Source organism: Streptomyces sp. NPDC001832, from assembly GCF_040297265.1.
Lineage (GTDB): Bacteria > Actinomycetota > Actinomycetes > Streptomycetales > Streptomycetaceae > Streptomyces.
The window spans coordinates 1-56,182 of the sequence record NZ_JBEOYU010000031.1 but is presented as its reverse complement, the minus strand read 5'-3'; the positions used below and the strand labels follow the sequence as shown (position 1 = coordinate 56,182).

The following is a 56,182-nucleotide window of genomic DNA, read 5'->3' as shown; positions in this document are numbered from 1 at the left end:
CCAGCAGATACGGGCCGACGATCGACGCGATCACCGCGACGGCGTTGAACGAGATGAGTACGGTGAACGGACCGCGGTGGCGTCGCAGCAGCTCCCGTACATAGCTCCGTACGGTGCTGGGGGTGCCGACCGGCAGGGTTGTCGCCGACTCCGGTGCGGCCGGGTCGTAGGCCGGTTCTGCGACGCCGATCATGCCCGTTCCTCGATTTCCTCGATCGTCTTGATCCTCTTGATCGCGTCCTGAGAGGTCAGGACCGCGATCTCGTCATCCGTGTCGCGTGTCACCACCGCTCGGTAGCGGGGATCCGTGCGCAGGAGTTCACGGTGTGCGCCGACCGCGACGACAGTGCCCCGGTGCACCAGCACCACCCGGTCCGCGAGGTCGAGCAGCAGCGGCGACGAGGCGAACGCCACGGTCGTGCGGCCCTGGCGCAGTGCCTTGATTCCGGCAGCGACCCGGGCCTCCGTGTGAGAGTCGACGGCGGAGGTCGGCTCGTCGAGAACCAGCGCCTCCGGGTCGGTCACCAACGAACGGGCCAGAGCGAGCCGCTGGCGCTGGCCGCCCGAGAGCGACCGGCCGCGCTCGGTGATGCGTGTCGTCATCGGGTCACCGTCCGTGGCGACGGACGCCTGCGCCAATGAGTCCAGCACATCGCCGCACTGGGCGGCGGACAGTGCGTCCTCGGTGGTCACCCGGCCGGACGACGGAACGTCCAACAGCTCGCGCAGTGTGCCTGAGAGCAGTACCGGGTCCTTGTCCTGGACCAGTACGGCGGTCCGCGCCGAGTCCAGCGGGAGTTCGTCCAGCGGTACGCCACCGAGCAGGACGGAGGGGGTCTTCTGCGCCGTCGTGGCGTCGTCCGTGGGGTCGGGTGCTCCGCTCTCTGCTGAATCCGCCGCCCCGATTCCGGCCCTGTCCGCGTCCGCGCTTGCATGCGCGTGTCCGCCGAGGCGCTCGGCCAGCCGGCCCGCCTCGTCCGGATCACCGCAGACCACCGCGGTGAACAGGCCGGCCGGGGCCATCAGCCCGGTGACCGGGTCGTACAGATCGCCGGCCGGTGTCGCGTCGACAGTCGACGGCTGGACCGTGCGGCGCAGCGAAAGCACCCGGACCGCGCGCTGGGCGGAGGGCCGCGAGAAGGAGTACGCCATTGCGATCTCCTCGAAGTGGCGCAGCGGGAACAGCAGCAGGGACGCCGCGCTGTACACCGTGACCAGCTGACCGACCTCGATACGGCCGTCACGGACCAGCGTCGCCCCGTACACGACCAGCGAGATGAGCAGCATGCCCGGCAGCAGCACCTGGATCGCCGAGATCAGCGACCACATCCGTGCGCTGCGCACCGCGGCTTTGCGGACCTCCTGCGAGGCGCGCCGGTAGCGGCCGAGGAACAGTTCCTCGCCGCCGATCCCGCGCAGCACCCGCAGCCCGGCGACGGTGTCCGAGGCCAGTTCGGTGGCCTTGCCCGCCTTTTCGCGCTGGAGGTCGGCGCGCCGGGTGGCCCGGGGGAGCAGCGGCAGCACGGCCAGGGCCAGCAGCGGCATGGAGAGTGCCACCAGTACGCCCAGCGACGGCAGATAGAGGATGAGCCCCACGCAGATCAGCACGAGGGCGGCAGCGGCGGCCGCGAAGCGGGAGAGCGCCTCGACGAACCAGCCGATCTTTTCGACGTCGCCGGTGGAGACCGCGACGACCTCACCCGCGGCGACCCGGCGGGTCAGCGCAGCGCCGAGCTCCGCGGTCTTACGGGCCAGCAGTTGCTGAACGCGCGCGGCGGCAGTGATCCAGTTGGTGACGGCGGTCCGGTGGAGCATGGTGTCGCCCAGCGCGATCAGCACACCCAGGACCGCCATCAGGCCGCCTGCCCACGCGAGCCGACTGCCGGAACGGTCGACGACCGCCTGTACGGCGAAGCCGACGGCAGGCGGCAGACCGGCAAGGGAGCACTGATGCAACAGGCCCCAGGACATGGACTTGAGCTGGCCGCGGAGCTGCTTGCGCCCGAGCCAGACCAGGAAGCGTGGGCCCGACCGGACATCGGGATCGCCGGGATCCGAGTACGGAAGATCGCGAATCTGCATGACGTCCCATGGTTCGGTGTGTGCCGGATTGTTCGGTGAATGACTCAAACCGTGCAAGGTTCGCCCCGGGACGTCCGTCGGGGCAATTGATTTTCTCGAGGAAGGGCACCTATCGCGCCATGGTCGCGATGCGGGCAGGGGAGGTGCTGCGGGGCGGCTCAACCGAGCAGACCCCGCAGCCTGTTGTATCGCCGTCAGGCCTTCTCCGGGTTCTCCGAGTCCATGCCGGAACGGGCCTTCTTCCACTCACCGCGGGTGAAGTCGGGAATCTGCAGCGGCGCACCCTTCGCCTTGATGGACAGATGACTGAGCGGAACGGGTGAAGTCCACGTCGCGGCGTCGTACACATCGAAATCGGGGACAAGGCCGAGCCGCATGCACTGGATCAGCCGGAACACCAGCATGTAGTCCATACCACCGTGGCCGCCGGGCGGGTTGGCGTGTTCCTTCCACAGCCAGTGGTCCCACTGGGCGTACTTGGCGAAGTCGCCCCAGCTGTCGTTCGTGTGGTCGGGCTCGATGTAGATACGGGCCGGGTAGTCCTCGAAGACACCCTTCGTACCGCCGAGGCTGTTGATCCGTGAGTACGGATGCGGAGTGGACACGTCGTGCTCCAGCCGGATGACTCGTCCCTTGGCGGTCTGGACGAGACTGATCGTCCGGTCGCTCTCGATATAGGTCTCCTTCCAGCTCGGATCACCGGCCGGCATGTTCTTCTCGCGGTACTCGGCGAGCCCCAGGGACGGGGAACCGACACTGGTGATGCTCACCGCACGGTCGCCGCGGTTGATGTCCATGTAGTTGGCGACCGGACCGAAACCGTGGTTGGGGTAGAGATCGCCGCGCAACCTGGTGTGCCAGAGCCTGCGCCAGGGACCTTCGTAGTACCCCGGGTCGAACATCAGGCCGCGCAGATCGTGGTTGTACGCGCCCGCGCCGTGCAGCAGATCACCGAAGAGGCCGGCATGCGCCATGCGCAGCACCCGCATCTCGTTCCGTCCGTAACAGCAGTTCTCCAGCTGCATGCAGTGGCGTCTGGTGCGCTCGGAGAGATCGACCAACTCCCAGAGCTGGTCGAGCTGGAGAGCGATCGGACACTCCACGCCGACATGTTTGCCGTTCAGCATGGCGGTCTTCGCCATCTCGAAGTGGAAGTCCCAGGGCGTTGCCACGTAGACGAAGTCGATGTCCCCGCGCTTGCAGAGATTCTCGTAGTCGTCCTCGCCCTTGGTGTAGACGGCGGGCGCCGGCTGACCGGCGGCGGTCACCTTCGCCGCCGCCCGTTCGGCCTTGGCCTTGACCGGGTCGCATACGGCGACGACCTGTACGCCGCTGATGGCGAGAAATAGATCGATCATGCCGCCACCGCGATTGCCGAGGCCGACGATGCCGACCCGGACGGTGGAGCGCCGGTCGAACGGCACTCCCACCATGGTGCGCCCCTGGCGCTTCGGAGCGGCCGCCTGTCCCGCGACAGCGGCCTCCGGGCTCCGGATGGGGGCGGCAGCTGCCGCGGTGCCGCTGCTGAGACCGCCGAGTCCGAGCCCGGCACCGGCGACTCCGGCGGTCGTCCACAGGACCGAGCGGCGGCTCATCGAGCCTTCGTCGCCGTCCTGCGTACCGTCGTCCTGCTGTGCTGCGTCGTTCATCGATCCTCCAGAAGGGGGGTCTGACGTGCGCGGCTGGTGAATGAACTTCGGTAAGGACCTTGGTAGTTGAGATTGCTGATGCGCAAGGGGGTTGATTGGACTCCTGTCCCGAAACCATGGACTTTCATGCACACGCAAAAGCCGGGCGGGCTCGGAAAGCGAGTCCGCCCGGCGATTGAGGCATCGTCAGATCCGTCAAGCGGCCTGGGATGAATCGGCCGCCGGACGGCCGCGTGATCACCTCACAACAGTCCCCGGCCGTGTGGCCCGCTCCAGCTCCATCAGCACCGAGTAGTACGAACGCCCCGTGGCCCGGTCCATACCGATCTCGCACATCCGGTTGGCCGAGAGATACGCGTCGTACTCCCGCGCATTCACCTCGGCGGCCTCCTTCGCCGTCGCGGAGGCCGTCAACTCCTTGTGCAGCATGCCGCGGTCGCCCGCGAAGGCGCAGCACCCGGCGTCGTCGGGGATCACTACCTCCTCGGCGCAGGCCTCCGCGACCGTGCGCAGCTGCTCCACGTCGTCCAGATGCTGCATGGAACACGTCGGATGCAGGACCGCCGAGCCTGTCTTCCGGAGCACCGTCAGCTCGGGAAGCAGTTCGTCCGCCGCCCAAACCAGGGAGTCGACAATGGTCAGCTCCCGGTGCAACTCCCGGTTGTCGTCGGTGAGATAAGGCACCACCTCATGGGCGATGCCCAGCGTGCACGACGATGCGTCGACGACCAGCGGCAGCCTACCGCCCGCCGTCCAGCCCCAGGCCGCCTCCACGATGCGGTTGGCCATCACGGCATTGCCCGCGTCGTACCCCTTGGAGTGCCAGATCGTCGAGCAGCAGGTCCCCGCGACATCGTCCGGGATCCATACCGGCTTTCCGGCGCGGGCGGAGACGGCGACGACGGCCTGTGGCAGCGACGGGCCGCGATGGCCTTCGGGACCGCCGAAGATACGGTTCACACACGCCGGGTAGTAGACGGCGCTCGCCCCGACACGGGAGGTACGGGGCAGTTTCCGGGCGGCGGCGCCGGGGATCTCGGGCAGCCATTCGGGCACCAGATCGGGGCGCACGGCCTTGCGGGCGAACGCGGTGAGCTTCTCCAGCGGCCCGTCACCGATCCGTTCGGCCGCGGCGACCGCGAGCCGCGCCGCCGCCTCCACCGCCTTGAAGTTCTTCGCGGTGAGCGCCGCGATCCGCTCTTCGCGCGGCGAGTGTCGCTGGTGGCGGAAGTCCTTCATCATGGCGCCGGTGTCGATGCCGACCGGGCAGGCGAGCTTGCAGGTCGAGTCGCCCGCGCAAGTGTCGACGGCGTCATAGCCGTACGCGTCGAGCAGCTGCGCCTCCACCCGTGAACCGCCCGGCTGCCGCATCATCTCCCGGCGCAGCACGATCCGTTGGCGCGGCGATGTGGTCAGGTCATGGCTGGGGCAGGTGGGTTCGCAGAAGCCGCACTCGATGCAGGGGTCCGCGACCAGCTCGACCTTGGGGATGGTCTTCAGCCCACGCAGATGGGCCTTCGGGTCGCGGTCGAGGACGATCCGGGGTGCCAGAACCCCGTCGGGGTCGATGACCTGCTTCGTGCGCCACATCAGCTCGGTCGCCTTCGGGCCCCACTCCAGCTCCAGGAAGGGGGCGATATTACGGCCGGTGGCGTGCTCCGCCTTCAGGGAGCCGTCGAAGCGCTCCACCGTCAGCCGGCAGAAGTCGTCCATGAACGCGGCGTAGCGGTCGACATCGGAAGGCTTCGCCGCGTCGAAGGCGAGCAGGAAGTGCAGGTTGCCGTGCGCCGCATGGCCGGCGACGGCGGCGTCGAAGCCGTGCTCCGCCTGAAGTCCGAGCAGGGCCTCGCAGGCGTCGGCCAGCCGGGAGGGCGGCACCGCGAAGTCCTCCGTGATCAGCGTCGTACCCGAGGGCCGGGAGCCCCCGACCGCGGTGACGAATGCCTTGCGGGCCTTCCAGTAGCCGGAGATGACCTTGGCTTCGCGGGTGAACTCATTGGTCACCGAGGCAACGGGGGCGATCAGGTCGAGCTCCTCGACGAGGGTCGCCGCAGCCCGCTCGTACGCCTCCTGGCCCGCTTCGTCCGGAGCCCGGAACTCCACCAGCAGCGCCGTGGTTTCCTTGGGCAGCTCGGCCCAGTCCGCAGGCACGCCCTGGACGCTCACCGACGCGCGCAGCGTATTGCCGTCCATCAGCTCGACGGCGATCGCCCCCGCGTCGTTGAAACGGGGCACGGCGGCCGCCGCCGCGGTCAGGGAGGGGAAGAACAGCAGGGCGGTGGAGATGCGGCGGTCCAGCGGCAGGGTGTCGAACACGACCTCGGAGATGAAGCCGAAGGTGCCCTCGGAGCCGACCATCAGACCGCGCAGGATCTGTACGGGCGTCGAGCCGTCCAGGAAGGCGTCGAGCCGGTAGCCGTTGGTGTTCTTGATCTCGTACTTGGCGCGGATACGGGCCGTGAGCTCGGCATCCGCCTCGATCTCCGCCTTCAGTGCCATCAGTCCCTCACACAGCCGAGGCTCGGCACGGGCCAGGTCCTCGTCCGCCGCGGGGTCGCCCGTGTCGACGACCGTGCCGCTCGGCAGTACGAAGGTGAGAGAGGAGACGGTGCGGTACGAATTGCGGGTCGTTCCCGCGGTCATTCCGGAGGCGTTGTTGGCGACGACTCCGCCGATCGTGCAAGCGATGGCGCTGGCCGGGTCGGGCCCCAGCAGCCGGCCGTGCCGGGCGAGGGCGGCGTTGGCCCGCAGGATCGTCGTCCCCGGCCGGATGCGGGCCTGCGCGCCGTCGTCAAGGACCTCGATGCCCGCCCAGTGGTGGCGTACGTCGACAAGGATGTCCTCCCCCTGGGCCTGGCCGTTCAGACTGGTGCCGGCAGCCCGGAAGACGACCTCGCGGCCCTTGCCGTGCGCGTACGACAGGATTGCCGAGATGTCGTCGATGTCCTCCGGGACCACGACGACCTGGGGGACGAACCGGTACGGACTGGCGTCGGAGGCGTACTTCACCAGGTCGGAGACCTTCCACAGCACCTTCTCAGGCCCCAGCAGATCGAGCAGCTCGCTGCGCAGCGGTTCGGGCGTGCCCTGAGACTGCTGGTCGGGGACCCGGTCCAGGGACGGCGTACGCACCGCACCAGGGCGCAGTGTTTCCGGCTTCGGCTCCAGCAGTGGCATGTCGAGCTCTCCTCGGCGGTTCGGTTCGGTTCGGTACGGCGACGGCACACACGCACCCATCCGGTGTACGCATGGCCGCACAGGTTCAGCAGCGGCGCTCCGGCATTCCGTTGACCAGGGCGGACAACAGTCCACCGAGCACCTCGCGCTGATCGGCGGTCAATGGAGCCACGATCTCCTCCGCGGCGGCCCGGCGCGCGTCGCGCAGCGACCGGAGGGTGGCGAGGCCCTCGTCGGTGATTTCGATCCGGACCACGCGGCGGTTGTCCGGATCGGGGGCGCGACGCACCCGGCCGCTCGCCTCCAGGCCGTCGACCAGACTGGTCACCGCACGCGGAACGACGTCCAAGCGCTGCGCGAGGTCAGCCATCCGGGGCGGACCGTCGAAATGCGCGACGGTGCGGAGCAGCCGGAATTGTGCGGGAGTTATGCCGATCGGCTCCAGCTGGCGGCTCTGAATCCGCTGGAGTCTGCGAGTAACCCGCAGTAACTGCTCGGCGAGCACGCCGTCGGCGTCGGAGGAATCCATGGGGGCAACAATATCAGGACCTTGTGCATTGTGAACATGGGTAACAATGAGCTATGCTCTCGAAAGTTTGAGTAGCCAGTTTTGAGGCCTGTGCTGCGACCGGCAGGGTTTGTCCTCGACGGGGCAAAGCTTGCGGGTCGCGGCGCTAGTTGTCGCGCGCCCGACGAAGGAGCCCATGAAACCCGACGAAATCACATGGACACCCCCGCTTCGGGACGGGAGCCGCCCGCCCGCCGAGCTGCGCCGCATCCTGCGCCTCTTCCATCCCTACCGAGGCCGGCTCGCCCTGGTCGGGCTGCTCGTCGGCGCGTCGTCGCTGGTGTCGGTCGTCTCGCCGTTCCTGCTGCGTGAAATCCTGGACACCGCCATCCCGCAAGGGCGTACGGGATTGCTGTCGCTGCTCGCCCTCGGCATGATCCTCACCGCCGTGATGAACAGCGTCTTCGGCGTCCTGCAGACCCTGGTCTCCACCACGGTCGGCCAGCGCGTCATGCACGACCTGCGCACCGCGGTCTATGCCCAGTTGCAGCGGATGCCGCTCGCCTTCTTCACCAGGACCCGCACCGGCGAGGTGCAGTCCCGCATCGCCAACGACATCGGCGGCATGCAGGCGACCGTCACCTCCACCGCGACATCACTGGTCTCCAATCTCACCGCGGTCGTAGCCACGGTCATTGCCATGCTTGCGCTCGACTGGCGGCTCACCCTCGTCTCGCTCCTGCTGCTTCCGGTCTTCGTCTGGATCAGCCGCAGGGTCGGCCGTGAGCGCAAGAGGATCACCACCCAGCGCCAGAAGCAGATGGCTGCCTTGGCGGCCACGGTCACCGAGTCGCTCTCCGTCAGCGGCATCCTGCTCGGCCGGACGATGGGCCGGGCGGACTCCCTCACCAAGGGCTTCGCCGAGGAGTCCGAGAAGCTGGTCGACCTCGAAGTGCGCTCCAGCATGGCCGGGCGGTGGCGCATGTCGACGATCGGCATCGTCATGGCGGCCATGCCCGCAGTCATCTACTGGGCAGCGGGCATGGCCCTGCAGTCCGGCGGCCCCTCTGTCTCCATCGGCACGCTCGTCGCTTTCGTCTCGCTCCAGCAGGGTCTCTTCCGGCCCGCCGTGAGCCTGCTCTCCACCGGGGTGCAGATGCAGACGTCCCTTGCGCTCTTCCAGCGGATCTTCGAGTACCTCGATCTCAAGGTGGACATCACCGAGCCGGAGAACCCCGTGCGGCTGGAGAAGATCCGCGGCGAGGTCCGCTTCGAGGACGTCGACTTCAGTTACGACGACAAGAGCGGCTCGACCCTCAGTGGCATCGATGTGACCGTGCCGGCCGGTGGCAGTCTGGCGGTCGTCGGACCGACCGGGTCCGGCAAGTCCACGCTCAGCTATCTGGTGCCCAGGCTCTACGACGTCACCGGCGGCCGGGTCACGCTCGACGGTGTCGACGTACGCGATCTGGACTTCGACACCCTGGCGCGCGCCGTGGGTGTGGTTTCTCAAGAGACGTATCTCTTCCATGCCTCGGTCGCCGACAACCTGCGCTTCGCCAAGCCGGATGCGACCGACGCCGAAATCGAGGCAGCCGCCCGTGCGGCGCAGATCCACGACCACATTGCCTCGCTGCCCGACGGCTACGACACCCTGGTCGGTGAACGCGGCTACCGCTTCTCGGGCGGCGAGAAACAACGCCTTGCCATCGCCCGTACAATCCTGCGCGACCCGCCCGTCCTGGTCCTCGACGAGGCGACGAGCGCCCTTGACACCCGTACGGAATCCGCCGTGCAGGAAGCGATCGACGCGCTCTCCGCGGGACGCACCACCATCACCATTGCGCACCGGCTCTCCACCGTCCGCGACGCCGACCAGATCATCGTTCTGGACGGCGGTCGAACCACCGAGCGCGGCAGCCATGACGAACTTCTCCAGCAGGACGGCCGCTATGCCGCCCTGGTCCGGCGGGACACCCGACTGGCTCCCGCGCCAAGCTGATCAGCGGAGGCGGGTGTGCCCCTGCCGAGGCCGTACACGCGGCGACGCCGCCGCTCCCGTGGGACGGGGAGCGACGGCGCCGGGGCGGAGCGATGATCAGATGAGCCAACCCACGAAGTGGACGATGCCGGCGAGCAGGTTGGTGATGAGGTTCATCGGGTTTTTCTCCTTGTACATGTGCATGTGTGGGACTGCGCAGTCGCGGTCTGCAGCCCGTCGCTTGCGCCCTGTAATCATCATCCGCCGAAGCGCCGTTGAGCAACGAACAGCGAAACGATCACACGTTCCAGCGAACACCCGATCCCCTGTTCGTGTGTTCTGTTTGTGGAGTGTGGGGCCGTGTCTGGGCATTTTGGACGGCGGGATAGCGTGTCTGCATGGCGAACGAGTTCCCGGACACCCCGCCCCGTCGCACTCTCCGCCCGACTCGGCGCGGCTTTCTGGTGCTGCTCATCGGCATCGCTCTCGTCGTGGCAGCAGCCGTCCTTGTACCGCTGCTGACGCGGCGGCCGAAGGCCGAGCGGGCACGCCAGCTCGTGATCCCCGAGGGGCGGCGGGCGTCCCAGGTGTACGCCGCAGTCGACAAGACCCTGGCCGTGGCATCCGGCACCACCGAGAAGGCCGCCGGCGCGGCAGATCTGCCGCTTCCGGCCGAGGCGAAGGGTAATCCCGAGGGTTACCTCTTCCCGGCGACGTACCCCGTCACCTCCGACACCACCCCGCAGAGCCTGCTCAGGTACATGGTCGACACGGCAGTCGAACGGTTCGGCGCGGACCACATCACCGCAGGCGCGCAGCGCAACGGCGTCTCAGTGTACCAGACGGTGACCATCGCAAGCATCGTGCAGGCCGAAGCGGACACCGATGACGACATGGGCAAGGTCGCCAGGGTCATCTACAACCGGCTCGAGCGGGGCATGCCGCTCCAGATGGACTCCACACTCAACTACGCTCTGAACCGCAGCACTCTGGAGACCACCACCGGCGACACGAAGATCGACAGCCCGTACAACAGCTACGAGCGCAAGGGGCTCCCGCCCACACCCATCGGCAACCCGGGGGAGCAGGCAATGACGGCGGCGATCACTCCCACACCCGGGTCGTGGCTGTACTTCGTCACGGTCGCGCCGGGAGACACCCGATTCACCAGCAGTTATGCGGAACACCAGAGAAACGTGGAGGAGTTCAACCGCAACCGCAGCAGCGCGTCCGACGGCTGAGCAGTTGTGCCGTCACATCACGGCCGGTGCGGGATGCTCGCCGAGCTGAACGGAGCTTGGCGCCGAGTGCAGCGATCCAAGACTGAAACGGTCAATGGCGACTCAGCATGTGGATGCGCGATCTTGCCGGATGAGCGAGAGGATGCAGGCATGCCCCATGCCTTCACCACCAGCGTCCTGCACATCACCACCGGATCGACGGAGACCGTCACCGATCTCACGCACGACTGCCAGCAGTTCCTTGTTCGGACCGCAGCCACCGGGGACGGCCTGCTCAACATCTTCGTACCGCACGCGACTGCCGGCATCGCCATCCTCGAAACCGGATCGGGCAGCGACGACGACCTCCTGGCCGCCCTCCACACGCTGCTTCCCTCCGACGACCGCTGGCAGCACCGCCACGGCAGCCCCGGCCACGGCCGCGACCACGTACTTCCCGCCCTCGTCCCGCCGCACGCAACACTGCCGGTGATCGGGGGGCGGCTGGAACTGGGGACGTGGCAGTCGGTGTGTCTGGTCGACACGAACGTCGACAACCCGCGCCGTCAGGTGCGGCTGAGCTTCCTGGGAGAGGGCGCCGGGTCTGTTGGGACTGTAGAGGCGAAGTCCGAGCGATGTATTGAGCCATAGTCGCCGGAGGGCTTGCCAAATGTTGGCGACTGTGCGCGGTGAGGGGCGGGCCACTGATGGTTTCAGGAGGCGGTGCGTATCTGCCTCAAGCAGATAATGGTGCAGGCGAGTTCGAGGAGTTCCTGGTGGAGATCGGTGCGTATCTCGTAGCGATGCGCAGACGCTTGAACCGGTGAGGCCGGGTCAAGGTGTGCTCGACGACCCAGCGGGTCTTGCCCGGGCCGGAGCCGTGCGGGGCGCCGCGGCGGGCGATCGCTGGGAGAGGAAGTCAGCGGCGAGGCTATGGCTCAGTGGAGGTGCCGTTCCCAGTCACCCGGTACGCGCTCTTGCGGTCCTGGGACGGGCTGGGCGGTGGGGTGGTTGGCGGGCGGGGCCAGGCGGGGACCGGTGTAGAACTGCTCGGTTTCGATGTTCCAGAACCAGTCCTCCCCGGGTTCGAAGCTGGCGAGGAACGGGTGGCCAGCCTGGTGCGCATGACGGGTGGCGTGCTGGGCGGGGGATGAGTCGCAGCAGCCGACGTGGCCGCAGGCGGCGCAGCGGCGCAGGTGGAACCACCAGCCGGGGCCGTCACCGGCCAGGCACTCGACACAGCCATCTCCACTCGGGGGCACTGAGGGGTCGATGCCGGGTATGTCGCGGTCCTCGGACATGACGCGTCTCCTCCGTCGGGGACACATCCATCGTCGCTCCTTTCAACCCGCACCGCACATGCCCCCCTTCCGCGCGACCGGTGGCCGCCGCAGGCCGAGCGGGCAGCGGCTGTCCGAGCGCTTCGCGGGGCGCCGGGGGACACTGGAGAGGTCCCGGCAACGCAGTCGGCCGGGCGCCGGCCAGAGGAGACACCGGCCGGTTCCACGGGAGCAGTGGTGGGGCTGATGAGTACGAGCAGCGGCATGCGGATTCCGAGCGAGTCCGGCGCGGACACGGACACGACCGATCCCTATCGGCGGATGACTCAGACCTTCCCCCGGCTCACCGACGAGCAGGTGGCCCGCGCTCGCTGCTTCGGACAGGTCGAGGAGCTCCGCGCCGGAACCGTACTGTTCCGGCGCGGAGACCGGAGCGCGGACTTCTTCGTCGTTCTGGAGGGCAGCATCGAGGTCTACCACGAAGCCCCGGACGGCACACTCCAGGTCATCACGGTGCACGGCCCCCAGCAGTTCACCGGCGAGCTGGACCTGTTCAACGACCGGAAGACCCTGGTCAACGGCCGGATGGGAGAGGACGGACAAGTGGCACGCCTGCACCGGCCGGAGTTCCGCCGGCTTCTGGTGGCGGCACCAGACATCTCCGAGGCCGTGATGCGCGCCCTCATCCTGCGCCGCCTGGGCCTGATCCAACACGGTCAGGCCACCGTGCTGGTCGCCGGCCCGCCCACCACCGCAGACACCCTGCGGGTGCTTCGGTTCCTCGAACGCAACGGCTACCCCGTCACCGCCATCGACCCTGCCGCAGGCCCAAGCGCCAGCGAGCTGCTCAGCCGCTACGGCCTGGGCGGCCGCCGGACCTGGCCGGTGGTGGTCTACCGGCCCGACCGATTCCTGGAGAACCCCACCAACCGGGAACTGGCACACCACCTGGGCCTCGCCGAGGAACTGGACCCGGCCTTGGTGTTCGACCTGGCCGTGGTGGGCGCCGGTCCGGCTGGACTGGCCGCCGCCGTCTACGCAGCCTCCGAAGGGCTGCGCACCGTGGTACTGGAGGCTGAGGCGCCGGGTGGCCAGGCCGGCACCTCGTCCATGATCGAAAACTATCTGGGGTTTCCCATCGGGGTGACCGGCCAGGCGCTGGCCGGGCGCGCCCAGGTCCAGGCTCAGAAGTTCGGCGCCCGCATCGTTCTGCCACGCCTCGTGGCGGGTTTGGACTGCAGTCAGCGGCCCTACACGATCACGCTGGAGGACGGCGACCGCTTGCGGGCCCGGACGGTCGTCGTGGCCACCGGCGCGCGCTACCGCCGACTGGACCTGCCCGGCCGGGCAGGGTTCGAGGGCAACGGCATCCACTACGCAGCCACCCTCATGGAGGCCGGCCTGTGCGAAGGCGAGGACGTCGTGGTCGTCGGCGGAGCCAACTCCGCCGGTCAGGCTGCCGTCTTCCTCTCCCGGCACGCTCGGCAGGTGCACATGCTCATCCGCGGCCCGGGCCTGTCCGAGGGCATGTCCCGCTACCTGGAGGACCGCATCGCAGCCTCCGACCGGATCCTTGTGCACCCGCACACCGAGCTCACCGGCCTCGACGGCGACGAGCATCTCAGCCGGGTGCGATGGGCCGACAACCAAACCGGTGCCATGGAGACCCGCACGATCGCCAACGTCTTCCTGATGCTCGGCGCCACCCCCAACACCGACTGGCTGCGCGGGTGCTTGGAGACCGACCACAGGGGTTTCGTGCGCGTCGGCACCGACGTCACCGACCGCCGGATGTATGCCGACGATGCTCAGCCGGCCGGACTGGAGACCAGTCTGCCCGGCGTCTTCGCAGTCGGCGACGTCCGCGCGGGGTCGGTCAAACGCGTCGCCTCCGCCGTCGGCGAGGGCTCCGTCGTCGTCTCCGCCGTCCACCACGCCCTCGCCGACCACAGCGTCTGAGGATCAGGCCGCCGTGCCGCGTGCCCAGATGTACGTCTTGGTGGGAGGTGCGTACTGGCCCGCTCTGCAGCCTGCGGAGGCTGTCCTCGACGGAGCGCTCGGCCGTCCTCCGGGCAGGACGGTCGGACCACAGGCGTGGAAGCAGGCGGCGCCGGCCGGGGTCCCGTTCGGCGGCACGCCTCCAGGGGCGTGATCCGTTGCGGGTGGGCGGGTTCCCTCACGCCCCCGGTCGCCTGGCCTGGCCTGGGCGGTCCGATGCCCCGCCCGGTCTCCTTGGTGAAGGAGGCTGGATCGGCGTTCCGCCGGTCCGATGGGTAATGCGGACGCGCCCGTGGGGTGTGGCAGCCGGGAGCGGGGGTGCGGCGCCGTGAAAACTTCGGGCGGCTCGCGCAGCGCGACCCGCCGTGTGTGGTGCCGGCCTCAGTGATGCGGTGAGCGGCGCACGGACAGGATGGCGATGTCGTCGTGCTGGCTGCCCTCGGCGAATGCTCGGGCATCGTCGTAAAGGGCCCGTGGCAGGTCGGTCGGAGGGAGGCCGAGCCGGCTCGCCAACCGCTCGTCGACCGGGTAGAACGTGCCGTCGGCGGCGCGCGTCTCGGTGAGGCCGTCGGTGCTCAGCAGCAGTGTCGAGCCGGGCGGGAACGCGAACCAGTCGACTGTCGCGGGCTCGCTCGAGAGTTCGGCCAGCCCGAGCGGTACACCGGTGACCAGCGGGAGCGTGGTGAGGGTGCCGGCATGCAGCAACTGCGGGGGGACGTGCCCGCAGTTGATCGCCTGTGCCTCGGCACTCGTGTCGACTCCGATGATCAGGGCCGTGACGAATCGTTCGTCTTCACCGGCCTGTTCGGCGTAGGAGTTGTGCCTGACGACCGAGGCGTCCAGGGCATCGACGACCGCCGTCAGGGTGGGCTCCCGGTGGGCGGCCTCGCGAAAGGCCCCGATGACGGCGAACGCGGCGCCGACGGCGGCGAGGCCCTTGCCCTGGACGTCGCCGATCAGCACCCGGGTACCCCAGGGCGAGTCGATGACGTCGTAGACGTCTCCGCCGACCAGTCGCTCCTCCTGCACGGGCTCGTAGACTCCGTCGACCAGGACGTCGTCGGTGAGCAGCGGCAGCGGGTGGAGGATGTGCCGCTGCATGGCCACGGCGGTGGAGCGCAGCCGTAGCATCTCCTCCTCGCGGGAGATGCGCCGGTGGCAGGTGTAGACGGAGACCCCGCCCAGGGCGAGGATGAGCAGCGCCATCAGGACGGCGTCGAGCCAATCCCTTTCGTCAGTGCCCCGGGCCAGCAGGGAGACGGTCGCCACGAGGGTGGCCCACGCGGACACGAGCGCGGTCTGGCGTACCGTGCCCAGCACCGCGGCGGTCGACGGCAGGAACACCAGCAGTCCGAGGAGCCACACCCCAGAACCGGACAGAACGCCGAGACCCGCCACCAAGACCGTCACCGAGACCACGCCGATCACCAACTCGGCGACGCTCAGCGGCTTGATGGAGAGGCTGGATTCTTTCCGACGAGTGCGGGGCACGAGACCTCCCGGGCAGATGATGATTTTTTGTACGCTAGTCAGGCACGTCGACACGGGAGCAGCGGCACGCCGGACCTGGTCAAGCGTGCTGTCGCGGAGCGGGGACTGTCAAAGTCGCCGTGAAATCGTTCCAGGAGCAGGCGACCACGGTCGGCCCTGAGCCGAGTCGGCGGACGGCGGCCGCGGCGACTGCCGGAGCCTTCGAACCCGCAGAGAAGGATGCGCGGTCACACGGGCCCAGTCCCGTCCGATTTTCGGTCGCTGTCGGCATCTCGGTGAACATTTACCGGCGATTTGTTATGCGGTGTCCGATATTCCACCATGGGGTGGATCCCCCGGCGTTTCCCGCAGCAGGCGTGTGCCCGCATTCGGCCCGCCGCTGCACCGGCCGCGGGCCGTGACGCCGCCCCCCGGGGCTGGCGACGGCACCCTGCACGATGAAAGGCGCACCATCCCCATGCACGACACCGGAACCGTCTCGCCATCGGCTCCGGCCCCGGGCAGCCCCGCTCCGGCCCCGGGCAGCCCCGCTCCGGCCCCGGCCCACGGCCCCGACCCCGCCCGGGCAGGGCACCTTCCGTCCTCGGATCGGGAAGGGGGCAGCCGGCACGCCCGGCGCTTCGGGCTTCCGGTCGCCACCGCGCTGGTCATGGGCAACATCATCGGCGGCGGCATCTTCCTGCTTCCGGCGGCCGTCGCCCCGTACGGCACCATCAGCCTCGTCGCCTTCGGAGTGCTCACCGTTGGAGCCATCGCGCTCGCGCTCGTCTTCGGGCGGCTCGCGCAGCGCGACCCGCGCACCGGCGGGCCGTACGTCTACGTGCGCGAGGCCTTCGGCGACTTCGCGGGCTTCCTGGCCGCCTGGTCGTACTGGATCACCTCCTGGGTGAGCAACGCGGCGCTCGCCGTCACCGCCGTGGGCTACCTGGACGTGCTGCTGCCCCTGCACGACTCGCCCTGGCTGATGATGACCGCTGCGCTCGTCGTGCAGTGGCTGCCGGCTCTCGCCAACCTCGCCGGGACCCGTTACGTCGGCACGGTGCAGCTCGTCTCCACCGTGCTGAAGTTCGTGCCCCTGCTGCTGGTCGCGATCGGCGGGCTGTTCTTCTTCGACCCGGACAACCTCGGTCCCTTCCAGGCCACCGAAGGCAGCGCCCTCGGCGCGGTCTCCGCGTCCGCCGCGATTCTGCTTTTCAGCTACCTCGGAGTCGAGTCGGCGGCAGTCAGTGCCGGCGAGGTGCGCAACCCGCGGCGCAACGTCGGGCGGGCGACCGTCCTCGGCACGCTTGGTGCGGCGCTGGTGTACCTGCTGGGCACCCTCGCCGTCTTCGGTACCGTCGCGCACGACAAGCTGCTCACCTCCCACGCCCCCTTCACCGATGCCGTCAACGCCATGTTCGGCGGCACGTGGGGCGGCACGGTGGTCGCCTGCGCTGCACTGGTCTCGATCGTGGGTGCGCTCAACGGCTGGACGCTGCTCAGCGCCCAGACCGCGTACGCCGCTGCTCGCGACGGTCTCTTCCCGGCACGCTTCGCGGTGAAGCGACGAGGCGTGTCGACCTTCGGCGTGACTGTCACAGTCGTTCTTGCCTCGCTGCTGACTGTCTACAACTACATGGCCGGGACGGCCCGGGTGTTCGAGATCCTGGTGCTGGTCACGACGTTCACCGCGACCGTTCCGTACCTCCTGGCGACGGCGGCTCAGCTGTACTTCCTCCTCTCGGGGCGGCGCGACCAGGTCCGCCCCGCCCGCCTCGCCCGAGACGCCGCGCTCGCGCTGGCCGCCTTCGGCTTCTCCATGTGGCTCCTGGCGGGTTCCGGCTACGCCGCCGTCTACCAGGGCGTGCTGTTCCTCTTCGCGGGAGTCCTGGTCTACGCATGGATGTCGGCCCGCAAGGCGCGCGCCTGAGGTCTCGGCGGGGGAGCGGCCGGCCAGCTGCGGACGCGTGGTGCCGGCCGCCGTCGACGCGAGGTGTCCGGCTCAGCGCACCGACGCGGCAGGCGGGCGCTCTCGCAGGGCGCCGTAGGCGAAGAAGTACGCCGGCAGGCGGTTCAGCCACCGTGAGGTCGTGATGAGCTCGCTCAGCCGCTGGGCCCGCTTCGGGTCGCCGAACGCCGGGCGGCCCGAAAGAACCGGTTCGATGACATTCGTGTGGGCGAAACGCTGAAGGGCCTGCGTCGCGGCGGTGGTCGGCCAGCGGCGGCGCTGGACGTGGCGTACGGTCCGCAGGCCGACCGCGCCCTCACGCAGCGGTTCGACGAGATAGCGGGCGGCGGCCACCGCGTCCTCGACCGCGAGGTTGATGCCGATGCCGAAGACCGGTGACATCGCGTGTGCCGCGTCGCCGATGCACAGCAGTCCCGGGCGGTGCCAGCGCCGCAGGCGGTCGAGCCGTACATCGAGCAGCCTCACGTCGTCCCACGACTCGAGCGCGTGCACTCGGTCCGCGAGCCAGGGGGCGGCGGCTGTGAATTCGTCCATGAACCGTTCGAGGCCGGCGGCGCGGCGCCGGGTGTTGGTTCCCTTGGGGATCAGCGCGGCGCACTGCCAGTAGTCCCCACGGTCGATCATGGCGCTGACGAACCGGTCGCCCACACCTCCCACGAGGCCGTGCGGGTCGTTCTCCCGCCGCGGCAGCCGGAACCACCAGGCGTCCATCGGGCAGGCGAACTTCCGCAGTCCCAGTTCGGGCAATGACCTCGCCAGCGAGCCCCGGCCGTCGCAGGCCACGGTGAGGGTGGCATGCAGCTCACCGGTGCGGCCGTCGGACGTGCGGTACCGGACCCCCGTGATCCTCCCCCGAGCTCTCGGCTTCATTCGACCAGGGCGGACCCCAGTGCGCTCCACCAGGAAGGCGGTCGCCTCGGTGTTCATCCGCATGGAGAAGGACGGCTCCCGCCCGGCCTCGTCCACGAGGAGATTGAGCAGATCCCACTGGGGCACCATCGCAATGTAGTTGTACGTGCCCCGCAGCGCGCCGATGTTTCCGACGGTGACCAGCGAGCGGTCCGGGCCGAGCGGCAGCTGGACCGTCTGCACACGCCGCTGCGGCAGTCGGCCGAACCGCTCGGCCAGTCCCAGGTCCTCCAGCAGCGCCAAGGTGGACGGATGCACGGTGTCACCGCGGAAGTCGCGCAGGAAGTCGCCGTGCTTCTCCAGGACCGTGACCTCCACCCCCGCCCGGGCCAGCAACAGCCCGAGAACCATTCCGGCGGGGCCCCCTCCCACCACACAGCACGTGGTCCGCTCCATGGCAACCGCTCCCTTCGGTGAAATCCCCGGGTCGGTGATATGGGGATATATACCCTCATGTCGATGTTTGCGTGCCCGGTCGAATGATTGCGCGCCTGACAAAGCTGTGGCGCCGGTCAGTGGGATTCCGTCGATGCGGACCTGGCTGTCAGCCCGTTTGCAGGTCGGCCCGCAGGTGGCCGCCGCCGGGCGCTAATGGATGAATCGCGGCAGCCACTTCGCCCGGTAGTCGGGGTGGCCGGCATGCTCTGCGGCCATCTGGCGGACGGCGAAACCGAGCCCGACCGCACGGCCGGACGAGAAGTCGTGTTCGGGGCGGTCGGCGTCCTTGTCGGCGACCTCCGCGTACTCATTGAGGAGCACTCTGCTCGTCTCGATGCGACGACGTGTGCGCGCGGGGTCCTGAAGGGCGATGTGCTGATCGAAGCCGAGATTCCGCAGGCTGAACGCGATAGCGCCGGTCCGGTCGTGGATCTCGCCGGGCACACCGGTCAGGCACCGCCAACTGTCCCCGCCCGCCGCCTGCGCAATCTGTTCCTCCTCGGCAAGACGCGCCCGAACGAAGTCGATCATGTCGGAGTTGTCTGTCATCGGGCCTTCGAATCCTTAACCGTCATGGCTCCCTGCCGGAAACCGCAACCACTGTCCGTGCCAGTTTCTGTTCGTTCACCGAGGATGTCGGACGACGATACCGAGTTGAAGTCCGGCACCCCGGGGATCCCACCTGTCGTGGGGATCTCCGGGTGCCGAGATGATCCGGAACGGAGTCAGAAGCCCCACGACGCCCACGCCCCAGCCTCTTCTGACGATCAGCCAGGCGATGCGCGCCGATCGGCCCTCATGCGATCGCTGTCCTGGATCCGGGCGCCCACTGCAGCGATCCGGCTCAACGACAGGTCCGGGCAATCGGTCAAGCGATCGCTGACCGCATACGATTACTGACTGCAACCACAACCCATTGCCCTGACACCGTCCCATCGGTCTGAGACCACAGACCACACACGCCCCCTCCTGTTCCGAGCACGGAGGGGCACCGGACGAGAGAAGAGAACTGCCCATGACCACCGTGCGCGGAACATCCGTGGACATCCCCACACCGGACGGCACTGCCGACGCCTACCTGGCCCATCCCGACGACGGAAGTCCCCACCCCGGGGTCCTGCTCTACACGGACGCCTTCGGAATCCGTCCTCACCTGAAGAAGATGGTCGATCGTCTCGCCGAAGCCGGGTACACCGTCCTGGCCCCCAATGTGTTCTACCGCCATGGGCGAGCGCCGGTGGTCGAGCTGCCCGACTTCATCGACCCGGCCCGACGCCCGGAGATCTTCGAGCGTCTCGGCCCGATCTTGCAGTCACTCGCACCCGATCCGGCAATGCGCGACGCCGGTGCCTACCTGACCTGGCTTACAGACTGCCCCCTGACCACTGACCGGCCGGTCGGTATCACGGGCTACTGCATGGGCGCCGGACTTGCCCTGCGGACCGCCGGCACCTACCCGGAGCGGGTCGCGGCCATGGCGGGCTTCCACGGCGGGCACCTGGCCACCGACGCCGCCGACAGCCCGCACCTGCTCGCCGACCGGATCACTGCGGAGCTGTACTTCGGCCACGCCGACCAGGACCCATCGCTGCCCCCCGAGCAGATCACCCGTCTCGACGAGGCCCTCACCGCAGCCGGCGTGCGCCACCGCAGCGAGGTCTACACAGGGGCGCACCACGGCTTCACCCAGGCCGACACCGCCGCATACGACAGCACGGCGGACGAACGCCACTGGAAGGCACTGATGGCGCTCCTGGAACGCACTCTCTGACCGGTACGCGTTCGGATCGCGGCCACGGCACCACGGACATACGGTCGGCAAGGGCGCAGGAGCCCCATGCAGCCTCTGCACGCGGCCGCGAGTCGGCAGCCGACGACGACCGGATAGGAACCGCAGAACACGGAGAGGAAGCCGCGATGTCGATCGAGAACACCCCCACTGTCTCCCTCGGGCCCGACAGCGGCCTGGACCAGGTCTTCCAGCTGGCTCAGCAGCTGCGTGTGGACTCCGTTCGCGCCAGCACCGCCGCCGGCTCCGGCCACCCCACCTCCAGCCTGTCCGCCGCGGATCTGATGGCTGTCCTCATGACACGCCAACTGCGCTACGACTGGCGCAACCCGAAGAACCCGGCCAACGACCACCTGATCTTCTCCAAGGGGCATGCTTCCCCCCTGCTGTACGCGATGTTCCTCGCCGCCGGTGCGATCGATGAAGAGGAACTGATGACCACCTACCGCCGCAACGGCGCTCGACTGCAGGGTCACCCCACTCCGGTCCTGCCCTGGGTGGACGCTGCCACCGGCTCTTTGGGCCAGGGCATCGCCTACGGCGTCGGCATCGCCCTTGCCGGACGGGACCTGGAACACCAGCCGTACCGGGTGTGGGTGCTGTGCGGAGACAGCGAAATGACCGAAGGGTCGGTGTGGGAAGCCCTGGACAAGGCAGGCCGCCACCGGTTGGCCAACTTCGTCGCGATCATCGACGTCAACCGCCTCGGCCAGAGCGGCCCCACGGAGCTGGGCTGGGACACCGGCGCCTACGCCCGCCGTGCCGAAGCCTTCGGTTGCCGCGCCCTCGTCGTCGACGGCCATGACCTGGTGGCCGTCGAACAAGCCCTGGCCGCCGCGGACGACGGGCAGGCCCCCACCGTCGTCGTCGCCAAGACCGTCAAGGGCCAGGGCGTCTTCGAGGTCGCAGACGCCGAGGGCTGGCACGGCAAGCCACTGCCCGACGATCTTGCCGCACGCGCCATCACCGAACTGGGCGGCGTACGCCACCTCACCGTCCGCGGGCCCCAGCCGCCCGCCGCCGCCCCCAGAACCCCGGCCGCTCCCGTGGAGGTGACGCTGCCGCGCTTCGGGGTCGGCGAAACCGTCGCCACCCGAGTGGCGTTCGGCAAGGCGCTGGCTGCGATCGGCGCCCGGCCCGACATCGTGGCTCTGGACGCCGAGGTGGGCAACTCCACCCACGCGGAGGACTTCGGCAAGGCACACCCCGAGCGGTACTTCCAGATGTACATCGCTGAACAGCAGATGATCGCCGCGGCGGTCGGTATGGCCGTACGCGGCTACCGTCCCTACGCCACCACCTTCGCCGCCTTTCTCACCCGGGCCCATGACTTCATCCGTATGGCGGCCGTCTCCCAGATCTCCATGAGCCTGTGCGGAACCCACTGCGGTGTCGAGATCGGTGCGGACGGCCCCTCCCAGATGGGCCTGGAAGACCTGGCCATGATGCGCGCCGTCCACGGCTCCACCGTGCTCTACCCCAGCGACGCCACATCCGCTGCCGCTCTTACCGTCGCAATGGCCTACCTGGACGGCATCTCCTACCTGCGCACAACCCGGGGCGCCTACCCCGTCCTCTACACCTCCGACGAAACCTTCCCCGTCGGCGGGTCCAAGACGCTGCGCGCGAGCGACAGCGACGAGGTCACGCTCATCGGCGCCGGCGTCACCGTCCACGAATGCCTTGCCGCCGCCGACCAGCTCGCTGCCGAGAACATCCCGGTCCGGGTCGTCGACCTGTACTCCGTCAAGCCCCTGGACCTCGACACGCTCGCCCGCGCCGCACAGGAAACCGGCGCACTGGTCGTCGTCGAGGACCACCACCCAGAAGGCGGCATCGGCGAGGCCGTGCTGTCCGCACTCGCCGCACAGCGACTGACCCCCGCAGTCGTCCACCTCGCCGTGCGCAATCTGCCGGTTTCCGGAACCCCCTCCGAACTGCTCGACACCGCAGGCATCTCACGTACCCACATCATTCGCACGGCCCGCGACCTCGCCGCCCGCTGAGAGGCTGGGGCGGTGCACCAGGCCCTGCTCCTGCGTCAGTGGAGCGATGACGATGTCGTCCTGTTCCCGCACAGCCGGTCTGCCCGCCCTCCGGCGGGCAGACCCCACGCCCTCTACCGCTGCGACGCCGGCACCTTCAACCTGTCCCAACTGGCCTTGCCCGGAACCCCGTCCGCGTCCTTGCCTCTGAATCCCAACTTGTGCTGCCACGCCGCGTAGGACTTGCGGTCCGCTTCGGTCCACTCGGGGCCCGGGCCCACCTCATAACGGCCGCAGCCCTCCGCGATCAGGCGCTTGCCCATGGCGGTTATGCGCTTGTCGTGGCGGCCGGCCCGGAAGAAGGCCGAGCCGGGGAACGGCTCGTACTCGGGCCGGGGTTTGGTCGGCGGCTTGTGGCTGCGCAGACGTTCGGCGATCCGGGAACGCATGCCGTCCATCGTGAAGCCGCGCGGGTCCTGCTTGCCCGGCTGCCACTCCTTGTGGCCGATGACGGAACGCTCGCTCCAGCCATGGGCCCGGCAGATCGCGGCCGAGACCTTCTCGATGGCCTCTTTCTGGACCTCGGGCCAGGGGTCCTTGCCGTTGCCGAGATTGATGCACTCGAAGCCGTAGAAGTGGCGGTTGCCATCGGTGTCGGCCTCGTTGTCCGGCGGCAGTTCCGCCTCGCTGACGACGGCGCGCAGGACGTCGCCGTCGCCGAGGCCGGCATGGTTGGCGCGGCCGTTGCCCACCATGTGGACGTGGCCCTTCTTGTCGATCACGCCGTGGCACAGGGGGCCGGGGAGGCCCGAGTAGCCGTCGTAGCAGATGTCCACGGACGTGTCGGTGCCGGAGGTGACGGTGTGATGGATCATCACTCCGTTCACCGGACCCCATGGGCCTTTTGAATTGCGGTTGTGTGTACGCCAGTTGCGTACCTCATGGACGGTCAGACCCTCCGCGCGCAGGATCTCCACCAGCTTGGACGCGCTCAGTGGCTTGGCCATCACTTGTCTCCTTCCACTGCGGATTCCGCCTCTGACGTGGTCTGTGACCCGCTCGCCACATCCGTGTAGTGCCGTGCCAGGCCCTCCGCCTGTACGTCCGCCCCATACCCCCGTACTTCAGAACTACGCGGAAGGTTCACTCCCTGGCGGGACGCCGACTACGAGGCGTGATTCATAGCTTCTGTACTGGAAGCACGAAAGACCTCCGGCATGGAAGGAACCATCCGCCATGGCGTCCCGCCCGCGCAGAAGCCGCCTGTGCCGCGCCCTGCTTGCCGCGCTCGTCGTCGCCTCGGTGGCCGTGCCCGTGTCGGGTGCGGTCAGGCCCGCCGGCGTACCGGCGCCCGCTCCGACCGTCCCGGGCCTGCTGCCCGCCGCCACCCCGACCGCTCTCACCGAACGGTACGCCGCAACTCGCGCGGACATCGCGGCGGCCGCGGGGGTGGCCGACGGCCACGGCGACGGGAAGCGGGCCGACGCGCTGCGCGTCATGGCAGACCCTGCACGACACTTCGTCTCCTTCGACGGCCGAGGCGGCGGCCGCGCCGTCGAGGTGTTCGGCGACCTGTCCCGAGCCGACCGGATAGCCGTACTGGTCCCGGGCGCGGGCATGAACGTCGACAACTACTGGCGCCTGAGGGACGGCGCTCAGGCGCTGAACAGGGAGCTGGGCGACCGGTCAGCCGCCGTCGTCTGGCTCGGGTACGAGACACCGGCCACCGTGAGCCTGGCGGCGGTGAGCTCTGAGCGAGCCGATGCCGCAGCTCCCGAACTGCGCGCGTTCCTTGGGCAGTTGAAAAGCGTCAAGCCGGCAGCCCGGACCTCGCTGCTGTGTCACTCCTACGGTTCCGTCGTCTGTTCACGGGCCGCGGCCGGGCTGGAGGTCGCGGACATCGTTCTGTACGGCAGCCCCGGCGTGGGAGTCGACAATGTGGCCGAAATGCACACCTGGGCAGCCGTCTGGGCGGGCCGGGGCGGAAACGACTGGATTGCCGACGTGCCGCACGTGCGGCTGGAACTCCCCACCGTGGAGGTCGGGTTCGGTGCGGACCCGGTGTCCGAGGGCTTCGGTGCCCACACCTTCGACGCGGGCTCCGGCGGCCACAGCGACTACCTGGAGCCCGATTCCGTACCCCTGAAGAACATCGCACGGATCGTGGACGGACGGACCCCGGATGCCCCTCATGCGTGATCCGGTGCGCTGACTGGCCTGTTCGTGCGGATCGTCTGGTTCCGGTCCACACCACCGGCGAGTCGGCCCATCTGCCGCCGGGGCGTCGAGCCGTCGGCGTTCCGTATCCTCCAGGAGGCGCTCAGCAACGCGATGCGGCACGCGCCCGGAGCGGAGGTACGGGTGGAGCGCGACCACCGCCCGTCCGCGGTCACCCTGCGCCTCGCCAACCCCGCGCCGACCCCGCCCCCCGGCCGTCGTCGGGCGCCGGGCACGGTCTGCTCGGGAGGCAGGAGCGGCTGCGATGCTACGTGGCACGCCGGCCTTCGGCGCCACCCCCGACGGAGGAAACGAAGTGATCGCGATGCTGCTCACGCAGCTTCCCCGTCGAACCCGCGAACCCGCCGAACTTGTGGAGGAAAACCCGTGACGACCACCCGCGTGCTGATCGCCGACGATCAAGTGATGGTCCGGCAGGGGTTTACGGTCCTGCTCAATGCCGAACCCGGCATCGAAGTCGTCGGCCAGGCCGTGGACGGCGTCGACGCCGTCGCCAAGGTTGCCGAACTGACCCCCGACGTCGTACTGATGGACATAAGGATGCCCGGCGTCGGCGGCATCGAGGCGACGCGCCGCATCACGGCATCGCCCGCCGTCGCCACCAGGGTTCTCGTCCTGACCACTTTCGACCTCGACGAGTACGTGTACGAGGCGCTCCGCGCCGGCGCGTCAGGGTTTCTGCTGAAGGACGCATCGGCCACGGAACTCGCCCATGCGGTAAGGGTGGTGGCGGCCGGCGAGGCCCTGCTCGCGCCGAACATCACCAAGCGTCTCATCGCCGAGTTCTCCCGGATGTCCGACGTTTCACGCGACCCGGTCAAGGGCCGCAGCGGCAATCTCACGGAGCGCGAAACGGAGGTCCTGTCCCTGATCGCGCAGGGCCTGTCGAACGCGGAGATCGCCGAGTGTCTTGTGGTGGCGGAACAGACCGTCAAGACGCATGTGAGCCGGATCCTGGTCAAGCTCAGCCTGCGCGACCGGACCCAGGCCGCGATCCACGCGTACGAGACGGGACTGGTTCGCCCGAGCGGGTACTGAGGCCCCATCCAACCCTGAGATCTTCGTCTCAGGTCTCACGGCGTGTCCGCCGCGGCTGTGCCGCGCTCGCCGGCCGGGTCCAGACCTGAAGCTCACCTTCCCGAACGCCGAACGAAGCGCGAGCCGACGCCGGCTGCTGCCGAGGGACAGTCGAGGGACAAAGGTCAGGAACGCGGACCGCGGGATTGACCGGCGTTCTTCTCCTTGATGCGCACCGCTTCCTTCCGGACCTCGGCCTGGGTGGCGCGTTCTCGCTGGAGCCAGTCGGGGCTGTCCTTCTTCAGCGCCTCGATCTGCTCCGTAGTGAGGGCGTCCGTGATTCCGCCACGGGCCAGACCCGAGATGGAGATGCCCAGCTTTGCCGCGACCACCGGCCGGGGGTGCGGGCCGTTTCGTCGCAGCTCCTGCAGCCACTCGGGCGGATCTGACTGCAGTGCGTTCAGCTCGGTGCGCGAGACGACACCCTCCTGGAACTCGGCGGGGGTGGCCTCGAGGTACACACCCAGCTTCTTTGCCGCGGTTGCGGGCTTCATTGTCTGGGTGGTCTTGTGCGACGTCATGGTGCCAAGGGTATCGAGCATGTGCGCTACCTCTGACCACGGCCGGTAACCTGGCGGAGTGACAAGCTCGGAAGAAACCCCTTCGTTCCGGCTCGCGTATGTCCCGGGGGTGACGCCCACCAAGTGGGTGCGGACCTGGAACGAGCGGCTGCCCGACGTCCCGCTGACCCTCATCGGGGTGTCAGCCGCCGAGGCGTCCGACGTGTTGCGGGGCGGCGGCGCCGACGCGGGTCTCGTGCGGTTGCCCATCGACCGGACGGGCCTCAGCGCGATCCCCCTCTACACCGAGACGACGGTGGTCGTGATCCCGAAGGACCACGTCGTGGCGGCGGTCGAAGAGGTCTGCGCCGAGGATCTCGCGGACGACATCGTGCTGCATCCGCTCGACGACACCCTCGAATGGGAGCACCGGCCGGGACGGCCCGCGATCGAGCGCCCCGCCACGACGGCGGACGCGATCGAGCTCGTGGCGGCAGGGGTGGGCCTGCTAGTCGTCCCGCAGTCGCTCGCACGCCTGCACCACCGCAAGGACCTCACCTACCGGCCGGTGTCGGACGCCCCCGAGTCGCGCGTCGCACTGTCGTGGCTGGAGGACGAGACGACGGACCTGGTGGAGGACTTCATCGGGATCGTCCGCGGGCGGACCGTAAACAGCTCTCGGGGCCGCCCCAAGGTCCCGGCGCAACCGAAGGGCAAGCGCCCGGACACGGGCGGTGCACGACGGAAGCCCGCAGCCGGCAAGGCGGCTGGGAAGAGCGCGCGGGGTGGTTCCGGAGGCAGGCGCGGAAAGCCTCGGCGCCGGTCCTGACCGACAGGTGTCGTCAAGCGGTCCGACCGCAGCAGACGCCAGGCCGGAGCCACGGGTTGTGGGGTAGTGCAGCGATCGTGAACCGGCCCGCGCCTCCTGGAACTTGTCCGGTCGGCGCGGGCCTTCATTCCCCGTTCAGGTGTCTCATCCCGCGGTGCCCTGCGTGCTGCCCGGGATTTCGCTCGGTACGCTGCCCCGGATGGTGCCGGGCACCTCAGGTGTGATGCCCCCGGGGACCTCAGGTGTGAGGTTGCCCGGCACCTCGGGCTGGATGCCTCCCGGAACCTCCGGGGTGACATTGCCCGGGACTTGGCTCTGGGGCACTCCTGTCGGCTTGACGACTCGGCAGTTCACGAAGATGTTGCTCTGGTCCTCGTTGACGGCGAGCACGGTGTAGTCGACGTTCTTCTGGAAGCGCTTCAGCAAGAAGTTGCCGTTCGCGTCCACGTTCAAGGGTTCGGTGGATTCGCCGTCGTTGAGGTTCCGCGGTGCCGTGAAGCCCTCGCCGGCGATCGTGACGTACGTCCCGTTCGCCGCGGGCGTGACCGTGCAGCTTGCAGCGGGCACAGCACCCGCGGTCGGCGCGAGGATGATGGCGCCGGACAGGGCGAGCGAGGACGCGAGCACGGAAACCACGGCGCGTCGAGCGTGAGAATGCATGACGGTGCTCCCATCGGTGGGGGTGGGGAGGCGGCCGCAGAGGCGTGGGTGCTCATCGCTGAACACGACGCGGCGGCCTGCGGGGCGGAAGGACGGCTTGTGCGCTGTCCTGAACGCCGGCTGCCGCGCTGTACCGGCGGCAACCCGGAGTCCGAAAGGTGCCCTTCCTGTCCATGTTGCCCTGTCCTCCGCCGGGTGTCGACCGGAGGGCCGGCGGGTCGTGCGTGCCGGGCGGTGGCACGGTGTCTCCGGCCGCAGCCCCGGTGGTCCCTGCGGGCGCAGTCGTGCGCGGATGACCTGCTGTTCGGGTCGGCTCGGTTGTCGCCAACGCTTCCGAGGCCGGTTACGGTGGCTCGCTCAGGGCTCCGGCACTGGATGTGGCGTACGGGGCCACGATCGACGAGTAGTACGGGACACGGCACACCAGGGCTTGCCAACAGGCTTCTCCCGGTGCGCTGTTCGTCCCCCCGCTGAAGGCACCCGAGAGCCTCCAACGGGTCAGCGTATGCGCACCTTCGGTTCCGGCACGAGACGCACGACGCCGTTGAGCAGATGGTCGATCAGGTCGTGCGAGGGCTTGTCCGTGAGGTTGGTCAGCAGCCGGGCCAGGGTGTTGAGCAGAAACGGCGAACCCATGACGTAACGGTTGAGGACCGGCTGGAAACCTGAACGGCTGAAGACGAGGTCCGCGGCCGTGTTCCCGAGACGGTAGTAGCGTCCCCAGCGGCGGTTCATCTCGACGGGGTAGCCGCGCAGCACCTGCTCCCTCCTGGGCCCCCGGGGGAGAGCCAGGGCGAGCGCGGCAGTCTCGGCTGCGACTTCGCCGGCTTCCATGGCCTGGCCGATGCCCTCGCCGTTCCAGGGGCTGATCATGCCTCCGGAGTCGCCGACGAGGAGGAGCCCGCGGGTGTAGAGGGGGTGACGGTTGAAGCCCAGCGGAAGGGCCGCGCTCCTGACAGGGCCCTCCGCGTTCTCCTCGCACAGTCCCCAAGCGTGCGGGGTACGCGCCAGCCACTCGTCCAACGTGGCTCGCAGGTCCGCCTTTCCGTACCGTCGGTGGGGCAGCGCACCGAGACCGACATTGACGCGGCCGTCGCCCATGGGGAAGATCCATCCGTATCCGGGCAGGTAGTGATCGCTCCCCCGGAAGCGAAGGTCGGCCCACAGCTCCAGGTACTCCTCCTGGGAACGCTCCGGACTTCGGTAGTAGCGGCGGGCGGCCGTGGCGATCTGCCTGCTCCTGTCCCGCTGCAGGCCCATGGCGAGAGCGAGGCGGGCGGAGGCGCCGTCGGCGGCGATGACGATCGGCGCGTGGAAGACCAATGGCTCCTTCGCCGAGGTCGTGGCGGCGACACCGGTGATCCGTCCGGCGCGGTCGGTCAGGGGCCCGGTCACCTTCACGCCGCTGCGCAGCCGGGCTCCGGCAGCGACGGCGTGCCGGGCCAGGATGTCGTCGAAGTCGTGTCGGCTGCGCGAGAGCCCGAAATCCGGGTAGCGCCCGAGCGCGGGCCAGTCGATGTGCACCTGGTGGTCCCCGGCCACCCATCGCATCCCGCGTGAACGCGTCCACCCCGGAGCCTTGATGTCGACGCCCATTCTGATGAGCTGGTGCACCGCTCGTGGCGTCAAGCCGTCCCCGCACACCTTCTCCCGGGGGAAGTGAGCCTTCTCCAGGAGCAGGACATCGACGCCCGCCCTGGCGAGGTGGAAGGCCGCGGCCGAGCCCGCCGGCCCCGCCCCCACCACGATCACCCGGGCTTCCTCGTCCGAGCCCTGGACGGACCGGTCGTCCGGCGGGGACTGGTCTGGCGTCGTTTCCCGCATGGGGAACCCCTTCCTGTTCCTGGGACAGCCGGCGCCGTACCGAGGACGGCAGCCCTCTGCATCATCATCGATCAAGGAGGGCCGGTGCGGAACCCGGACCGGATGTCCACCCGCCTGATGCGGCGTCAACCGATGACGGTCATACCGCAGCCTCTCGTGTCACTTCGGCGCGAAGACGATCCGGACCTGGCCCGGCGCGCACATCATCTGCTTGCTACAGATGGTCGCCCCAGGGGTTTCCACGGGAAGGGCGGGCGGCATGTCGGTGCTGGCGGGGGTGTGCTCAGTACGGAAGCGGGCGCCCGGACGGGGTCCGCAGGTCGAGTGGCGGCGGCCGCGACGGCAGCTGCGGACGTCGGACGATCTTGATGCGGCCCATTGCCAACACCTCCTGTCGGTCACCGTCATATGCCCGGAGGGTTGCCCATTCATGCGGCTTCCTTCTCGCTCAACTGGCCGACTGTGCAAGAGCGTTGTCCAATCGGCCAGGGTGGTGAGAGGAAGGCGTGGGAGGGCGTCATCTTCACGCCGCACCGGGGACACCGCGCACACGCGGCGCGGCCTGCACAGCCCGCCTCCGGCCCGGCACGACAATTGGCCGGAGATCGACGACTTCCCCCGCCCGCTGGCCGCCGTCGTTTGAGACTCAGTCCTGCTCGTCGTCCCCGTCGTCCTCGCTGTACTGTGCCGGCTGTTCGGGGGCCGGTGATTCGGGTCCGGTGGATGCGGCGGGCCCGGTGCCCGGGGTGTCGGCCGAGCCGGGATCCGGGGAGAACAGGCTCATCCCCAGGTACACGGCCGCGAGGAAGGCGACCGTACCGGCGATGGCGCTGGCCACCCTGGGCCGACGCCTGATCGCCTCGCGGGTGCCGGTGCGCCGCCGGACTGGCGCGGACCGGTCCGCCGGACGCCGTCTGCGGCCCCCGGCCTGCGGCAGGCGATACGTCGTCACGCCCTCGGCCTCCTGAGCGGAGGCCGACGTCGGGGAGGGGCTGAAGGTGGGGGCAGGCACCGAGGCATAAGGAACACTCGGCGCTGCCGGAGGGGCCGTGGGGGCGTACATGGGCATGGGCTCCGGCTGTCCACGCCACGCATCGCTCTGGAACCAGTCGGCTACCTGCTGGGCGCTGGGACGGTCCTCGGGCTGCTTCGCGAGCAGCCCCAGCAGATAGGAGTCGAAGGCGGAGGACAGGTCGACGCCCCGCTGTCTGAGCGGCACGGGGGGCGTGTCGACATGCTGATAGAGCGTCGCGGTCGCGGTGTCGGAGCGGAACGGTGGCTCGCCCAGCAGGAGTTGGTAGATCACACAGCCGAGGGAGTACATGTCGGACGCCGCACCGGCGGTACGGCCCAGGGCGCGCTCCGGGGCGAGATAGAGACTGGTGCCGACGATCTGCCCCGTGGTGGTCAGTGCGGCCGAAGGGTCGTCGACGAACTGGGCGATGCCGAAGTCGCCGATCTTGACGGACCCTTCGGCGTCCAGCATCAGGTTTCCGGGCTTGATGTCACGGTGCACGATGCCCTGTCGATGGGCGGCGGCGAGCCCCGCAGCCGCCTGGCCGGCGATCCGGGCGACCTGCTCGGCTCCGAGCCGCTCCTCGGCCGCGAGCAGATCGCCCAGGCTTCTGCCCTCGACGAGCTCCATCACGAGGTAGAAGCGGTCCTCCCAGGCACCGAAGTCGAACACGGCCACCAGATGAGGGTGGCTCAGGCGGGCCGCGGTCTGCGCCTCCAGACGGAACCGAGCGGTGGCCGACTCGTCCGCGTGGTCGCCCAGCAGCAGCTTCACGGCCACCGCCCTGCCGAGCACTTCGTCGGCGGCGCGCCACACCTCACCCATGCCGCCGCGGCCTATGGGAGACAACAAGCGGTACCGACCAGCTACCAGCACCTGTGCACCAATCTCGAATTGTGGGCCGCTTCGACTGCCACGGCGGCGACCCGACCGGGATCGGGGCGGTGTGGGGGGCGCGCGGCATGATCAGGATATCGGGCCGCCGGACCTCGACGGCACGCCGAGTAGGCGATCCGCTTTCCGCAGGGGCTGCGCCGGGCGGCAGCGCCGCGAACTCCTCACCAGGTGTCGACGAATAGACGGCGCCTTCCGGGAATTCATGGCATCCAGCCTGCCAAGACAGTGATCACCTCGGGCTGCCGGCGGCCGTGCGGTCCACCGATCGACGGCGGCGGCCCCGTCGGACCGTTCCGGTGCCGCCTCGGCTCCCGTCTCATACCCGTAGTCCTGCAGAGCTACATAAAAGGTTCACACCCCGGTGGGACGCGGGGTACAAGGCCCCGCCCATAGCTTCTGTACCCGAAGCACTGCAGTCATCCGGTACAGCGACGACTGGGTCGCCGACGTGCCGCGCATGAAGCTCCGACTTCCCTTTGGGGACATCGGGTTCGGCGCGGACCCGATGCCGTCCGAGTTCGGCGCCGAGATCTTCGCGGCGGGCGACGACGGCCACAGCGACTACCTGAAGCCCGGTTCCTTACCGCTGCCGCTGAAGACATCGCCCGGACTGTGGCCGGAACGGCCACGTCCGCAGAGCCCTCGGGAGAGCGCCATGCATGACTTCGTCCGGCGGATCGAATCCGCCACGCCAGCCGACCGCGACCGCGCCACCGACGCCCTGCGCGCCATCGCCATTCTCGGCGTGGTTCTCGGCCACTGGCTGGTGACCGCCCTCGTCGTCGACAGCGGCACCATGCACGGCTCCAGCCCGCTCCAGTACATGCCCCGGTTCACCCCGGCCTCCTGGGTGTTCCAGACCCTTGCCGTCTTCTTCCTGGTCGGCGGACAGGTCGGCGTGAAGAGTTACACCTCGGCCCGCGCCCGCGGCGAGAACTACGGCCGGTGGCTCCGTATGCGGATGACCCGGCTGCTGCGGCCGGTGGTCCTCGTGCTGGTCGTATGGACCGTGGCGGCGTGCACGATGCTCGCGTCCGGGGCGGACCAGGACACGGTGCGCGCACTGTGCAAGCTCGTGTGGTCCCCGCTCTGGTTCCTGGTGGTCTTCGCGGCGCTGACGGCGGCGACCCCGCTGGTGACGAAGCTGCATCCGCTGTGGCCTTTCGCCGTTTTGCTGACCACCGACCTCTGCCGGTTCGGCCTGGACGCGCCCGGCGAGTTCGCCTGGGTCAATGTGGGGGCCGGCTGGCTGGTTCCATACTGCCTGGGCGCGGCCTGGGCCCGGGGCGACCTGGACAGCCGCAGGACCGGCTGGACGCTGCTCCTCGGTGGAGCCGCCGCCACCGCCGGACTCGTCCTGTGGGCCGGCTACCCCGCAGCCATGGTCGGGGTGCCCGGCCTGGAGATCTCCAACCTCGACCCGCCCACCCTCGCGGTGGCCGCCTTCGGCCTCGCGCAGTGCGGAGCGGCGCTGTTGCTGCTCGGCCCACTGCGCCGGGCGCTGCGACGCCCGGCGGTCTGGGCAGCGGTGGCGACGGTGAACCTCTCCGCGATGACGATTTTCCTGTGGCACCAGACTGCGATGATCGCGGTCACCGCTACCGGCCTGTTGGCGGGCGGGCCCCTGACCGGCCTGCACACCGTCCCCGATACCCCCGACTGGGTACTCGCCCGGCTGGCCTGGCTGCCCGTGTTCGCGGTGGCGCTGCTGGTGTGCTGGGCGGCGTTCCGTGATTACGAGCAGGGGCGGCCGCGAAGGAAGGGCATGGTCGTCCGCAAGGGGCGTCCCGCCTGGTCGGCGGAGACGCTGCCCCCATGTGCCGGTCGGTCTAGGGTGCGTTCTGTGAAGTGGGGAGACATGGCGAGGCGGTCGGCGGAGGTCCTGCGGGCGTTGCCCCGCACCCTGCGCGAGGACCTGGTGACGTCGGCGGCCACCCCGTACGCGGAGCGGCCTCGCTGGCTGGACTGGCGGCCGGCTCTCATGGTGCCGTTGGTGCTGTTCGCGGTGGTCATGCTCATCATCAACACGAACGTGTACACCTTCGGCTACGGGATGGGCATACAGCTCGGCCTTCTGTTCGCCGGTATCCAGTCGGCCCCGGTCGTTGTCGCACTGTTCCGCCCCATCCCGGCCTGGTGGGCGTCGATGCTCGTCATGGTCGTGATCACCCCGTTCGCCGGAAGCTCCGGTCCCGGTGGCGTGACGTTCCCTTGGAACGGAGCCGGGATCGCGCTGCAAGCCGGGGTGTTGTTCCTGCTCGCACTGCGGGTCCGGCCCCGGATCGCCGCCGAGACGCTGACGATCAGTGTCGTGGCCGGACTTGTCTGCGGCGCGGCCGGCCCCTGGCGCCCGACCAACGACGTCGGCCTCGCCGTCGCGGTTCTCGTCATCGCCGTGGTGGTCGGCGCCGCGCTGCGTGGTATCGGGGTGGCGCGTACACAGCTGGTCGTACAGGAGGAACTCACCGTCGAAGAGCGGTCCAGGCGCACCCTCCTGGAGGAGCGCAACCGGATCGCCCGTGAGCTGCACGACGTGGTCGCCCACCACATGTCGGTCATCTCCATCCAGGCGCAGGTCGCCCCGCACCTGGTCGACAACCCGTCCGACGAGCTGAAGGAGAACCTCGCGGGCATCCGCGAGAACGCGGTCGACGCGCTCACCGAACTGCGAAGGGTGCTCGGTGTACTGCGCTCCGAGGACCCCCTGCCGCAGGCGGCGAGGCACGCCCCGCAGCCCACCCTCGACCGGCTGGACGAACTGATCGACAACGCGCGCGGCGCCGGGCTCGCGGTCAGCGCCGAGACCAGCGGGGAGCCGCATCCGCTGTCGCCGGGCGTCGAACTGTCGGCGTTCCGCATAGTGCAGGAGGCTCTCAGCAACGCGATGCGTCACGCACCGGGTGCGAAGGTGCGGGTGGAGGTCGGTCGCCGCCCATCGGGCGTCACGGTCCGGGTCACCAACGCCCCGCCGGACCGGGCCGCCCCGCCCTCGGTGGGCCCGGGCCACGGACTGCTCGGCATGCGCGAGCGCACCGCAATGCTGGGAGGCGAACTCGCTACCGGAGCCACCCCTGACGGCGGCTACGAAGTGACTGCGGTGCTGCCCGCACAGCCCCCTGCCCATCACCGATGACTCCCAGCCCCCTGTCAGGGCGGCATCCGAGGTCTTGGTCCAGACCTCGGTGGGGTGACTGCTACCGTCGCCCGGGAAAATCACGAGGTACGAACGGTCGTGGTCAGTCGGCGGAGAGGGCAGTGCGGTGACGAGCAGTGCGGTGGGCAGCGACAACTGCGCAGGACGGGCATTCATCGGGTCGTTCACCTCGGCAGGCGGGTGGGGAATCACCGCCGCCGCCGTGGATCAGGAGACCGGAGCCCTGACCGTCCTCGGCTCGACGGACACCGTCCCCGATCCCTCGTATCTCGTCCTGGGGCCTGGGCCGGGTCCGGGCGGCAGGGTGCTCTACTCGGTCAGCGAGACCGAGCACGGTGCGGCCGCCGCACTCGACATCACCGGCGATGTGCCGCAGCCGATCGGTGAGATCCGACCGGTGGAAGGCAATGGTCCGACCCATCTCGCGCTCGCGGGCGGTCATCTGCTCACCGCCAATTACGGCTCCGGCAGCGTCACCGCTCTGTCCGTGCGGAAAGACGGCTCCCTCGGTGCAGTCACCGCCGTGCTCCGGCACGAGGGCAGCGGTCCGGACGCCGACCGTCAGCGGGGCCCGCACGCTCACCAGGTGCTGCCGGACCCGTCGGGGAACTGGGTGCTCAGCGTGGACCTCGGGACCGACTCCGTACGAATCTGCGCGCTCGACACGACCACCGGAGCGCTGCGGCTGCACGGCGAGACGGCCCTGCGGCCGGGAACGGGCCCGCGCCACCTGGCCTTCCACCCTGCGGGCAGCCACGCCTACATCCTGCACGAACTCGCACCGACCGTCACCGCATGCAGGTGGGACGCCGCCACGGGGGCACTGGAACCGGTCGGTGAGATGTCCGTGCTGCCCGAGGAATCGGAGTGTGGCGGGGACACGGCGACCTATCCGTCCGAGGTGGTCGTCTCGCACGACGGACGGTTCCTCTGGACGGCCTGCCGGGGGCACGACAGCATCTCCGTTCTCGCGCTCGACGGAACGGGCGAGAAGGCGACCCTGGTCACGACCGTGGGCTGCGGCGGGCACTGGCCGCGCGATCTCGCGCTCGACCCCACCGGCCGATGGCTGTACGCGGCCAATGAGCGGTCCGGGAACGTCAGTTGGTTCGTCGTGGACTCGACGACCGGTATCCCGCACTGCACGGGCTCGCTGGAGGTCCCCGCCGCGTCCTGCGTGATCTTCGCCTGACATCACGACACATACAGCCGAATCGCCGGGCGGGCCGGAAGGATCGAGCCCGCCCGGCGATGACGACAGACGTCTGCCGGGCGCACCCGGCCCCAAGTCAGTGCGCCTGAGAGCCCTGCGGCGTCGTGGGTGCGATGCCGAGAGCCGTCATGTACATCGAGAGCACGAGCTTGCCGATCGCCGGATACGCGCCGAGAGGCTCGGCCGTCGCGCAGCCCGCCTCCTTCGCGGCGGCATCCAGCAACCCCTCGGCCACCTCGGGGCCGACGAGGTACGGAGCCAGCGCGAGCTGCGCCGAGCCGGAGCCGGTGAGCTGCTCGGCGATCGACGCGACGGAACCCTCCACATCGAGTGCGGCGGCCATCACCGGTACCGCGAGCCGGGCGGCAAGCAGCATGCCGGTGATCCCGGCGGCCTGCACGGCCTCCTCGCCACCCACCGTGGCCAGCACGATGCCGTCGGCGGCCGTGGCTACCGTGAAGAGCCTGGCACGGTCGGCACGGGCCAGACCGGCCTCGGAGAGGCGTACGTGCAGCGCCTCGGCGAGCAGCGGGTGCGGGCCGAGCGCATCGGTCAGCTCGACCTGCGTGCCGCTGTCCATCACGGCCTGCCGTATCCGCCGGATCAGGGCACTGTCCGGCCCCGCGAGCAGCGGCACCACGACGGCGGACGGACCCTCGGGCTCGGCGACCTCGCGGCCCGCGGCCTGCGCCTGCTCGAAGCGCGCGATGCGCTCCGCGGCGCTGTGGGTGAGTACGGACGAGAGCTTCGGGTACTCGGCATCGTCGCCGTCGAGGTAGCCGATTCGGGCATTGAGGCCGGGCAGCTCGGAACGGGCGATGCTGATCACCTCTTCGGCCAGGCTGCGCGTGGCCGAAGAGGGGGCACCGGGAACGGCGAGAACGAGCGCGGCGGCGCCCTCAGGTGCGACCACGGGCTCCGGGCGGCGGTGCCGTCCGGACTGGCGAGGTCGCGGCATTCGTACAGGCAGGCCGGAAGCGGGCCCAGTGGGGGTGCTCATGGCGCCGCATGCTACTGGTTTTGGGTTTCCCTCTGTTCGGGGAGGGCCCAGACAGGTGTTATCTGTCCTCTTATGTCCGATGGGGGCATGCTGGCTGACTGCCCCGTTCTGTCGGCACCTATTCGCGCTCCTGCCCAGGCCCGTAACCGGGGACGCAGAGCAGGGCCGGATCGCGGGGCAGCCGCAGATCTCCGGCGGCCAACGCCTGAGCGATGGCCAGCGCACCGGTCAGCGGATCACCCGAACCGGGGACTGTCCGTGCCTGCGGGAGCTGCCGGGACAGTTCCTCTCGCAGCGGTACGAGCAGCGGATCACCCATGCGGAACAAGCCGCCCGTCAGGGCCACTTCGCATGGTTCGTCGTCGGCCACGGCCTTCGGGCACACCGCTGCGGCCACCTCCGCGATATGTCCGGCGGCCTCGCGCAGAATGCCCGCGGCGACCGGATCATGCCCGGCGCACGCGGCGACCTCGGGCGCGAACGAGGCCAGCACGGCAGGCCGGTCGGTGCGCGGATACAGCAGTCCCGGCAGCTCCGGCGCCGGCCCGAACATCGCCTCCAGCCGGGCCAGCAGCGCGGCGGACCCACCACGCCGTCCATCATGGGCGCGCATGCCCGCATCGAGCCCGGCCCGCCCGATCCAGGCGCCGCCGCCGCTGTCACCCAGCAGATGCCCCCAGCCGTCGGCGCGTCGCCAACTCGTCAGATCCGTACCCAGCGCGATCATGCCCGTGCCACCCGCGACGACCGCTCCAGGGCGCTGACCGACCGCACCCGCGTAAGCGGTCACCGCGTCGGCAGCGAGAGCAAGCTGGCACACCCCGAGCACACTCTCCAGGGCCGAAGGCAGCTCGGCGCGCAGTTGTCCTCCGAGCGTCGCCATACCGGCGGCGCCGATCGCCACGGCGGCGATTTCGGAGCCGTCACCGCCGCCGTGCCGCTCCAGCAGTCGGCGGGCGGCGGGGAGCAGTTGCTCCAGCAGATGGCCCGCATCGATGCCCGCAGGTCCGGTGCGTACCGGCTCGGCGCAGACCGTCGTGCCCACCGGCGCGGACGTGCCGATGGTGCCCAGCGCCACCCGCAACCCGGAACCGCCCGAGTCCACGCCGAACACGAACGGCCCAGACGTACCCGTCGCACCGGTCGATGTGCCCGCCTCCGTCTCCGCCGTCATGACAGCCTCCACGGGAGGCAACGAGCTCCGCTGCTTTCCGGCGAACGCCTGCGTGACCTCATGGACCGGCTCCAGTAGGAAGTGGTAAGGAGAGGAATGACGGCGGCAGCCTATCCCGAGTCCCGGATGCGGGACTCCGGGGTGCAGACGATCGGCTGCGGGCGCCGGCACGGGGGTGGGGAGCGGGCCGAGTACGCCGGTAGAGTGATGCTCCGTGGCACCACGACCGTTGAATGAAGTAGTCGAGCTCGGCTGGGCCGAGGCGCTGGCTCCCGTGGCCGGACGCATCGCCGCGATGGGCGATTTCCTGCGTGCGGAGGTCGCAGCCGGCCGCACCTATCTGCCGGCAGGCGCGAACGTTCTGCGCGCATTCCAACAACCCTTTGACGAGGTGCGCGTACTGATCGTCGGTCAGGACCCCTACCCGACACCAGGGATGGCTATGGGGCTGAGCTTCTCCGTGGCCCCCGAGGTGCGTCAGCTGCCCGGCAGTCTGGAGAACATCTTCCGGGAGCTGCACACGGACCTGGGGCTCCCGCGACCGTCCAACGGCGATCTGACGCCCTGGACGCGCCAGGGCGTGCTACTACTGAACAGGGCTCTCACCACGGCGCCCCGTAAACCCGGTGCGCACCGTGGTAAGGGGTGGGAGGAAGTGACCGAGCAGGCCATCCGGGCCCTGGCCGCGCGTGGCAAGCCCCTGGTGTCCGTGCTGTGGGGGCGCGACGCCCGTAATCTGCGGCCGTTCCTCGACGGCTTCCCGGCGATCGAGTCCGCGCATCCCTCGCCCATGTCGGCGGACCGCGGCTTCTTCGGCTCGCGCCCGTTCAGCCGTACCAATGAACTCCTCCTGCGCCAGGGGGCCCAGCCGGTGGACTGGCAGCTGCCGTAGAGCAGGACAATTGCCCCGGCATTGCGCCGGTCCCGGAGGTGACACCGGCCCCCTTTCGGGGCCGGTGTCAGATCCTCGGATCACCTGCGTGGCACATCACTTGTCCGCAGCGGTCACGGACCGATGGCCGCCGCCCGGACGCAGAGGACATCCGGCAGGTGCGAGGCGAGCTGCTGCCAGCTGTCCCCCTCGTCCGCGCTCGCGTACACCTCGCCATTGCGATTGCCGAAGTAGACGCCCGCCGGGTCGGCGTCGTCCGTACAGAGCGCATCGCGCAGCACCGTGCCGTAATGCGTCGCCTGGGGCAGGCCCGCAGACAGCGGCTCCCAGGTGCTGCCCGCGTCGCCGGTGCGGAAGACCCGGCAGCGGTGCTCGGCCGGCACGCGGTCGGCATCGGCGTTGATCGGGAAGATGTACGCCGTGTCCGCGCGGTGCGGGTGTGCGGCTGCGGCGAAACCGAAATCGGAGGGCAGGCCCTGGCCGATGTCCGTCCAGTTGTCCCCGGAGTCGTCGCTCCGGAACACTCCCCAGTGGTTCTGGAGGTAGAGCCGGTCGGGATCGACCGCGTCCCGGGCCACCTTGTGGACGCACTGACCGAACTCCGGATTCGGGTCGGGGAGGTAGACCGCCGACACTCCCCTGTTCGACGGAGACCAGCTCGCGCCGCCGTCCTTGGTACGGAACACCCCGGCCGCGGAGACCGCGACCGTCACGGACCGGGCATCCCTGGGGTCCGTGAGGACGGTGTGCAGACCCTCACCGCCCCCGCCCGGCACCCACTTCGAACGCGTCGGATGCTCCCACAGCGGGCGGACCAGTTCGAAGGACAGCCCGCCGTCCTGAGAACGGAACAGCGCTGCCGGCTCGGTCCCCGCGTACACGACATCGGGTGCTTCGGGTCCTGCCGGGTGCAGCTGCCAGACCCGCTCCAGCGATGCCTCGGTGAACTGCGGGAACTTTACGGCCGGTTGCTCTGGTTCGACCCAGGTGCTGCCCAGGTCGTCGGAGCGGAGGACCGACGGGCCCCAGTGCGCGCTGTCTGCGCCGACCAACAGTCGGGGGACCTTCCTACGGGTGTCGATGGCGATCGAATAGATCGCCTGGGCATTGAAATGCGGGCCGTCGAACTCCCACGCGCCGCCGCGCCTGCGGCCGATGAAGAGGCCCTTGCGGGTGCCTACGGTGAGCAGTACGTCGGTCATGGCCGATCCTCCCGAAACGCCGTTGTGTCGGATACGGGCCAGTCTGCACCCCTCCACTGACAGTGACCCGCAGCGCGGCTCCGAACCACCGGACCCTGTTGCTGCCACGATCGGCGAAAGTGCGGTGCAGCAGACGTGGAAAGCGCTTGCCGAGCGCGGGGGGCTGCTGCCGCGTCCGAGGTGACCGGCGGGCAGCTCGACGCTCTGGCGCGCGGCGACAGCGGCTACCTCGCCGACGCCTGCGTGCATGCCGAACAGCCCTCCGCGTACGATAAGTTCGGCATGTGCGGCCGTCTGGGCGTCTACCGCGGCTGACCGGCCCCGGCGATGCCGACGGCGCCGGCGCCGGCGGAGCTCATCAGGACTTGGGTCGTGCTGCCGTCGTCCTCCACCGTGTCCCGGACGTGCCGGAAGCCGATCCGGCGCAGCAGCGCCAGCGACGCCGCGTTTTCGGCGGCCACCGTCGCATGCACCTCGGTGAGCCCGAGGGCGTCGAACCCGTACGAGGTCAGTGTCTGCGCGATCTCGGTGCCGAATCCCTGCCCCCATGCGTCCGGAGCCAGGGCGTAGACGATCTCGTGGCCGTCCACATCCGGGGACGGGGAGGGCTTGATCTCCGCATGGCCGACCAGGCGGCCGCCGTGTCGCACGGCCCATACGTCGAAGAGCTCCTGTGCGTACACCTTGCTGAAGACCCGCCCGAACAGGGCGCGGTCCTCGGCCTCGGTGCAGGGTCCGTCACCCATCCACTGGGACACCCGCGCGTCCTGGAAGAGCGCCACGAAGCCGTTCTCGTCCGCGGGTGTGTACGGCTCCAGGAGCAGTCGCCCGGTGTGCAGGGTGGGGGTCATCATGACGGGGGACGGTACGCGGCTCTGGTCCGGCCCGCAACGAAATAGAAGTGCAGGTCGGACCGGGTGAGCGGGGTGCGGGGCACCCTGCGCGGGCAACGCCCTGGCCTCCGACGGGCTCACGTACGCCGTCTCACCAGTACGGTGCACCGGATCGGCCGGTCCGGAGTCCATGTGCTGAAATTCTGGATGGTCGACCCGACGGTGGTGCCGCAGAACCTGGTGGTCGATACCGGCGGTCTCGAGCCCAGATGCCTGGGCCCGCCGGGGAGCCTCCGGCTGCGCTGGGCCGAAGGGTGCACTGGGCAATGAGGAGAGCAGAGCGATGACGAGTGGGATCGAGGACCGCGACGGACACGCTGCGACCCTGGAGGTGACCCCCGTTGGGGCGGGGGTCCAGGTCCGGGGCGTGGCACCGTCGGGAGAGCTCGCTGTGATCTGCACCCCCGCCCGTGCCCGGGAGCTGGCCGCGGCGCTCGCCCTCGCGGCGGACGAGGCCGAGAGTGCGCAGTCGGCGGAGCCCGTCACCGTCAAGGCGTGCGAATTGCGTCGAGGGGATGCACGGCGCGGCGACCGGGCCATGACGGTGGAGTACGTCAGGATCGACGGCACCACCGCCCATGTCACCTGGAAGTCGGGTGCCGGACGCAGCTGGACCCAGGTTTACGACGCGGACGCCGACATCACGCTGAGGCGTCGCGGATAGCCCGCACACGCCGCACAGCGGCGCGTGAGGCCCATTCCCGGCCGGAAGCGATCCGCATCGAGGCAGCGCTCCACGCACTCTCCGACCCTATGAGGCTGCGCGTAGTCCGCGAGCTGGCCGCCGCCGATGCCGAGCTCACCTGCTCCTGTTTCGAAGGGGACAGCCCTCGGCCTCACGATCCGACCCGGCCGCCGCCATTCGCGGCGCTCAGCAGCCCCGCCCAGTCCGGGATCTTCACCTGCCCCCGGCCCAGCGACCGGCCCAGCGCCGCTTCCGCCCGCTGGATGGAAAGCCAGCCGTCCCACTCCACCGGGCGCAGCCCCCACGCCCGCAGCGCGGCCACCGGATCGGGTGCCCACGGGCGCCCGGCGAGCAGCGTGGCGTCATCGAGCAGCGACGCCACCGTTTCCTTCGCGCACGACCGGTTCGAACCGATCACTCCGGTCGGCCCCCGCTTGATCCACCCGGCGACGTACTCCCCGGGCGACGGCACCCCGTCCCGCAGCACGCGCCCCGCCAGATGCGGCACCGTCCCGCGAGCCGGGTCGAAAGGCAGGCCGGACAGCGGCAGCCCGCGGTAGCCGACGGCCCGCAGCACGAGCTGGGCCTCGATGTCCTCGTACGTACCGGCGTCGCGCACGCCCCCGCTGCCGTCCGGCACGGTACGGGCGAACCGCACCCCGGCCACCCGGCCATCCCGCTCCAGCAGCTCGACGGGACGCAGAAAGAACCGCAGGTGAATCGTGCGCACCGGGTCTCCCGCCGCGCCCGCACCTGTGGCGCCGGCCGCGGCCCATCCGCGCAGGACCTCGACATTGCGCCGCGCCGCCGCCGTCAGGGGCGGCACGTTCGGAGGTGAGGACAGGGCCGGCGCCGAGCGGGGGGACGGATCGACGTATGCCGGGTCGAGGGCCAGCTCCGCCTCGTCCACCACCACCCGTGCCCGGGGCAGCGCCCCCAGCTCCCGCAGTTCCTTGGTAGTGAACCGGGCCTGGGACGGCCCGCGCCTGCCCGCCATGTGGACCTCGCGCACCCGGCTTCCGGCCAGCGCGCCGAGCGCCCCGTGCGGTACGTCGGTGGGGCGCAGCTCCTCCGCGCTCCGGGCGAGAATCCGCGCCACGTCCACCGCCACATTGCCGACCCCGATCACCACGACCGAACGGGCCTGCAGCGCAAAGCTGTTGGCGGCGGCGTCGGGGTGTGCGCTGTACCAGGAGACGAACTCGGTCGCGGAGCAGCTGCCGGGCAGATCCTCGCCGGGGACGGCCAGGCCGCGGTCGGTCGCCGCCCCGACGCAGTACACGACCGCCTGGTAAAGCTCGCCGATCCGTTCAGGTGGGATCCCGTCACCGCCCACCTCGACATTGCCGAGGAAGGTGATCCGCTCGTGCTCCAGGACAGTCCGCAGACTGCCCTGCAGCGATTTGATCTTCTCGTGGTCGGGGGCGACACCGTAGCGCACCAGGCCGTACGGGCAGGGGAGCCGGTCCAGCACATGGACCTGGACATCGGGCACCCGGTCCTGCTCGACCAGGGCCTGGGCGGTGTAGACCCCGCTGGGACCGGAGCCGACGACAGCGACACGGAGCACGGAGCACCTCTTCCCGCAGGATGCCTCCAGCATGGCACCGGAGGCAGGGGAGGGGGAGAGGCGCGCCCGGGGTGCGGTCAGGACGACATTGCGCGCATTCTGTCGATCTCCACCGTCTGCTGGGCGACGAAGTCCCCGGCGATCTCCTCGACCTGCACATTGTTCCCCTGCGAGAGCACCTGGGCTGCCATCGTGATCGCTCCCTGATGGTGGGTGATCATCAGCTTCAGCACAACGTGAACTTCGCGTTCTGGCACTCCGCGACGTTCAACCAGAAGGCCGACAAAGTCGTCTTCACCGATGAACTCGGCGGCGGTGGCGCAGCCACCTGCAACGAGGAGATCGGCCCGAAGCGCGGCGCCGACGGTATCTACGACATCGTCGGCAAGGGAGACCACCGCAAGCTGGTCTTCCGCAGCTACTTCAAGATCGACCGTCCGCAGGCCGACACGGAGGTCTGTGTCGCCCACAATGGTTCGATCATCCCGATCAAGGGCCGCGACCTGATGGTTCAGGCCTGGTACCAGGGCGGAGTCTCGGTGTGGGACTTCACCAACTCTTCGAAGCCGAAGGAGATCGGCTTCTTCGAGCGCGGCCCCGTCAGCACGGACGCGGTCACCACGGCCGGCCCTTGGTCGGCGTACTACTACAACGGCTACATCTACTCCAACGACATCGCCAAGGGCTTCGACGTCCTGAAGCTCGACGACCGGCGGACCGACCCGGCGAAGCGGGTGCGGCTGGACGAGCTCAATGTTCAGACGCAGCCGGACTACTTCGACCACTGATCCGACTGGTTCATCCGATCAGTCGGCACCATCCTGTTCCACAGCGCACCGAGCGCGTGCCGCCGGGCGGATCCCCCGCCCGGCGGCACGCCGCTGTCGACGCCTGCGTCAGGCGGCCGTCCTGGCGCTCCCGCCGGTCGCTGCGGCCCATTCCACGAGCAGCTTCTGATACTGCTCCTCGTCCTCCGGGGACAGGCAGCCGCCGGAGCGCTGCCACAGGTCACGAATCTCTTTGTTCACCACAGCGGCGCTACGCACGGAATCGGAGGAGCACGGAGAACGGGACATGCATACAGGCTAAGGCCCCGATGTGACAATCCGACCCATTGGGTGTCAGGGACATCTCTCACATTTGTCACAGGCAACACCCGGCAGCAGTCCCAGCATCCGCAGCCCATCGGGCCGCTCCTCCACCGGCAGATGCTGCACAAAGCGCACGTCACAGCCCAGCGACGCCGCACCGCCGTCCGCGTGCCGGTCGTCGCCGACCATCACCACATTCTTCGGATCCCGTCCTATAAATGTGCAGGCCATGTGGAAGAGTCGTGTGTCCGGTTTCTGGATGCCGTGCTCGTACGACAGGACGTAGGCGTCGATCAGGGCGTCCAGGCCGTGCACCCGGAAGACCGGCCGCAGGTCCCAGCCGATGTTGCTGACCACACCGATACGGATGCCGCTGTCGCGCAGCGCACCGAGCACCTCCGCCGCGTCCGGGTAGGGCCGCCAAGCGGCAGGTGATCTGTGCCGCTCGTGCAGCGCGTCGTACAGCCCCGTATCCGGCAGAGCCACCTGCCGGGCCAGTTCCGTGAACGCCTTCCGGTGGAGTCCCGCGCTCTCGTCGCGGGTGGCCCACGCGGAGGCGAGCCGGGCAGGAATGTGCTGGGGCGGAGGGCCGCCCGGCAACGCCCCGGCGGCCTCGAGCTCCCGCGCGTACCGCTCGAAGTCGGCCGTGCTCACCGTCACCTTTCGTTCGGCGAGGACCGTGCGCAACCAGGACCGGACTGATTCGATACGGAAGAGAGTCCCGGAGAAGTCGAAGAGCACACCTTTGATCTGCATGGACGCGATCCTTCTGATCTGCATGGACGCGATCCTTCCCAGTTCAGGGGCGCCGCGCCATGGCCGGTCTGTCGCGCCTCTCGTACCGGGCGAACCCGGCGATGGAGAACCCGGCCAGGGCCGCCCCCAGCAGCCAGCCGCCCAGGACGTCGCTCAACCAGTGCACTCCGAGGTAGAGCCGGGTGACACCAACCCCGATCACCGACACCCAGGCCACCACCAGAGCCGTCCGCCACACCAGGGGCCCGGGCTCGTGCCGTCGCAGCAGCCAGAGCAGCAGAGCGCAGCTCACCATCGCCGTCATCGCATGACCAGAAGGGAACGCCGCGTAATGGGCGGAATCCACCGGGTCCGGCCACTGCGGCCGCTCCCGGCCGACCGCGGACTTCAGCCCCTGCTGCAGGACAGTCGACAGCACGCTCGTCCCCGCCACCCACACCGCGAGTGCCCGCGCTCCGCGCCACCAGAGCGCCACCACGGCCACTGCGATCAGGGCGCGCATGGTCCACGGATCCCACACCCAGTCGGTCAGGATCCGGTTCACATGGACGAGACCGGGTTCGGTGACCGCCCTTCGATGCAGGGCCGTCGCGACCGTACAGTCCAGTCTCATGAGCGGCGACCAGCGCACTGCGACCAGGATCAGCAGGACCAGGGCGGCAGATGCACAGACCACGGCCGTGCCGAAAGGTGTGACGCCGGAACGGGTGCGGGCCGGTGGGGTGGGGGGCGGGGATGGCATGGGGCGATCTTCGCGGACGATTCGCGCATCCGGCTACCCCAGTGCGCTGAGTCCCGGAATGAATGCCACCAGAAGCGGAACCACCGGTACCAGGGCGGCCGCCGCGGTCAGCCGGAGCCGACGGCCCGCGGTGAGCCGTTCCACCGGGGTCAGCAGCCGGTTCACCCGCAGCGGCAGCTGCGCGTCCGGCGTCGGGCACGGGCCGAACACGCCCCGGTCCTCGTTGAGTTCCACCAGGGCCAGAGCGGTCGTCAGCCGTCCGAAGCGTCTCGACGCCACATCGTCCGCGGCCAGTTCGACCAGCCGGTGCATCTCGTCGCGGAAGGCAGCGAACACCGGCACCTGCGGAAACCCGATCGCGAGTGCGCCGGAACAGTGCAGCAGCCAGTCGTGCCGGGCCTTCGCATGTCCCTGCTCATGAGCCAGCACCGCATCCAGCTGACGGCCGTTCAGTCGGCCAAGTGCAGCGGTAGTGATGACCAGTTGGGGCGCGGCTCCAGGCAGCCACCAGGCATCCGGGCGCTCTCCCTCCAGCACGACCAGCGGGCTGCTGCCGGGTTCCTCCCCGGGCATCAGCGGCGAACGCACCAGCAATTCGGCGCGGCGTCGCCTGCGACGCACCTGGGCACGGTGGATCTCCCGAATCAGCATCGCCGCCGTCCATACCCCGCCGAGCGCCAGCAGCACGGCCAGGGCCGCGGACCACTGCCCGTGCCCGCTCAGTGCATACGCCTCCACCACGGCGCGCGGCGCCGGCGCGAACACATGCCCGCGCACCGCCTGCCAGGCAGCGGCCGCACTGAATGTCATGGAGAGCGCGAAGGAGAGCAGCACCCCGGCCACCACGCACTGCCAGACCCACAGTGCAACGACGGGCTCGCGCTCCGGCCACTGAGCCCGTGCCATCAGACGCGGAGTCACAACGGCGGTCAGTACACCGAGCAGCAGCAGCGCGAGGGAGACCAACATGGCGTCAGCCTATGAGGGCACGGCAGTCACGGGTACGGCTGGGCACAGCAAGTGACGCACGCCACGGTTTGGCCGCCCCCTGACTCACAGAGTCAGCAGCATCGCGAACATGGCGATCCCCATCGTCAGCCGACAAGCGAGAGCCAGTTCGGGCCGTGTGCCCCAGCCGCCCCCGACCGGCCCACCGCCGCGGCCCGCCGTGGCGGCCACCGGTATCAACCGGGCCCCTGAACGCAGCACATACGCCGCGTAGTAGGCCAGCAGCAGTCCGGTCAGCAGTGGGATGCCCCCGGCCGTCGCCGCGACACTGTGGCCCGCGTGTCCGCCGTGCGCCCCTCCACCGCCCGGTGACATCGCCAGCGCCATGTAGACCATCGCCGACGATCCGACCAGATGGTGCAGATGATGCCCGCTGTGCCAAGAGAACCACAGCGCGCGCAACGAGGCCGCACCGAACAGCACCGCGTACACCGCCCACCCCCACACAGGTGGTGTCACGACGGCAGCGGGCACCGCCATGGCGGCCATGCCGAAGCCCATCAACGCCTCCGCACGCGCCGTCCTGCGCCCCTCCCCGGTCTCGCTGCGCGTGCGCAACAGGCAGTACGCGCCTGTCATTCCACACAACGCCATGAGCAGCCAGCCGGACATCGCCGGTCCGTGCACAGCGCACCTCCCCCTGGACGTACGGCGTCGGTCCCCTGAGTCGATGCCCGGGGCCGGACCGTCTTACGCGGCGCACTGAGGTACACGGGGAGCGCGCGGAAGGGGTGTTCCCTGTCGCGCCGTGTGCTCGAAGGCTCTGCCCCTGCTCGTCGACTACGCGGAGAGAAGCCGTGCCCCGCAGCGACGGCGCACCGGAACTTCTACGGGCGGTAGCGCAGCGGATGGTCCTCCGGTACTTCCACCACGACGATCCTGTGCCCGTCCGGATCGCGGATCCACATCTCGACGAGCCCCCACGGCTCGCGCACCGGCGGCCGCAGCACCTCGACGCCGCCGGCCGACAACTCCTCGTGCGCCGCCCGGACGTCCGCGACCTGCAGCCACAGTTCGAGGCTGGGCACCGGCGGTGCGGTGGCACGCCCGGAGACCTCCAGGAACCCGCCGCCGAGGAAGTAAACCGTGCCCCGCTCGGGGCCGGTGCCGAACTCCCGGTAGACGGGCAGCCCAAGAGACTGGCCGTAGAAGATCCGTGACCGCTCGGGGTCGGCAGGACGCAACAGGATCCGGCTGCTCAGCACATGAACCATGCGCCAGACTCTAGAACACGCGGGTACCCTGCTTCGGCACGGTCACAGCAGAGAAACGGAGAGCCACCGCCATGGAGACAGCCTCTGCCCGGGACTTGGGGCAACTCACCTTCCGCGACGCGGCCGGCGCCGATGTGCCGGCGCTCGTGACGCTGATCGAGTCGGCGTACCGCGGGGACTCCAGCCGGGCCGGGTGGACCACCGAGGCGGACATCCTGCAGGGGCAGCGGACCGACCCGGACGGTGTCCGCGAGGTCGTCGAGGCGCCCGGCAGCCGACTGCTCGTGGTGGAGCGCGACGGTGCGCTCATTGCCTGCTGCCAGCTCGAACATCGCGGTGACACCGCCTACTTCGGGATGTTCGCGGTCCGCCCCGAGTTGCAGGGAGCCGGTCTCGGCAAGGTGATCATCGCCGAGGCCGAGCGCACCGTCCGGGAGAGCTGGGGGGTGACCGAGATGCACATGACCGTGATCTCGGTGCGCGAGGAGCTGATCGCCTGGTACGAGCGCCGCGGCTACCGCCGTACGGGAAAGCTCAGCCCATTCCCGTACGGCGACGATCGCTTCGGTATCCCGCAGCGCGACGATCTGGCGTTCGAGCTGCTGATCAAGGACCTGGACTGACCGGGTGGGCGATCAAGCGGTGAAGCGGCCGGCGCGGCGGATCTCCGGGTAGTCGGTGGTCGCCCCGTCCAACCGCAAGGCGCGTACCAGCCGCAGATGGTCCTGGGTGTTCACCACCCAGCCGATCACCTTCAGTCCTTCGGCGTGCGCCTGCTCGACAACCTCCAGGGTGAGGCGGCGGATATTCAGGGCCAGCGTCGCCGCCCCCACCGCCTTCGCCCGGTCCACCACATCACTCCGCCAGCGGCTCGCGATGAGTACAGTCCGCACCCCCGGCACCAGTCGGGCGATCTCGGCGACCGCCTCGTCGTGGAACGACGACACCTCGACCCGGTCGACGAGACCGCGTCGCAGCATCACTTCGGCCAGGGCGCGGGCCGCAGCCACATCCTTGATCTCCGCCTGCACGGGGGACCGTACGGCGTCGAGAACCTCTTCGAAGACCGGCACGCGCTCACCCTGCCCGGCATCGAGTTCGCGCAGCTCGGACAGGGTCTTCTCGGCGATCGGACCGCTGCCGTCCGTCGTACGGTCCACATCGGCGTCGTGCATGACGGCCAGCGCGCCGTCCTTGCTCAGATGAAGGTCCAACTCGATGGCGTCCATCCCGGCCCGTTCCGCATGGACGAACGACCGCAGGGTGTTCTCCGGCTCGACACCCATCACTCCGCGATGACCGATGGTGGAAAAAGACAAGGCAACCCGCTTCCGTCGACGGCTTCTTCCCGTGCGCGGCTCCCACCCACGGGGCACTGCGGCAATTCGGCAGCCTAATGGCCGACCCCAGGAAGGGAACCGCTCGGACGAGGGGGAGTGGCGCCGTGTTTCGCGGATGCCGGCGGCACCGGGTGAGATGTGTCACTCATGCGTGGGCGTGCCCTGCATGGCCTGACCGCTCATGTGTATGAGGCCGGACGGACTGGCAGCCCCCACAGCGTGTCCGACCGACGGAAGCATTTGCAGGTAAGGGTCTGCGCAGGAAAAATCGCGGCGACAAGGAGGCGTGGCAGGATAATTTCCTGAGGCCCACTTGTCCGAAGGAACCGTAAATGGATACGGTTGCTTGACGCGAGGTTCTCCTGTGGAGGAAGTGTTATGGCGGAAATTCTTGTGCACGACGTTGCCGCAGGTGGCATAGCTACGGACCAGCGGGTGGTCGACCACCCTGCCTGGCCCGCGCTCAAGAATGCCGTGGAGGAGATCCGCCCCTGGCAGTCGAAGGACGGTTCCATCGACTTCGGCGCCGAGGGCGCGCCGTCCCGGGCGGACGCCCGGGCGACGCTGGACCGCGTGATCGCCGCGGTCGAGGAGATCTCCCCGCTGCTTCCGCACGACGCCGCGTACCACCGCGCCCTCGTCATGGACCTGCGTCGCTGGGCCACGGACGGCTTCGGCGTGCCGGACTTCCTCGACTCGCTGCTCGCCTTCCAGCCGGCCAAGGACCGCACCGACGGGCTCCAGCACCTGGCCGTCTTCGCGATGTACACACAGAACGGCAACCCGGACCGCAACCTCGAAGCGGTCGTGCTGCGGATGGTCTGGCCCGAGTGGCTGGCCGAGCTCGAAGCCACCCGCTACGACAACCCGCTGTTCTGCGGCATCACCTTCGAGGGTTTCACCTCGGGTTACGACACCAACTCCGCGGTGCTCTTCCCGGAGACCGTCGCCGTGCGCGAGGCCCCCGAGCGCTTCAGCTGGGGCGGGATCTTCTGCGACCGCGAGGCCGCCCGCTTCCGCCGGGTCACCGAGGCGTCGGTCGATCTGCTCGGCGTCGAGCTGCCCGACGACATTCACGAGATGGTCGGCGACCAGCAGCGCTGTGAACAGGCCTTCGTGCTCTGGGACATGGTGCACGACCGTACCCACAGCCACGGCGACCTGCCGTTCGACCCCTTCATGATCAAGCAGCGCCAGCCGTTCTGGATGTACGGGCTCGAAGAGCTGCGCTGCGACCTCACCGCCTTCAAGGAGGCCGTGAAGCTGGAGGCCGACGGCTTCCCCCAGGGCCGCGATGTGCAGTACGCCGTGCTGTTCGACCGGATGTTCCGCTTCCCCGTCACCGGCGAGCGCGTCCGCAACTACGACGGCCTCGGCGGCCAGCTGCTCTTCGCGTACCTCCACAAGCACGACGTGATCCGCTGGACCGACAACACGCTGAGGATCGACTGGGACCGAGCCCCGCAGATCACCAACCAGCTCTGCACCGAGATCGAGAAGCTGTACCGCGACGGCATCGACCGCCCCAAGCTCGTCCACTGGTTCGCCGCGTACGACCTGGTCTCGACCTATCTCGCCCCGCACCCGGGCTCCCGCTGGGCCAAGGGCCCGGACGCGCTGGATCTCTCCCAGCCGCCGCGGAAGCTCGTCGACGACGTGCTTCCGGACGAGTTTCCCCTGAGCATGTTCTATGAGGCGCTCTCCAAGAAGCTTAAGAACGTGATCGCCTCCACCAAGGGGATCACCGCTGCGGATGCCGAGCGGGCAGCCGCGTGAGCGCCGGGCTTGAGGAGGCGGTGGCCATGAACGGAAACGGCAAGGGCAACGGGAGCGGTGCTCTCGAAGGTGCCGTGGTCGCGGTCGCCGGGGCCGCGGGCCCGGCCGGCCGGGCCACTTTGCTGAGGCTCGCCGAGGCCGGTGCGACCGTCGTCGCCTCCGACGCCGATGCCACCCGCCTGGCCGAGGCGGTCGACGCCGCGCGCTACGCCCACGGCGGCGCCACGGTCACCGGTGACACCGTCGACCTGCTGGACCTCGCTGCCGCCCGTGAATGGGCGGACAAGACGGAGAAGGAATTCGGCCGGATCGACGGCCTGGTCCACCTCGTCGGCGGCTGGCGCGGGAGCGCCACCTTCGCCGAGACCGACCTCGCCGACTGGAACTTGCTGGAGAAGCTGCTGATCCGCACGGTCCAGCACACCTCGCTGGCCTTCCAGGAGGGTCTGCAGCGCAGCGACCGGGGTCGCTATGTGCTGATCAGCGCGGCCGGGGCGAGCAAGCCCACCGCGGGAAACGCAGCCTATGCCGCGTCCAAGGCGGCGGCCGAGGCCTGGACGCTCGCGCTCGCGGACTCCTTCCGTAAAGCGGGGGGCGACGAAGGTCCCAGGACCGCGGCTGCGATCCTGATCGTCAAGGCACTGGTGCACGACGCCATGCGCGCCGAGCGCCCCAATGCGAAATTCGCGGGCTTCACCGACGTCAAGGAGCTGGCCGATGCCATCGCCGGCGTCTGGGACCGGCCCGCCCCGGAAGTGAACGGAAAGCGCCTGTGGCTGACCCCACAACCGTAAGGACCGACGCGCGACGCCACCACGACCCGCAGGTACGCGGATTCGCCAGTGACAACTACGCGGGCACGCACCCGGAGATCCTCGCGGCCATCGCCCTCGCCAACGGTGGTCACCAGATCGCCTACGGCGAGGACGACTACACCGAGCACCTCCAGCGCGTCATGCACAGTCACTTCGGGCCGACCGCAGAAGCCTTTCCGGTCTTCAACGGAACCGGCGCCAACGTCGTCTCCCTCCAGGCGATGACCGACCGTTGGGGCGCGGTGATCTGCGCCGAGTCCGCCCACATCAACGTCGACGAGGGCGGCGCCCCGGAACGGGTGGGCGGCCTCAAGCTGCTCACCGTGCCCACCCCGGACGGCAAGCTCACGCCCGAGCTGATCGACCGCCAGGCGTACGGCTGGGACGACGAGCACCGTGCCATGCCGCAAGTCGTCTCGATCACCCAGAACACCGAGCTGGGCACCGTCTACACACCCGACGAGATCCGCGCCATCTGCGACCACGCCCACGGCCACGGGATGAAGGTCCACCTGGACGGGGCCCGGATAGCCAACGCCGCGGCGTCGCTGGACGTACCGATGCGTACGTTCACCAACACCGTCGGTGTCGACGTTCTCTCCTTCGGCGGCACGAAGAACGGGGCGATCTTCGGCGAGGCCGTGGTCGTCCTGAACCCGGACGCCGTCCGCGCCATGAAGCACCTGCGCAAGCTGTCCATGCAGCTCGCCTCGAAGATGCGTTTCGTCTCCGTACAGCTGGAGGCGCTGCTTGCCGGAGACCTCTGGCTGCGCAACGCCCGGCACGCCAACGCCATGGCCCAGCGCCTCGCGGAGGGCGTGCGTGCGGTGGACGGCGTGGAGATCCTCCACCCTGTCCAGGCCAACGCCGTTTTCGCCCGGCTGCCGCATGAGGTGAGCGAGCGGCTGCAGAAGCGCTTCCGCTTCTACTTCTGGGACGAGGCCGCCGGTGATGTGCGATGGATGTGCTCCTTCGACACCACGCAGGATGATGTCGACGCATTCGTCCTTGGACTGAAGGAAGAGATGGCAAAGTAGCCCGTAACTGAATAAGTATGCGGCTGACCGGAAAGTCATTGACATCTGGTCGGCCGCTTACTTACGCTCGGCGGCCATGGAGCTGATCCAGCAAGTCCCGGAACTTTCCGCCTATCTCGCCGCCGATGCGGCCATCGATCACAAGCATCCGCTGGTACGGGATACGGTCGCCGATCTCCGTAGTAGCACTACGGACGCATACACATACGCGGCCGCCGCCTACGCTTTCGTGCGTGACACCATTCCGCACTCCGCTGATTCGGGCGACATGCGGGTCACCTGGCGCGCCTCCGACGTCCTCGCGACGCGCAACGGTGTCTGCCACTCGAAATGCCACGCCCTGGCCGCCCTCCTTCGTGCGGCGGGCATCCCGACTGCCCTCTGTTACCAGAGGCTCGGTGAGGAGAACGGGGATCCTGGCCCCGTGCACGGGCTGATCGCGGTCCGCCTGCCCGGTCGCGACCGCTGGGACCGTCAGGACCCCCGGGGCAACAAGCCGGGCGTTGAGGCCCACTTCTCACTCGGCGAGGAGCGACTGGCGTGGCCTGTCCGGCCGGAGTTCAATGAAGTGGATTATCCAGTGCTCTATGTAGCACCACATCCGGCGGTACTGTGCGGCCTCCGGTCCGCAGAGGACCGCACGCAACTGTGGGGCACTCTTCCTACAGCACTCTGAGATCCCGCTTCGAGGCAAGGCGGCCGATGACGCTGACGTTCGCATTCTTGCTGGAACGCCGCGAGCCCATGACGATCGGTGAACGCGAAGCCGCAGGCGCCAACTCGCCGAGTGGCTGGAGAAGCTGAGCCCCGGGGCGCGGATCACCGTCCGCACCCCGGAGTGATATTTCGGTCGTGGCCGTGAGTCGGCCGCGTCAGCTCTTCTCGCGCACCTCGGCGGGCGTCGGCGCCGTACCGCCGAGGTGCGAGGGCACCCACCAGGTGTCGGTCGCGTCCTTCGGGCGCACAGGATAGGCGCGCTGAGCTGCTTCGAGGAGTTCCTGGACCCGCTCCCGCAGCCGCCGGGTGATCGCGCCCGCGTACTGGTCAGTGGGTGCCTCCACCGGCTCGCCGACCCGGATCGTCACCGGAATGTGGTTGCGCTTGAAACTGCGCGGCCGGCCCTTGGTCCACAGCCGCTGCGTCCCCCACAGTGCCATGGGGATCAGCGGTACGCCGGCCTCCTGGGCCAGCCGGGCAGCGCCCGACTTGAAGCTCTTCAGCGTGAACGACTCCGAGATCGTGGCCTCGGGGAACACGCCGACGATCTCGCCGGAACGCAGCGAGGCCAGAGCGTGCGCATATGCGGCCTCGCCCTGCTTGCGGTCGACGGGGATGTGCTTCATGCCGCGCATCAGCGGGCCCGAGACCTTGTGCCGGAAGACCGATTCCTTCGCCATGAAGCGGACGAGACGCTTCTGCGGCAGCGCCGCGAGCCCGGTGAAGATGAAGTCCAGATAGCTGATGTGGTTGCTGACCAGTACCGCGCCACCAGTCTTCGGGATGTGCTCGGAACCCTGAGTGTCGATCTTCAGGTCGAGCGCCTTGAAAAACGTACGAGCGGCGCCGATGACCGGCCGATAGACGAGTTCTGCCATCTGGGGAAGACCCTTCTTCAGCGCCTGAGGAGGGTTCTCCCGGCGGAAGTTACGCAGCCGTAGGTTTGCGGCGTTGCGCCGATCGTGCCCCATGCGCGACGCGGTGGCCAGTCTCCGAGGGCGCGGGCCGCGAGATTCTCGTCACGTCGGACCACTGGGAATGTCTCGGTGCCCGGTGGTGCTGACCTCTTGCGAAGAGTTCTGACAGGAGGCCAAAGGTGGACGGGCGGACACACGAGGGAACGCTGGACGTGGCCCAACTCGGCGCGGAATTGGGGGATCGGGCAACTCTTGTACAGTTCTCCAGCGCGTTCTGCCAGCCCTGCCGGGCCACCCGCCGCACTCTCGACGAGGTGGCGCGCATGGTGGACGGCGTCGCCCATGTCGAAATCGACGCCGAGGCGCATCTCACTCTCGTGCGCGAACTGGAGATCAGCCGGACGCCGACCGTGCTGGTCCTCGACGCCACCGGCCGGATCGTCCGCCGGGCCGTCGGGCAGCCGCGCACCGCCGATGTCGTCGCCGCACTGGGACAGGCGATGTGACGGACCGTGACGCATCTCCCACATTACGGAACGCTCTTGACTGCACCCACCCCACATCGTCAGTCTGACGCTATGCCCCCAGAGCTCCTCCTCCATGGCCGGGTCCATGTGGATCTCGTCCGCAACGCGAGTGCGCGCTGTCCGGGTGCCTGAGCAAGCACGGCCCCGTACGCCTCCTCCGCAGAAGGACATCTCCATGACGGCTTCGCCCGGGCTCGGTACCTCCCGCACGGCATCCCCTGAACTCCTCCGCTCGGTCTTCCGTCAGCACGCCGCCGGTGTGGCAGTGATCACCGCCGCAGGTGACAGGCCGGTCGGCTTCACCGCAACCTCTCTCAACTCCGTCGCCGCCGAGCCGCCGCTGATCTCCTTCGGTGTGGGGACCTCGTCCTCCAGCTGGCCGGTCGTGGCCGAGGCCGAGCACGTCGGCATCCACATACTCGGTGAACACCAGCAGGAGCTGGCCGCCACTTTTGCCCGCAGCGGCGCCGACCGGTTCGGCCCGTCCACCTGTTGGCGCAGTGGACCCGAGGGTGTGCCGGTGCTCGACGGTGTGCTGGCGTGGCTGGTCTGCCGCGTGGTGGCCCGGATCCCGGCGGGGGACCACCGGATCGTGATCGCGGAGGCCGTGGTCGGCGACCCCGCCGGAGGCGGCCGCCCGCTGCTGTATCACCAGGGCCGTTTCACCGCTCTGCGGGACTGAGAACTCCCAAGCGGCACATGGGCGCCGCACGTTGGCCAGATCACAGTTCCAAGCGCTTGCTCATGGGTAAAACACTGGGTGTACTGGCTAGTAATATTTCCTTCGGAGCGTCGGTCGCCCCGACCGGAAACCGCCCCATCAGGCGCCTATGCTGCGTGCATCAAGGCAGCCCAGAAATGACGATGCAGTAGGAGAGCCGGCGTGAGCTTGAGGATCGTTGTCTGTGTGAAGTACGTGCCCGACGCCACCGGCGACCGGCACTTCGCTGATGACCTGACGGTG

General features: G+C 69.2%; 49 protein-coding genes and 7 pseudogenes (1 of these 56 cut by a window edge). 28 read left to right on the top strand and 28 right to left on the bottom strand.

Features of this window, described 5'->3' with window-relative positions; all coding sequences use genetic code 11:
- From ABT115_RS22335 to ABT115_RS22315, 5 genes are all read right to left on the bottom strand, one after another.
- Positions 1-193, bottom strand: the beginning of a protein-coding gene (locus ABT115_RS22335) for an ABC transporter ATP-binding protein (protein ID WP_351792578.1). The gene continues 1,589 nt to the left of window position 1, outside the view; the window shows 193 of its 1,782 coding nt (coding positions 1-193); the start codon lies at positions 191-193; its stop codon lies beyond the left edge, outside the window.
- A complete protein-coding gene (locus ABT115_RS22330) occupies positions 190-2,082 on the bottom strand; it encodes an ABC transporter transmembrane domain-containing protein (RefSeq protein ID WP_351792575.1) in 1,893 nt (630 codons plus the stop codon). The genes ABT115_RS22335 and ABT115_RS22330 overlap by 4 nt, the downstream gene beginning before the upstream one ends.
- Positions 2,083-2,276: 194 nt before the next feature.
- Positions 2,277-3,731, bottom strand: a complete 1,455-nt coding sequence (locus tag ABT115_RS22325) for a Gfo/Idh/MocA family protein (RefSeq protein ID WP_351792572.1) — start codon at positions 3,729-3,731, stop codon at positions 2,277-2,279.
- Between the two features lie 237 nt (positions 3,732-3,968).
- Complete coding sequence (locus tag ABT115_RS22320) at positions 3,969-6,908, bottom strand: FAD-binding and (Fe-S)-binding domain-containing protein (RefSeq protein WP_351792569.1); 2,940 nt, start codon at positions 6,906-6,908, stop codon at positions 3,969-3,971.
- Positions 6,909-6,993: 85 nt separating this feature from the next.
- Positions 6,994-7,437, bottom strand: a complete 444-nt coding sequence (locus ABT115_RS22315) for a MarR family winged helix-turn-helix transcriptional regulator (protein ID WP_351792567.1) — start codon at positions 7,435-7,437, stop codon at positions 6,994-6,996.
- Between the two features lie 175 nt (positions 7,438-7,612).
- On the opposite strand from ABT115_RS22315, the gene ABT115_RS22310 reads away from it, so the two are divergent.
- The 3 genes from ABT115_RS22310 to ABT115_RS22300 all read left to right on the top strand — a co-directional run bounded on the left by ABT115_RS22310 (position 7,613) and on the right by ABT115_RS22300 (position 11,268).
- Positions 7,613-9,418 (top strand): ABC transporter ATP-binding protein, encoded by a 1,806-nt coding sequence (locus ABT115_RS22310; RefSeq protein WP_351792564.1) that lies wholly within the window; start codon positions 7,613-7,615, stop codon positions 9,416-9,418.
- A gap of 377 nt (positions 9,419-9,795) precedes the next feature.
- Positions 9,796-10,638 carry an endolytic transglycosylase MltG gene (gene mltG, locus ABT115_RS22305; protein ID WP_351792561.1) on the top strand — a complete coding sequence of 281 codons (843 nt, stop codon included), beginning with the start codon at positions 9,796-9,798 and terminating at the stop codon, positions 10,636-10,638.
- A gap of 150 nt (positions 10,639-10,788) precedes the next feature.
- Positions 10,789-11,268, top strand: a complete 480-nt coding sequence (locus ABT115_RS22300; protein ID WP_351792559.1) for a secondary thiamine-phosphate synthase enzyme YjbQ — start codon at positions 10,789-10,791, stop codon at positions 11,266-11,268.
- Positions 11,269-11,555: 287 nt separating this feature from the next.
- Here the strand turns inward: ABT115_RS22300 and ABT115_RS22290 are convergent, their stop codons facing one another.
- On the bottom strand, positions 11,556-11,918 hold the full coding sequence (locus ABT115_RS22290) for a UBP-type zinc finger domain-containing protein (RefSeq protein ID WP_351792556.1): 363 nt from the start codon (positions 11,916-11,918) through the stop codon (positions 11,556-11,558).
- A 225-nt stretch (positions 11,919-12,143) separates the two neighbouring features.
- Between ABT115_RS22290 and ABT115_RS22285 the strand changes: the two genes are divergently transcribed.
- Positions 12,144-13,856, top strand: coding sequence for an FAD-dependent oxidoreductase (locus ABT115_RS22285; protein WP_351792554.1), 1,713 nt, complete (start codon positions 12,144-12,146; stop codon positions 13,854-13,856).
- Between the two features lie 420 nt (positions 13,857-14,276).
- On the opposite strand, the gene ABT115_RS22280 is transcribed toward ABT115_RS22285, so the two are convergent.
- Complete coding sequence (locus tag ABT115_RS22280; RefSeq protein WP_351792551.1) at positions 14,277-15,386, bottom strand: PP2C family protein-serine/threonine phosphatase; 1,110 nt, start codon at positions 15,384-15,386, stop codon at positions 14,277-14,279.
- Between the two features lie 457 nt (positions 15,387-15,843).
- Here ABT115_RS22280 and ABT115_RS22275 point away from each other — a divergent pair, with 457 nt between their 5' ends.
- The gene (locus ABT115_RS22275; protein WP_351792548.1) at positions 15,844-17,295 is read left to right on the top strand and encodes an amino acid permease; all 1,452 of its coding nucleotides are present in this window, start codon (positions 15,844-15,846) and stop codon (positions 17,293-17,295) included.
- A gap of 72 nt (positions 17,296-17,367) precedes the next feature.
- Here the strand turns inward: ABT115_RS22275 and ABT115_RS22270 are convergent, their stop codons facing one another.
- Together ABT115_RS22270 and ABT115_RS22265 are read right to left on the bottom strand one after the other, a co-directional pair.
- Positions 17,368-18,639, bottom strand: coding sequence for an FAD-dependent oxidoreductase (locus ABT115_RS22270; RefSeq protein ID WP_351792545.1), 1,272 nt, complete (start codon positions 18,637-18,639; stop codon positions 17,368-17,370).
- A gap of 192 nt (positions 18,640-18,831) precedes the next feature.
- Complete coding sequence (locus tag ABT115_RS22265; RefSeq protein ID WP_351792543.1) at positions 18,832-19,230, bottom strand: DUF6221 family protein; 399 nt, start codon at positions 19,228-19,230, stop codon at positions 18,832-18,834.
- 466 nt (positions 19,231-19,696) lie between these two features.
- On the opposite strand from ABT115_RS22265, the gene ABT115_RS22260 reads away from it, so the two are divergent.
- Positions 19,697-20,452 carry a dienelactone hydrolase family protein gene (locus tag ABT115_RS22260; protein ID WP_351792541.1) on the top strand — a complete coding sequence of 252 codons (756 nt, stop codon included), beginning with the start codon at positions 19,697-19,699 and terminating at the stop codon, positions 20,450-20,452.
- Positions 20,453-20,598: 146 nt separating this feature from the next.
- Positions 20,599-22,476, top strand: coding sequence for a transketolase (locus tag ABT115_RS22255; RefSeq protein ID WP_351792538.1), 1,878 nt, complete (start codon positions 20,599-20,601; stop codon positions 22,474-22,476).
- 113 nt (positions 22,477-22,589) lie between these two features.
- Here the strand turns inward: ABT115_RS22255 and ABT115_RS22250 are convergent, their stop codons facing one another.
- Positions 22,590-23,462, bottom strand: a complete 873-nt coding sequence (locus ABT115_RS22250) for a peptidoglycan-binding protein (protein WP_351792535.1) — start codon at positions 23,460-23,462, stop codon at positions 22,590-22,592.
- A gap of 229 nt (positions 23,463-23,691) precedes the next feature.
- Between ABT115_RS22250 and ABT115_RS22245 the strand changes: the two genes are divergently transcribed.
- The 3 genes from ABT115_RS22245 to ABT115_RS22235 all read left to right on the top strand — a co-directional run bounded on the left by ABT115_RS22245 (position 23,692) and on the right by ABT115_RS22235 (position 25,731).
- The gene (locus ABT115_RS22245; protein ID WP_351792533.1) at positions 23,692-24,654 is read left to right on the top strand and encodes an alpha/beta hydrolase; all 963 of its coding nucleotides are present in this window, start codon (positions 23,692-23,694) and stop codon (positions 24,652-24,654) included.
- A gap of 283 nt (positions 24,655-24,937) precedes the next feature.
- Positions 24,938-25,063: a hypothetical protein gene (locus ABT115_RS22240; RefSeq protein ID WP_351792530.1), complete on the top strand. Its 126-nt coding sequence runs from the start codon at positions 24,938-24,940 to the stop codon at positions 25,061-25,063.
- Entirely contained in the window at positions 25,060-25,731 is a 672-nt protein-coding gene (locus ABT115_RS22235; protein WP_351792527.1) for a response regulator, read from the top strand. Before ABT115_RS22240 ends, ABT115_RS22235 begins: the two co-directional genes overlap by 4 nt.
- 164 nt (positions 25,732-25,895) lie before the next feature.
- Here ABT115_RS22235 and ABT115_RS22230 read toward each other — a convergent pair whose 3' ends face one another.
- Entirely contained in the window at positions 25,896-26,291 is a 396-nt protein-coding gene (locus tag ABT115_RS22230; protein ID WP_351792524.1) for a DUF5997 family protein, read from the bottom strand.
- A 58-nt stretch (positions 26,292-26,349) separates the two neighbouring features.
- On the opposite strand from ABT115_RS22230, the gene ABT115_RS22225 reads away from it, so the two are divergent.
- On the top strand, positions 26,350-27,099 hold the full coding sequence (locus ABT115_RS22225; protein ID WP_351792521.1) for a LysR family substrate-binding domain-containing protein: 750 nt from the start codon (positions 26,350-26,352) through the stop codon (positions 27,097-27,099).
- A gap of 144 nt (positions 27,100-27,243) precedes the next feature.
- Here ABT115_RS22225 and ABT115_RS22220 read toward each other — a convergent pair whose 3' ends face one another.
- The 3 genes from ABT115_RS22220 to ABT115_RS22210 all read right to left on the bottom strand — a co-directional run bounded on the left by ABT115_RS22220 (position 27,244) and on the right by ABT115_RS22210 (position 31,423).
- The gene (locus ABT115_RS22220; protein WP_351792518.1) at positions 27,244-27,759 is read right to left on the bottom strand and encodes a hypothetical protein; all 516 of its coding nucleotides are present in this window, start codon (positions 27,757-27,759) and stop codon (positions 27,244-27,246) included.
- Positions 27,760-28,257: 498 nt separating this feature from the next.
- A complete protein-coding gene (locus ABT115_RS22215; RefSeq protein ID WP_351792515.1) occupies positions 28,258-29,583 on the bottom strand; it encodes a geranylgeranyl reductase family protein in 1,326 nt (441 codons plus the stop codon).
- 646 nt (positions 29,584-30,229) lie between these two features.
- Positions 30,230-31,423: a serine/threonine-protein kinase gene (locus tag ABT115_RS22210; RefSeq protein ID WP_351792512.1), complete on the bottom strand. Its 1,194-nt coding sequence runs from the start codon at positions 31,421-31,423 to the stop codon at positions 30,230-30,232.
- A 727-nt stretch (positions 31,424-32,150) separates the two neighbouring features.
- Between ABT115_RS22210 and ABT115_RS22205 the strand changes: the two are divergent.
- The 3 genes and pseudogenes from ABT115_RS22205 to ABT115_RS22195 form a co-directional block, all read left to right on the top strand.
- Positions 32,151-33,287: pseudogene (locus tag ABT115_RS22205) on the top strand (acyltransferase family protein); the annotation flags it as partial.
- A gap of 66 nt (positions 33,288-33,353) precedes the next feature.
- Positions 33,354-34,628: a sensor histidine kinase gene (locus tag ABT115_RS22200; RefSeq protein WP_351792626.1), complete on the top strand. Its 1,275-nt coding sequence runs from the start codon at positions 33,354-33,356 to the stop codon at positions 34,626-34,628.
- Positions 34,629-34,770: 142 nt separating this feature from the next.
- Entirely contained in the window at positions 34,771-35,841 is a 1,071-nt protein-coding gene (locus ABT115_RS22195; protein WP_351792623.1) for a lactonase family protein, read from the top strand.
- A 97-nt stretch (positions 35,842-35,938) separates the two neighbouring features.
- On the opposite strand, the gene ABT115_RS22190 is transcribed toward ABT115_RS22195, so the two are convergent.
- Both ABT115_RS22190 and ABT115_RS22185 read right to left on the bottom strand, forming a co-directional pair.
- A complete protein-coding gene (locus ABT115_RS22190; RefSeq protein ID WP_351792509.1) occupies positions 35,939-36,862 on the bottom strand; it encodes a sirohydrochlorin chelatase in 924 nt (307 codons plus the stop codon).
- A 118-nt stretch (positions 36,863-36,980) separates the two neighbouring features.
- On the bottom strand, positions 36,981-38,036 hold the full coding sequence (locus ABT115_RS22185; protein ID WP_351792507.1) for an N-acetylglucosamine kinase: 1,056 nt from the start codon (positions 38,034-38,036) through the stop codon (positions 36,981-36,983).
- Positions 38,037-38,250: 214 nt separating this feature from the next.
- Here ABT115_RS22185 and ABT115_RS22180 point away from each other — a divergent pair, with 214 nt between their 5' ends.
- Positions 38,251-38,928 (top strand): uracil-DNA glycosylase, encoded by a 678-nt coding sequence (locus ABT115_RS22180; protein ID WP_351792505.1) that lies wholly within the window; start codon positions 38,251-38,253, stop codon positions 38,926-38,928.
- Between the two features lie 113 nt (positions 38,929-39,041).
- On the opposite strand, the gene ABT115_RS22175 is transcribed toward ABT115_RS22180, so the two are convergent.
- Complete coding sequence (locus ABT115_RS22175; protein WP_351792503.1) at positions 39,042-40,130, bottom strand: WD40/YVTN/BNR-like repeat-containing protein; 1,089 nt, start codon at positions 40,128-40,130, stop codon at positions 39,042-39,044.
- A gap of 135 nt (positions 40,131-40,265) precedes the next feature.
- Here ABT115_RS22175 and ABT115_RS22170 point away from each other — a divergent pair, with 135 nt between their 5' ends.
- Positions 40,266-40,445, top strand: a complete 180-nt coding sequence (locus ABT115_RS22170; RefSeq protein ID WP_502969142.1) for a hypothetical protein — start codon at positions 40,266-40,268, stop codon at positions 40,443-40,445.
- Here ABT115_RS22170 and ABT115_RS22165 read toward each other — a convergent pair.
- Complete coding sequence (locus ABT115_RS22165; protein WP_351792620.1) at positions 40,433-40,981, bottom strand: GNAT family N-acetyltransferase; 549 nt, start codon at positions 40,979-40,981, stop codon at positions 40,433-40,435. The two genes, ABT115_RS22170 and ABT115_RS22165, sit on opposite strands and share 13 nt — an antisense overlap.
- 132 nt (positions 40,982-41,113) lie before the next feature.
- On the opposite strand from ABT115_RS22165, the pseudogene ABT115_RS22160 reads away from it, so the two are divergent.
- From ABT115_RS22160 to ABT115_RS22150, 3 genes and pseudogenes are all read left to right on the top strand, one after another.
- Positions 41,114-41,293, top strand: a pseudogene (locus tag ABT115_RS22160) (hypothetical protein); the annotation flags it as partial.
- Between the two features lie 13 nt (positions 41,294-41,306).
- The gene (locus tag ABT115_RS22155; protein WP_351792499.1) at positions 41,307-41,687 is read left to right on the top strand and encodes a hypothetical protein; all 381 of its coding nucleotides are present in this window, start codon (positions 41,307-41,309) and stop codon (positions 41,685-41,687) included.
- Positions 41,684-41,842 (top strand): annotated as a pseudogene (locus ABT115_RS22150) (transcriptional regulator); the annotation flags it as partial. The gene ABT115_RS22155 and the pseudogene ABT115_RS22150, both read left to right, overlap by 4 nt.
- Before the next feature lie 17 nt (positions 41,843-41,859).
- On the opposite strand, the gene ABT115_RS22145 reads toward ABT115_RS22150, so the two are convergent.
- Positions 41,860-43,278 carry an FAD-dependent oxidoreductase gene (locus ABT115_RS22145; RefSeq protein ID WP_351792496.1) on the bottom strand — a complete coding sequence of 473 codons (1,419 nt, stop codon included), beginning with the start codon at positions 43,276-43,278 and terminating at the stop codon, positions 41,860-41,862.
- Positions 43,279-43,355: 77 nt separating this feature from the next.
- Positions 43,356-43,508: pseudogene (locus tag ABT115_RS22140) on the bottom strand (DUF305 domain-containing protein); the annotation flags it as partial.
- Between ABT115_RS22140 and ABT115_RS22135 the strand changes: the two are divergent.
- A pseudogene (locus tag ABT115_RS22135) lies at positions 43,500-44,066 on the top strand (LVIVD repeat-containing protein); the annotation flags it as partial. The pseudogenes ABT115_RS22140 and ABT115_RS22135 sit on opposite strands and share 9 nt — an antisense overlap.
- A gap of 108 nt (positions 44,067-44,174) precedes the next feature.
- Here the strand turns inward: ABT115_RS22135 and ABT115_RS22130 are convergent.
- The 6 genes from ABT115_RS22130 to ABT115_RS22105 all read right to left on the bottom strand — a co-directional run bounded on the left by ABT115_RS22130 (position 44,175) and on the right by ABT115_RS22105 (position 48,089).
- A complete protein-coding gene (locus ABT115_RS22130; protein ID WP_351792493.1) occupies positions 44,175-44,354 on the bottom strand; it encodes a hypothetical protein in 180 nt (59 codons plus the stop codon).
- Positions 44,355-44,399: 45 nt separating this feature from the next.
- A complete protein-coding gene (locus ABT115_RS22125) occupies positions 44,400-45,125 on the bottom strand; it encodes an HAD family hydrolase (protein ID WP_351792618.1) in 726 nt (241 codons plus the stop codon).
- 43 nt (positions 45,126-45,168) lie between these two features.
- On the bottom strand, positions 45,169-45,867 hold the full coding sequence (locus ABT115_RS22120; protein ID WP_351792491.1) for a phosphatase PAP2 family protein: 699 nt from the start codon (positions 45,865-45,867) through the stop codon (positions 45,169-45,171).
- Positions 45,868-45,900: 33 nt separating this feature from the next.
- Entirely contained in the window at positions 45,901-46,836 is a 936-nt protein-coding gene (locus ABT115_RS22115; protein WP_351792488.1) for a M56 family metallopeptidase, read from the bottom strand.
- Positions 46,837-46,920: 84 nt separating this feature from the next.
- A complete protein-coding gene (locus tag ABT115_RS22110) occupies positions 46,921-47,502 on the bottom strand; it encodes a DUF5134 domain-containing protein (protein ID WP_351792485.1) in 582 nt (193 codons plus the stop codon).
- A 200-nt stretch (positions 47,503-47,702) separates the two neighbouring features.
- Positions 47,703-48,089: a VOC family protein gene (locus ABT115_RS22105; RefSeq protein WP_351792482.1), complete on the bottom strand. Its 387-nt coding sequence runs from the start codon at positions 48,087-48,089 to the stop codon at positions 47,703-47,705.
- Between the two features lie 68 nt (positions 48,090-48,157).
- Here ABT115_RS22105 and ABT115_RS22100 point away from each other — a divergent pair.
- Positions 48,158-48,712: pseudogene (locus ABT115_RS22100) on the top strand (GNAT family N-acetyltransferase); the annotation flags it as partial.
- A gap of 12 nt (positions 48,713-48,724) precedes the next feature.
- Here ABT115_RS22100 and ABT115_RS22095 read toward each other — a convergent pair.
- Positions 48,725-49,408, bottom strand: a complete 684-nt coding sequence (locus tag ABT115_RS22095) for a glycerophosphodiester phosphodiesterase (protein WP_351792477.1) — start codon at positions 49,406-49,408, stop codon at positions 48,725-48,727.
- Between the two features lie 399 nt (positions 49,409-49,807).
- Here ABT115_RS22095 and ABT115_RS22090 point away from each other — a divergent pair, with 399 nt between their 5' ends.
- The 4 genes from ABT115_RS22090 to ABT115_RS22075 all read left to right on the top strand — a co-directional run bounded on the left by ABT115_RS22090 (position 49,808) and on the right by ABT115_RS22075 (position 53,733).
- Positions 49,808-51,205: a DUF6421 family protein gene (locus tag ABT115_RS22090; RefSeq protein WP_351792474.1), complete on the top strand. Its 1,398-nt coding sequence runs from the start codon at positions 49,808-49,810 to the stop codon at positions 51,203-51,205.
- Positions 51,206-51,231: 26 nt separating this feature from the next.
- Entirely contained in the window at positions 51,232-51,999 is a 768-nt protein-coding gene (locus ABT115_RS22085; protein ID WP_093894808.1) for an SDR family NAD(P)-dependent oxidoreductase, read from the top strand.
- Positions 51,978-53,057, top strand: coding sequence for a threonine aldolase family protein (locus ABT115_RS22080; protein ID WP_351792472.1), 1,080 nt, complete (start codon positions 51,978-51,980; stop codon positions 53,055-53,057). Before ABT115_RS22085 ends, ABT115_RS22080 begins: the two co-directional genes overlap by 22 nt.
- A 76-nt stretch (positions 53,058-53,133) precedes the next feature.
- The gene (locus ABT115_RS22075) at positions 53,134-53,733 is read left to right on the top strand and encodes a transglutaminase domain-containing protein (RefSeq protein WP_351792469.1); all 600 of its coding nucleotides are present in this window, start codon (positions 53,134-53,136) and stop codon (positions 53,731-53,733) included.
- 196 nt (positions 53,734-53,929) lie between these two features.
- On the opposite strand, the gene ABT115_RS22070 is transcribed toward ABT115_RS22075, so the two are convergent.
- Positions 53,930-54,652, bottom strand: coding sequence for a lysophospholipid acyltransferase family protein (locus ABT115_RS22070; RefSeq protein WP_351792615.1), 723 nt, complete (start codon positions 54,650-54,652; stop codon positions 53,930-53,932).
- Between the two features lie 218 nt (positions 54,653-54,870).
- Here ABT115_RS22070 and ABT115_RS22065 point away from each other — a divergent pair, with 218 nt between their 5' ends.
- The 3 genes and pseudogenes from ABT115_RS22065 to ABT115_RS22055 all read left to right on the top strand — a co-directional run.
- Positions 54,871-55,197, top strand: a complete 327-nt coding sequence (locus tag ABT115_RS22065) for a TlpA family protein disulfide reductase (protein ID WP_351792466.1) — start codon at positions 54,871-54,873, stop codon at positions 55,195-55,197.
- Positions 55,198-55,393: 196 nt separating this feature from the next.
- Complete coding sequence (locus ABT115_RS22060; protein ID WP_351792464.1) at positions 55,394-55,900, top strand: flavin reductase family protein; 507 nt, start codon at positions 55,394-55,396, stop codon at positions 55,898-55,900.
- Between the two features lie 201 nt (positions 55,901-56,101).
- A pseudogene (locus ABT115_RS22055) lies at positions 56,102-56,182 on the top strand (electron transfer flavoprotein subunit beta); the annotation flags it as partial.

What these genes read in the sequence shown, in the direction of transcription:
- ABT115_RS22330 (WP_351792575.1), bottom strand. Translation starts at nt 2,082, where the DNA reads ATGCAGATTCGCGATCTTCCGTACTCGGATCCCGGCGATCCCGATGTC.
- ABT115_RS22325 (WP_351792572.1), bottom strand. Translation starts at nt 3,731, where the DNA reads ATGAACGACGCAGCACAGCAGGACGACGGTACGCAGGACGGCGACGAA.
- ABT115_RS22320 (WP_351792569.1), bottom strand. Translation starts at nt 6,908, where the DNA reads ATGCCACTGCTGGAGCCGAAGCCGGAAACACTGCGCCCTGGTGCGGTG.
- ABT115_RS22315 (WP_351792567.1), bottom strand. Translation starts at nt 7,437, where the DNA reads ATGGATTCCTCCGACGCCGACGGCGTGCTCGCCGAGCAGTTACTGCGG.
- ABT115_RS22310 (WP_351792564.1), top strand. Translation starts at nt 7,613, where the DNA reads ATGAAACCCGACGAAATCACATGGACACCCCCGCTTCGGGACGGGAGC.
- mltG (WP_351792561.1), top strand. Translation starts at nt 9,796, where the DNA reads ATGGCGAACGAGTTCCCGGACACCCCGCCCCGTCGCACTCTCCGCCCG.
- ABT115_RS22300 (WP_351792559.1), top strand. Translation starts at nt 10,789, where the DNA reads ATGCCCCATGCCTTCACCACCAGCGTCCTGCACATCACCACCGGATCG.
- ABT115_RS22290 (WP_351792556.1), bottom strand. Translation starts at nt 11,918, where the DNA reads ATGTCCGAGGACCGCGACATACCCGGCATCGACCCCTCAGTGCCCCCG.
- ABT115_RS22285 (WP_351792554.1), top strand. Translation starts at nt 12,144, where the DNA reads ATGAGTACGAGCAGCGGCATGCGGATTCCGAGCGAGTCCGGCGCGGAC.
- ABT115_RS22275 (WP_351792548.1), top strand. Translation starts at nt 15,844, where the DNA reads ATGCACGACACCGGAACCGTCTCGCCATCGGCTCCGGCCCCGGGCAGC.
- ABT115_RS22270 (WP_351792545.1), bottom strand. Translation starts at nt 18,639, where the DNA reads ATGGAGCGGACCACGTGCTGTGTGGTGGGAGGGGGCCCCGCCGGAATG.
- ABT115_RS22265 (WP_351792543.1), bottom strand. Translation starts at nt 19,230, where the DNA reads ATGACAGACAACTCCGACATGATCGACTTCGTTCGGGCGCGTCTTGCC.
- ABT115_RS22260 (WP_351792541.1), top strand. Translation starts at nt 19,697, where the DNA reads ATGACCACCGTGCGCGGAACATCCGTGGACATCCCCACACCGGACGGC.
- ABT115_RS22255 (WP_351792538.1), top strand. Translation starts at nt 20,599, where the DNA reads ATGTCGATCGAGAACACCCCCACTGTCTCCCTCGGGCCCGACAGCGGC.
- ABT115_RS22250 (WP_351792535.1), bottom strand. Translation starts at nt 23,462, where the DNA reads ATGGCCAAGCCACTGAGCGCGTCCAAGCTGGTGGAGATCCTGCGCGCG.
- ABT115_RS22245 (WP_351792533.1), top strand. Translation starts at nt 23,692, where the DNA reads ATGGCGTCCCGCCCGCGCAGAAGCCGCCTGTGCCGCGCCCTGCTTGCC.
- ABT115_RS22240 (WP_351792530.1), top strand. Translation starts at nt 24,938, where the DNA reads ATGCTACGTGGCACGCCGGCCTTCGGCGCCACCCCCGACGGAGGAAAC.
- ABT115_RS22230 (WP_351792524.1), bottom strand. Translation starts at nt 26,291, where the DNA reads ATGACGTCGCACAAGACCACCCAGACAATGAAGCCCGCAACCGCGGCA.
- ABT115_RS22220 (WP_351792518.1), bottom strand. Translation starts at nt 27,759, where the DNA reads ATGCATTCTCACGCTCGACGCGCCGTGGTTTCCGTGCTCGCGTCCTCG.
- ABT115_RS22215 (WP_351792515.1), bottom strand. Translation starts at nt 29,583, where the DNA reads ATGCGGGAAACGACGCCAGACCAGTCCCCGCCGGACGACCGGTCCGTC.
- ABT115_RS22210 (WP_351792512.1), bottom strand. Translation starts at nt 31,423, where the DNA reads ATGGGTGAGGTGTGGCGCGCCGCCGACGAAGTGCTCGGCAGGGCGGTG.
- ABT115_RS22200 (WP_351792626.1), top strand. Translation starts at nt 33,354, where the DNA reads ATGGCGAGGCGGTCGGCGGAGGTCCTGCGGGCGTTGCCCCGCACCCTG.
- ABT115_RS22190 (WP_351792509.1), bottom strand. Translation starts at nt 36,862, where the DNA reads ATGAGCACCCCCACTGGGCCCGCTTCCGGCCTGCCTGTACGAATGCCG.
- ABT115_RS22185 (WP_351792507.1), bottom strand. Translation starts at nt 38,036, where the DNA reads ATGACGGCGGAGACGGAGGCGGGCACATCGACCGGTGCGACGGGTACG.
- ABT115_RS22175 (WP_351792503.1), bottom strand. Translation starts at nt 40,130, where the DNA reads ATGACCGACGTACTGCTCACCGTAGGCACCCGCAAGGGCCTCTTCATC.
- ABT115_RS22165 (WP_351792620.1), bottom strand. Translation starts at nt 40,981, where the DNA reads ATGACCCCCACCCTGCACACCGGGCGACTGCTCCTGGAGCCGTACACA.
- ABT115_RS22155 (WP_351792499.1), top strand. Translation starts at nt 41,307, where the DNA reads ATGACGAGTGGGATCGAGGACCGCGACGGACACGCTGCGACCCTGGAG.
- ABT115_RS22130 (WP_351792493.1), bottom strand. Translation starts at nt 44,354, where the DNA reads ATGTCCCGTTCTCCGTGCTCCTCCGATTCCGTGCGTAGCGCCGCTGTG.
- ABT115_RS22125 (WP_351792618.1), bottom strand. Translation starts at nt 45,125, where the DNA reads ATGCAGATCAAAGGTGTGCTCTTCGACTTCTCCGGGACTCTCTTCCGT.
- ABT115_RS22120 (WP_351792491.1), bottom strand. Translation starts at nt 45,867, where the DNA reads ATGCCATCCCCGCCCCCCACCCCACCGGCCCGCACCCGTTCCGGCGTC.
- ABT115_RS22115 (WP_351792488.1), bottom strand. Translation starts at nt 46,836, where the DNA reads ATGTTGGTCTCCCTCGCGCTGCTGCTGCTCGGTGTACTGACCGCCGTT.
- ABT115_RS22105 (WP_351792482.1), bottom strand. Translation starts at nt 48,089, where the DNA reads ATGGTTCATGTGCTGAGCAGCCGGATCCTGTTGCGTCCTGCCGACCCC.
- ABT115_RS22090 (WP_351792474.1), top strand. Translation starts at nt 49,808, where the DNA reads ATGGCGGAAATTCTTGTGCACGACGTTGCCGCAGGTGGCATAGCTACG.
- ABT115_RS22085 (WP_093894808.1), top strand. Translation starts at nt 51,232, where the DNA reads ATGAACGGAAACGGCAAGGGCAACGGGAGCGGTGCTCTCGAAGGTGCC.
- ABT115_RS22075 (WP_351792469.1), top strand. Translation starts at nt 53,134, where the DNA reads ATGGAGCTGATCCAGCAAGTCCCGGAACTTTCCGCCTATCTCGCCGCC.
- ABT115_RS22070 (WP_351792615.1), bottom strand. Translation starts at nt 54,652, where the DNA reads ATGGCAGAACTCGTCTATCGGCCGGTCATCGGCGCCGCTCGTACGTTT.
- ABT115_RS22060 (WP_351792464.1), top strand. Translation starts at nt 55,394, where the DNA reads ATGACGGCTTCGCCCGGGCTCGGTACCTCCCGCACGGCATCCCCTGAA.